At 69.3% G+C, this 57,671-nt stretch carries 46 protein-coding genes and 1 riboswitch (2 of these 47 cut by a window edge); of the genes, 21 read left to right on the top strand and 25 right to left on the bottom strand.

Features of this window, described 5'->3' with window-relative positions:
* Nucleotides 1-1,633, top strand: the 3' portion of a protein-coding gene (locus ENSA5_RS18430) for an acyl-CoA dehydrogenase family protein (protein ID WP_181197894.1). It extends 38 nt beyond the left edge of the window; only the last 1,633 of its 1,671 coding nucleotides appear in the window; its start codon lies off the left edge, out of view; the stop codon is at nucleotides 1,631-1,633.
* Nucleotides 1,634-1,648: 15 nt separating this feature from the next.
* Here the strand turns inward: ENSA5_RS18430 and ENSA5_RS18425 are convergent, their stop codons facing one another.
* On the bottom strand, nucleotides 1,649-3,661 hold the full coding sequence (locus ENSA5_RS18425; RefSeq protein WP_146155844.1) for a hypothetical protein: 2,013 nt from the start codon (nucleotides 3,659-3,661) through the stop codon (nucleotides 1,649-1,651).
* A 359-nt stretch (nucleotides 3,662-4,020) separates the two neighbouring features.
* On the opposite strand from ENSA5_RS18425, the gene ENSA5_RS18420 reads away from it, so the two are divergent.
* Nucleotides 4,021-5,241 (top strand): LysM peptidoglycan-binding domain-containing protein, encoded by a 1,221-nt coding sequence (locus ENSA5_RS18420; RefSeq protein WP_146155843.1) that lies wholly within the window; start codon nucleotides 4,021-4,023, stop codon nucleotides 5,239-5,241.
* A 124-nt stretch (nucleotides 5,242-5,365) separates the two neighbouring features.
* A complete protein-coding gene (locus tag ENSA5_RS18415) occupies nucleotides 5,366-6,157 on the top strand; it encodes a hypothetical protein (protein WP_146155842.1) in 792 nt (263 codons plus the stop codon).
* 240 nt (nucleotides 6,158-6,397) lie between these two features.
* On the opposite strand, the gene ENSA5_RS18410 is transcribed toward ENSA5_RS18415, so the two are convergent.
* Together ENSA5_RS18410 and ENSA5_RS18405 are read right to left on the bottom strand one after the other, a co-directional pair.
* A complete protein-coding gene (locus ENSA5_RS18410; protein WP_106392991.1) occupies nucleotides 6,398-7,123 on the bottom strand; it encodes a YebC/PmpR family DNA-binding transcriptional regulator in 726 nt (241 codons plus the stop codon).
* A 72-nt stretch (nucleotides 7,124-7,195) separates the two neighbouring features.
* On the bottom strand, nucleotides 7,196-8,164 hold the full coding sequence (locus ENSA5_RS18405; RefSeq protein ID WP_181197893.1) for a PEGA domain-containing protein: 969 nt from the start codon (nucleotides 8,162-8,164) through the stop codon (nucleotides 7,196-7,198).
* 115 nt (nucleotides 8,165-8,279) lie between these two features.
* Here ENSA5_RS18405 and ENSA5_RS18400 point away from each other — a divergent pair, with 115 nt between their 5' ends.
* On the top strand, nucleotides 8,280-9,644 hold the full coding sequence (locus tag ENSA5_RS18400; RefSeq protein ID WP_146155841.1) for an FG-GAP repeat domain-containing protein: 1,365 nt from the start codon (nucleotides 8,280-8,282) through the stop codon (nucleotides 9,642-9,644).
* 46 nt (nucleotides 9,645-9,690) lie between these two features.
* Nucleotides 9,691-10,728, top strand: coding sequence for an SRPBCC family protein (locus tag ENSA5_RS18395; protein ID WP_146155840.1), 1,038 nt, complete (start codon nucleotides 9,691-9,693; stop codon nucleotides 10,726-10,728).
* A 61-nt stretch (nucleotides 10,729-10,789) separates the two neighbouring features.
* Here ENSA5_RS18395 and ENSA5_RS18390 read toward each other — a convergent pair whose 3' ends face one another.
* The 15 genes from ENSA5_RS18390 to pseC form a co-directional block, all read right to left on the bottom strand.
* The gene (locus ENSA5_RS18390) at nucleotides 10,790-13,114 is read right to left on the bottom strand and encodes an N-acetylmuramoyl-L-alanine amidase (RefSeq protein ID WP_181197892.1); all 2,325 of its coding nucleotides are present in this window, start codon (nucleotides 13,112-13,114) and stop codon (nucleotides 10,790-10,792) included.
* Between the two features lie 12 nt (nucleotides 13,115-13,126).
* Nucleotides 13,127-14,125, bottom strand: coding sequence for a carboxypeptidase-like regulatory domain-containing protein (locus ENSA5_RS18385; RefSeq protein ID WP_106392986.1), 999 nt, complete (start codon nucleotides 14,123-14,125; stop codon nucleotides 13,127-13,129).
* Nucleotides 14,126-14,164: 39 nt separating this feature from the next.
* Nucleotides 14,165-14,911 (bottom strand): hypothetical protein, encoded by a 747-nt coding sequence (locus ENSA5_RS18380; protein WP_106392985.1) that lies wholly within the window; start codon nucleotides 14,909-14,911, stop codon nucleotides 14,165-14,167.
* A 27-nt stretch (nucleotides 14,912-14,938) separates the two neighbouring features.
* Nucleotides 14,939-15,967, bottom strand: coding sequence for a DUF4150 domain-containing protein (locus ENSA5_RS18375; protein ID WP_106392984.1), 1,029 nt, complete (start codon nucleotides 15,965-15,967; stop codon nucleotides 14,939-14,941).
* Complete coding sequence (locus tag ENSA5_RS18370; protein WP_106392983.1) at nucleotides 15,964-17,049, bottom strand: 3-oxoacyl-ACP synthase; 1,086 nt, start codon at nucleotides 17,047-17,049, stop codon at nucleotides 15,964-15,966. Before ENSA5_RS18370 ends, ENSA5_RS18375 begins: the two co-directional genes overlap by 4 nt.
* A complete protein-coding gene (locus ENSA5_RS18365; protein WP_258182910.1) occupies nucleotides 17,046-18,167 on the bottom strand; it encodes a DUF2169 family type VI secretion system accessory protein in 1,122 nt (373 codons plus the stop codon). The genes ENSA5_RS18370 and ENSA5_RS18365 overlap by 4 nt, the downstream gene beginning before the upstream one ends.
* Entirely contained in the window at nucleotides 18,167-19,444 is a 1,278-nt protein-coding gene (locus ENSA5_RS18360; protein ID WP_106392981.1) for a hypothetical protein, read from the bottom strand. Before ENSA5_RS18360 ends, ENSA5_RS18365 begins: the two co-directional genes overlap by 1 nt.
* A gap of 1 nt (nucleotide 19,445) precedes the next feature.
* Nucleotides 19,446-19,931: a DUF6484 domain-containing protein gene (locus ENSA5_RS18355; RefSeq protein ID WP_106392980.1), complete on the bottom strand. Its 486-nt coding sequence runs from the start codon at nucleotides 19,929-19,931 to the stop codon at nucleotides 19,446-19,448.
* Nucleotides 19,932-19,952: 21 nt separating this feature from the next.
* Complete coding sequence (locus tag ENSA5_RS18350) at nucleotides 19,953-22,235, bottom strand: type VI secretion system Vgr family protein (RefSeq protein WP_106392979.1); 2,283 nt, start codon at nucleotides 22,233-22,235, stop codon at nucleotides 19,953-19,955.
* Nucleotides 22,236-22,337: 102 nt separating this feature from the next.
* Entirely contained in the window at nucleotides 22,338-23,477 is a 1,140-nt protein-coding gene (locus ENSA5_RS18345; protein WP_106392978.1) for a sulfotransferase family protein, read from the bottom strand.
* Between the two features lie 192 nt (nucleotides 23,478-23,669).
* Nucleotides 23,670-24,866, bottom strand: a complete 1,197-nt coding sequence (locus ENSA5_RS18340) for an acyl-CoA dehydrogenase family protein (RefSeq protein WP_181197891.1) — start codon at nucleotides 24,864-24,866, stop codon at nucleotides 23,670-23,672.
* Nucleotides 24,867-24,873: 7 nt separating this feature from the next.
* Nucleotides 24,874-25,734, bottom strand: coding sequence for an enoyl-CoA hydratase family protein (locus ENSA5_RS18335; protein WP_181197890.1), 861 nt, complete (start codon nucleotides 25,732-25,734; stop codon nucleotides 24,874-24,876).
* The gene (locus ENSA5_RS37815; protein WP_181197889.1) at nucleotides 25,731-26,141 is read right to left on the bottom strand and encodes a RidA family protein; all 411 of its coding nucleotides are present in this window, start codon (nucleotides 26,139-26,141) and stop codon (nucleotides 25,731-25,733) included. The genes ENSA5_RS18335 and ENSA5_RS37815 overlap by 4 nt, the downstream gene beginning before the upstream one ends.
* Before the next feature lie 47 nt (nucleotides 26,142-26,188).
* On the bottom strand, nucleotides 26,189-28,018 hold the full coding sequence (locus ENSA5_RS18330) for a cytidylyltransferase domain-containing protein (RefSeq protein ID WP_146155839.1): 1,830 nt from the start codon (nucleotides 28,016-28,018) through the stop codon (nucleotides 26,189-26,191).
* Between the two features lie 17 nt (nucleotides 28,019-28,035).
* Nucleotides 28,036-29,199, bottom strand: coding sequence for a UDP-4-amino-4,6-dideoxy-N-acetyl-beta-L-altrosamine transaminase (gene pseC / locus ENSA5_RS18325; RefSeq protein ID WP_106392974.1), 1,164 nt, complete (start codon nucleotides 29,197-29,199; stop codon nucleotides 28,036-28,038).
* 221 nt (nucleotides 29,200-29,420) lie between these two features.
* On the opposite strand from pseC, the gene ENSA5_RS18320 reads away from it, so the two are divergent.
* Together ENSA5_RS18320 and ENSA5_RS18315 are read left to right on the top strand one after the other, a co-directional pair.
* Entirely contained in the window at nucleotides 29,421-30,197 is a 777-nt protein-coding gene (locus ENSA5_RS18320; protein WP_106392973.1) for a glycosyltransferase family 2 protein, read from the top strand.
* A gap of 230 nt (nucleotides 30,198-30,427) precedes the next feature.
* Nucleotides 30,428-31,456 carry a putative sugar O-methyltransferase gene (locus ENSA5_RS18315; protein WP_181197888.1) on the top strand — a complete coding sequence of 343 codons (1,029 nt, stop codon included), beginning with the start codon at nucleotides 30,428-30,430 and terminating at the stop codon, nucleotides 31,454-31,456.
* Between the two features lie 62 nt (nucleotides 31,457-31,518).
* On the opposite strand, the gene ENSA5_RS18310 is transcribed toward ENSA5_RS18315, so the two are convergent.
* The 3 genes from ENSA5_RS18310 to ENSA5_RS18300 all read right to left on the bottom strand — a co-directional run bounded on the left by ENSA5_RS18310 (nucleotide 31,519) and on the right by ENSA5_RS18300 (nucleotide 35,695).
* Nucleotides 31,519-31,947 (bottom strand): RNA recognition motif domain-containing protein, encoded by a 429-nt coding sequence (locus ENSA5_RS18310; RefSeq protein WP_106392971.1) that lies wholly within the window; start codon nucleotides 31,945-31,947, stop codon nucleotides 31,519-31,521.
* A gap of 291 nt (nucleotides 31,948-32,238) precedes the next feature.
* Nucleotides 32,239-33,360 (bottom strand): hypothetical protein, encoded by a 1,122-nt coding sequence (locus ENSA5_RS37810; RefSeq protein ID WP_181197887.1) that lies wholly within the window; start codon nucleotides 33,358-33,360, stop codon nucleotides 32,239-32,241.
* 25 nt (nucleotides 33,361-33,385) lie between these two features.
* Nucleotides 33,386-35,695: a hypothetical protein gene (locus ENSA5_RS18300; protein WP_106392970.1), complete on the bottom strand. Its 2,310-nt coding sequence runs from the start codon at nucleotides 35,693-35,695 to the stop codon at nucleotides 33,386-33,388.
* 153 nt (nucleotides 35,696-35,848) lie between these two features.
* Nucleotides 35,849-35,948: riboswitch (TPP riboswitch) on the top strand.
* Here ENSA5_RS18300 and thiC point away from each other — a divergent pair.
* The 12 genes from thiC to ENSA5_RS18240 all read left to right on the top strand — a co-directional run bounded on the left by thiC (nucleotide 35,937) and on the right by ENSA5_RS18240 (nucleotide 51,390).
* Nucleotides 35,937-37,622 (top strand): phosphomethylpyrimidine synthase ThiC, encoded by a 1,686-nt coding sequence (gene thiC / locus ENSA5_RS18295; RefSeq protein ID WP_106392969.1) that lies wholly within the window; start codon nucleotides 35,937-35,939, stop codon nucleotides 37,620-37,622. It overlaps the preceding riboswitch by 12 nt.
* A gap of 814 nt (nucleotides 37,623-38,436) precedes the next feature.
* Nucleotides 38,437-39,762 (top strand): hypothetical protein, encoded by a 1,326-nt coding sequence (locus tag ENSA5_RS18290; protein ID WP_106392968.1) that lies wholly within the window; start codon nucleotides 38,437-38,439, stop codon nucleotides 39,760-39,762.
* An 884-nt stretch (nucleotides 39,763-40,646) separates the two neighbouring features.
* A complete protein-coding gene (locus ENSA5_RS37805; protein WP_181197886.1) occupies nucleotides 40,647-42,263 on the top strand; it encodes a hypothetical protein in 1,617 nt (538 codons plus the stop codon).
* 125 nt (nucleotides 42,264-42,388) lie between these two features.
* On the top strand, nucleotides 42,389-43,015 hold the full coding sequence (locus tag ENSA5_RS18280; protein WP_106392966.1) for a hypothetical protein: 627 nt from the start codon (nucleotides 42,389-42,391) through the stop codon (nucleotides 43,013-43,015).
* A 166-nt stretch (nucleotides 43,016-43,181) separates the two neighbouring features.
* A complete protein-coding gene (locus ENSA5_RS18275) occupies nucleotides 43,182-44,894 on the top strand; it encodes a bifunctional metallophosphatase/5'-nucleotidase (RefSeq protein WP_106392965.1) in 1,713 nt (570 codons plus the stop codon).
* Between the two features lie 186 nt (nucleotides 44,895-45,080).
* The gene (locus ENSA5_RS18270) at nucleotides 45,081-45,527 is read left to right on the top strand and encodes a cyclic nucleotide-binding domain-containing protein (RefSeq protein ID WP_106392964.1); all 447 of its coding nucleotides are present in this window, start codon (nucleotides 45,081-45,083) and stop codon (nucleotides 45,525-45,527) included.
* Complete coding sequence (locus tag ENSA5_RS18265; protein ID WP_106392963.1) at nucleotides 45,524-47,482, top strand: 4Fe-4S dicluster domain-containing protein; 1,959 nt, start codon at nucleotides 45,524-45,526, stop codon at nucleotides 47,480-47,482. Before ENSA5_RS18270 ends, ENSA5_RS18265 begins: the two co-directional genes overlap by 4 nt.
* Before the next feature lie 31 nt (nucleotides 47,483-47,513).
* A complete protein-coding gene (locus ENSA5_RS18260; RefSeq protein ID WP_258182905.1) occupies nucleotides 47,514-48,257 on the top strand; it encodes an NADH-quinone oxidoreductase subunit B family protein in 744 nt (247 codons plus the stop codon).
* On the top strand, nucleotides 48,254-49,546 hold the full coding sequence (locus ENSA5_RS18255) for a Ni/Fe hydrogenase subunit alpha (protein ID WP_106392961.1): 1,293 nt from the start codon (nucleotides 48,254-48,256) through the stop codon (nucleotides 49,544-49,546). The genes ENSA5_RS18260 and ENSA5_RS18255 overlap by 4 nt, the downstream gene beginning before the upstream one ends.
* Entirely contained in the window at nucleotides 49,543-50,058 is a 516-nt protein-coding gene (locus ENSA5_RS18250; RefSeq protein ID WP_106392960.1) for a hydrogenase maturation protease, read from the top strand. The genes ENSA5_RS18255 and ENSA5_RS18250 overlap by 4 nt, the downstream gene beginning before the upstream one ends.
* Nucleotides 50,028-50,276 (top strand): hydrogenase/urease maturation nickel metallochaperone HypA, encoded by a 249-nt coding sequence (locus ENSA5_RS18245; RefSeq protein ID WP_106392959.1) that lies wholly within the window; start codon nucleotides 50,028-50,030, stop codon nucleotides 50,274-50,276. The genes ENSA5_RS18250 and ENSA5_RS18245 overlap by 31 nt, the downstream gene beginning before the upstream one ends.
* Nucleotides 50,277-50,481: 205 nt before the next feature.
* Nucleotides 50,482-51,390, top strand: coding sequence for a hypothetical protein (locus tag ENSA5_RS18240; protein WP_106392958.1), 909 nt, complete (start codon nucleotides 50,482-50,484; stop codon nucleotides 51,388-51,390).
* Nucleotides 51,391-51,903: 513 nt separating this feature from the next.
* Here ENSA5_RS18240 and ENSA5_RS18235 read toward each other — a convergent pair.
* The 3 genes from ENSA5_RS18235 to ENSA5_RS18225 form a co-directional block, all read right to left on the bottom strand.
* Nucleotides 51,904-52,575: a hypothetical protein gene (locus tag ENSA5_RS18235; RefSeq protein WP_106392957.1), complete on the bottom strand. Its 672-nt coding sequence runs from the start codon at nucleotides 52,573-52,575 to the stop codon at nucleotides 51,904-51,906.
* Between the two features lie 336 nt (nucleotides 52,576-52,911).
* Entirely contained in the window at nucleotides 52,912-53,976 is a 1,065-nt protein-coding gene (locus ENSA5_RS18230) for an S-adenosylmethionine:tRNA ribosyltransferase-isomerase (RefSeq protein ID WP_106392956.1), read from the bottom strand.
* Nucleotides 53,976-54,692 carry an SDR family NAD(P)-dependent oxidoreductase gene (locus tag ENSA5_RS18225; protein ID WP_258182904.1) on the bottom strand — a complete coding sequence of 239 codons (717 nt, stop codon included), beginning with the start codon at nucleotides 54,690-54,692 and terminating at the stop codon, nucleotides 53,976-53,978. Before ENSA5_RS18225 ends, ENSA5_RS18230 begins: the two co-directional genes overlap by 1 nt.
* A 216-nt stretch (nucleotides 54,693-54,908) precedes the next feature.
* Here ENSA5_RS18225 and ENSA5_RS18220 point away from each other — a divergent pair, with 216 nt between their 5' ends.
* Together ENSA5_RS18220 and ENSA5_RS18215 are read left to right on the top strand one after the other, a co-directional pair.
* Nucleotides 54,909-55,472 carry an XRE family transcriptional regulator gene (locus tag ENSA5_RS18220; protein ID WP_106392954.1) on the top strand — a complete coding sequence of 188 codons (564 nt, stop codon included), beginning with the start codon at nucleotides 54,909-54,911 and terminating at the stop codon, nucleotides 55,470-55,472.
* 27 nt (nucleotides 55,473-55,499) lie between these two features.
* On the top strand, nucleotides 55,500-56,642 hold the full coding sequence (locus ENSA5_RS18215; RefSeq protein ID WP_106392953.1) for an acyl-CoA dehydrogenase family protein: 1,143 nt from the start codon (nucleotides 55,500-55,502) through the stop codon (nucleotides 56,640-56,642).
* A gap of 455 nt (nucleotides 56,643-57,097) precedes the next feature.
* On the opposite strand, the gene ENSA5_RS18210 is transcribed toward ENSA5_RS18215, so the two are convergent.
* On the bottom strand, nucleotides 57,098-57,671 hold the 3' portion of the coding sequence (locus ENSA5_RS18210; protein ID WP_106392952.1) for an SGNH/GDSL hydrolase family protein. Its footprint extends 137 nt past the window's final position; only the last 574 of its 711 coding nucleotides appear in the window; the start codon falls outside the window, past its right edge — the gene reads right to left on this strand; it ends in the stop codon at nucleotides 57,098-57,100.

Genomic DNA, 57,671 nt, shown 5'->3' with positions numbered 1-57,671 from the left:
CGCGGTCACCAACCAAGCGCCCGCGTTCGAGGGCGTCAACCTGTGGTCGAGCGACGCTGCCCTACGCGACGCGACCGAGCGCGAAGGCGGAGCCTGGGCCGCCGATCGACTCCAGGCCTTCGGCGCCCGCGTCGGCTCGGCCGAGGTCATCGAGTGGGGCTTCGAGGCCAACCGCGAGCGCCCGCAGCTGCTGACCTTCGATCGCTACGGCCAGCGGATCGACGAGGTCCGCTATCACCCGAGCTACCACGCGCTCATGACCCTCGCGGTCGAGGCCGGGATGCACAGCGTGGCGTGGACGGCCGAGCGCGGCGGCCACGTGGCCCACGCGGCGTTCGAGTACCTGATGGCCCAGGCCGAGCCCGGCGTGTGCTGCCCGCTGTCGATGACCTACGCCGTGGTCCCGGCCCTGCGCCACCAGCCCGAGCTCGCGCAGGAGTGGGAGCCCAAGCTCACCGCCCAGACCTACGACCCGCGCTCTTGCCCGAGCGAGCAAAAGTCGGGCGTGACGATGGGCATGGCCATGACCGAGAAGCAGGGCGGCTCCGACGTCCGCGCCAACACCACCCTCGCCCACCCGCTCGGCGACGGCGGGCCCGGGGCCTCGTACGAGCTCGTCGGCCACAAGTGGTTTTGCTCGGCGCCGATGTCCGACGCGTTCTTGACCCTCGCGCAGGCGCCCGGCGGGCTCAGCTGCTTTTTGGTCCCGCGCTGGCGGCCCGACAAGACCCGCAACCCCTTCTTCATCCAGCGGCTCAAGGACAAGCTCGGCGACCACGCCAACGCGTCGAGCGAGATCGAGTACGCCGGAACCTTCGCGCGGATGGTCGGCGAGGAGGGCCGCGGGGTCCGGACGATCATCGAGATGGTCCAGCACACGCGCCTCGACTGCATCGTGTCACCCGCGGCGATGATGCGTCAGGCGGTCGCCAACGCGTGCTGGCACACCGCGCACCGCAGCGCGTTTGGCAAGGTCTTGATCGAGCAGCCGCTGATGCGGGCCGTGCTCGCCGACCTCGTGCTCGAGAGCGAGGCCGCGACCGCGCTGGCCATGCGCATCGCTCGGAGCTTCGACGACAGCGCGGGTCAGGACCCCGAGCCCGCGCGGCTGCTCGCGCGCCTCGCGACCCCGGTGACCAAGTACTGGCTCAACAAGCGCCTGCCCGAGCTGGTCTACGAGGCCATGGAGTGCCACGGCGGGGCCGGCTTCATCGAGGAGAGCGTGATGCCGCGACTGTTTCGCCAGTCGCCGCTCAACAGCATCTGGGAAGGATCGGGCAACGTGATCTGCCTCGATGTCTTGCGGGCGATGGGCCGCGAGCCGGCCTGTGTCGAGGCCCTGGTCGGCGAGATTCGGGCTGGCGTCGGGGGGGATCGCCGCTTTGACGCCTTCGTCGAGACCCTCGCCGACCGCCTGACCAAGCCGATCGCTCAAGGCGACGCGCGGCGGGTCTGCGAGCTGCTCGGGCTCGCGCTGCAAGGCTCGCTCCTGGTCCGGCATGGGCCGAGCTTCGTCGCGGACGCCTTTTGTGCCGGGCGGCTCGGCGACGAGGGGCGCTGCTACGGCACCCTGCCTGCGGGGGTCGACCTCGACGCGCTGATCGAGCGCGGCCGGCCGCAGGATCGGGCCTGACAAGCCTCAACGAGGTCAGCTCGGATCGCAGACCCCGTTGCAGAAGCTCTCGACCACGCCCGTCCGCAGGAACTGCTCGACCGTGTAGAGCGCGTTGGGCACGTCGGCCAGGGCGCCGTGGGGATCGCTGCCGGCCGTCATCGGCACGTTGGTCAGCGGGATCGGCGGGAGGCCGAAGTCGTACTCGATCAAGGCCGAGCCCGCGTAGGGCTGCGCGACCTCGTCGATCCCAAACACCGGGCGGACGATCGGCTCGAGCTGCGGGATCCCGAGCTCACGGGCCATGACGTGGGTGCCAAAGTTGGTGACCAGGTGATCGCCGAGCGCGGCGAGGACGATGACCTCGTGGGGGCTGGTGCCCGGGAGCGGGTCGTGGACCACGTGGCGCGAGAACCCGCTCGGCTCGGCGCGATCCCACAGGAGCTGCATCATCTCGAGCGAGAAGCGCAGATCGAGCTTGTCGTCGTAGGCCTGGTTCGACAGCGTCCCGAGCTCGACGAAGGCCTCGCTGCGGTTGAGCAACAGGCCGTAGGGCTGCCCCGGAACCCCGAGCGCCCCGCGCTCGACGTCGGTCGTCAAGGCCATGTAGGTCGAGCCCATGATCCCGCCGAGGCTGGCCCCGAAGAAGTAGCTGCGATCGGCGTCGATCAGCAGCGGCTCCATGTTTGGCCCGACGATCTCGGGCGCATTCGCAAATGACCCTCGCATCATCCGCATGGCCGCGAGGCCGTTGAACACCCCCTGACTGAGGCGATCGGCGATCGTCGCGAAGTCGTCGAGCCGGGCGGTCTGCAGCACCGACACGATCTGAGCCAGATCTTGGTTGGACATGCCGAGCCACGAGGTTGCGAACACCACGAAGTTGTAGTCGACGGCGAGGCCCGTCAGCAGCGAGTCGTCGACGCCCTCGTAGGAGCCGAACAGGCCGTGGCCAAATTGCATGAGCCCGGCCGGCTCGCTGAAGGCCTCGGTCGGGATCAGGACCATGAAGGGATAGGTGGTCGTCCCGTTCGGCTCGGGCAGGCCGTCGGCGCCAAAGGTCATGCGCCCGGCCGGCCCGGGATCGTCGAGGTAGAGCGGGACCTGCAGCTCACCCGTGACCCGCATCGCGAGGCCCGGCCCGGGGTCGAGCTCGACCTCGACGATGCTGAACTGCGGGTCCTCGTCGAACAGCGCGAGGCCCTCGTCGCGGATGTGGACCAGGCGCTCGGTGAGGTTGGCGTCGCTCGCGGTCGTGAAGTCCCACGCCAGCTGGAGGTCGTCGCGGCCGATCCCCGCGTCGCCGAGGCGCAAGAAGATGTCGGCGTAGAGCCCCCGCCGGGCCTCGATCGAGGGGTCTTCGCTCGGGCTGATGTCGCGCAGCGCGGCGAAGCCCGGGCTCGCCTCGATCGCCGCGCCGCCTTGATCGACGAGGCCGCGGACCGCCACGATGTAGCGGGTCTCGGGCTCGAGCCGGACCGCCGGGCGGATGATGAACGCCCGCCGCCCGTCGTCGCCGTGCGACATGTCGAGCTCGGCCCAGTGCGGCACGCGGGCCCCGCTGTCGGCGTTTAGCAGGATCGTCGGCGAGTCGGCGGCGAGCGAGGCCTCGATCGTGGTCGGCGAGGGCAGGCCCTCGACCGACACGCCGGGGAAGTAGGCCAACATCGAGCCCGCGGGCGAGAACCCGTCGCTGTCGAGCCACACGTCGGGGTCGGGCTGGTAGCCCGCGCCCGCGGGCACCAGCGCCTCGGTGAACGCGAGCCTCCGACCGGTCGGCGAGTCGGGATCGTCGATTGAGAACACGTTGTTCGGATAGGGGAAGCCGCAGTAGTCCGGGACCAAGGGATCGCAGTCGAGGATCGGCCACACGACCTCGGGATCGACCTCGGTGCTGTCGCCGTCCTCGTCGCCAGTCTCGTCGGTCTCGTCGGTCTCGCCGGTCTCGCTGAGGTCGTCGGCTGCGTCGGTGCTGAGGTCGTCGGTGCAAGCGAGCAGGAGCAGCGCAGTCGCGAGGGTCAAGGTCCGAGGCAACGCAAGAGAGGTCATCGGGCGGAGCATCGCACACCTGACCTGGCTTCGCTGGCCTCGCGCTCGTCATGAGCGACTCCGAGCCCGCCACATTCGACTCACCTTCAGGCGGCGGACCGGCGAGGCCCCCGGGGTTTACGCGCAAGGCTCTTCTCGCTGGCGCCCATGATCTACCTTTGTCTCGGTCAGCGCTGCGAGCCGAGGTCTGGCTCGTGGCGCACAGGGCCACTTCGTCATCGTCATCGCCATCGCCATCGTCATCGCCATCACTTCGCCGAGTTCATGGGCGCGATGACCTGTTCGGCGCGCCGACGACGGCGGCCGCGGATTATGTGTGGGCAGCGAGCTGATCCCTTGCTAGCGTTACTGTGCTGCGGATGTCGGCGATCGCGCTATTGCTCGCTTCTTCCCTCGCGCTCGAGCCGAGCGCGATGCTCGAGCTGCCCGCGGGCGCCGACCCCAACGAGTACGTCCAGGCCACCTGGCTGCCCGCGATCGCGGCCGAGCCCGTCGAGGTCCCGGCCTGGCAGCGCTACTGGCGGGGCGATCAGACCGAGCACCTCGACCGCCCCCGCTGGATCCGCCACACCACCGGCCCCCGCGAGACCAAGGCTGACCTCGCCGCGCGCTACGGCACCGACGCGAAGATGCTGCGCCAGTGGAACCCCAAGACCCTCGCGCGGAAGCGAAAATTCCTCCGCGAGGGCGTCGAGCTGCGGCTCAAGGCGACCCGCGTCCCGCCCCCGCGCGAGCCGATCACCTACGTGGCCCGTGAAGGCGACACCTGGGAGAGCGTGGCCGTCGACCACCGCGTCGACGTCCGCGATCTCAAGTCCTACAACAACGCCGCCAACGCCGACAGCCTCGACGAGCTCGCCCCCGAGCGCGAGCTGCTCGTGTGGGTCGACCCGGCGATCCCGTGGACCGTCAACCGCTTCCCCGGGCCCGAGATCGACCCCGCGTGGCTCGACATCCCCCAGGGCGCGCTCAGCCACGGCCACCCCAACCGCGGCCGGATCAAGGGCGAGCCCTGCCAGCTACCCGAGATCCCCCAGCTCTACACCCGCCGCTTCGATCGCATCGCCCACGGCAGCAGCCACGCGATCGAGGTCATCGTGACCGCGTTCGCCAACTTTCGCCGCGACACGGGCTACGCGGGCGAGATCTTCGTCGGCTCGATCAGCCGGCCTCACGGGCGCCGCTTTCCTCCGCACCGCTCGCACCAGTCGGGCCGCGACGTCGACATTCGCGTGCCGATGCTGCCGTGGTTCAACACGATGATCGACCCGCCGCCCGAGCAGATCGACTGGCGCGCGACCTGGGCCCTGATCGACGCCTTCCTCGCGACCGGCGAGGTCTCGATGATCTTCTTGGATCACGACCTCCAGCGCCACCTCTACTACGCCGCGATGTCGATGGGCGTCAGCGCCGAGGAGCTCGACGAGATCATCACCTGGCCGCTGCGCTCGGGCACCAAGGGCAAGAAGATCGTGCGTCACTCCAAGGGCCACGATGGCCACATTCACGTCCGCATGAAATGCGGCGACAATGAGCCCGGCTGCCGCACGCGCAGGCCCTGGCGCCCGCCCCCGAAGTAGCGGCGGCGATCGGCCCGCGCGCCGATGAGCGGATATCTTTGCGGGGCGAGTCTGGCGATTGGTCTGTGACCGACATGTCGCATATCCTCTTTCATTGGCGTCGCCAACAATGGAGAGCGAGCACATGCCGATGACACCGCGCCAGATAGAGACAAACTACCACGGCTATCGCGAGGTCTCGATTGCCTTTCGCATCGCCCGGGCCATGAAGCTCGAGGCCCGCGGGGTTCACCTCCGGACCGGTCGAATTCGATGTCCAATGGTCGACGCGTCGCGGACCGAGCTCGTCTATGGTCACAAGGCGTTGCCCGCGACCGACAAGCACGCGTTGGCGCGCTGGGCGAAGGCCCTGGGTGTCCCCCCGGGGCCGCTCCAGTTGATCGCCTATGCCTCGGGCCCGCTCCACTCGGCGCTCACCAACCTGCTCAGAGGTAGCTTCGACGACGACGCCGTCAACTCCGGTCTCATCATCCAGCTCAAGCGCGAGGTCAACACCGGGATCCTCAGCGACGAACAGTTCGAGCAGCACGCGTTCAACGAGTATGTCTGGTCGATCTGGCCCTCGCTCAAAGGGGCCATGATCAACAACGGCTTCTTGCACTCCGAGCCCGCCGCCACGCTCTACGTCGACAGGCGCGCGCTTCGGGCGATCCTCGCCCACAACGCCGACAATTCCCCCTACCAGTGGAAGGGCGTGGGCCGAGTCATGAGCCGGGTCGAGATGCTGCGCCTGCTGATCGGGGTCATGGGCCAGCAGGTGACCCTCGACCTGGGCCGACCAAACAAGACCACCCGCGCGCTCTCGATCCGAGATCTACACGACTTCTACAAGTACGCCGTGTTCCCGGCCAACGTCGAGCAGCGCCTCGAGGCCGCCGGCTTGATCGAGCTACAAACCGTGATCGAGACCCCGTGAGCGGCACTGAAAGCTACACTGCGTCAAAGCCCCTCCAACCGGCCGCTTGCGACCATGCGTAAAAGTCGCTGACGCCTACGGGGGTCATAGCCAACCCGCCCCCTTCTAGGGGGCCACGCAGACCATTGCGAAGCTAACGCCAGCCCACCGAGGGAGGGAGCGCAGCGACCGACCGACCGGCCGCTTGCGGCCGTGCGTGGCAAAGTCGCTGACGCTTGTGGGGGTCATAGACAACCCGTTCTAGCCGAGGTTGTGAAACACGACCTGGACGTCGTCGTCTTGCTCGAGCCGGTCGATCAGCTCGAGGACCTCGTCGGTGTCCTCGTCCGAGAGCTCGGTCGTCGTCTTCGGCACCCACTCGAAGCCCGATGACGCGACCGCGATCTTCTTGGCCTCGAGTCCGGACTGGAGGTTGCCGAAGTCCTCACGCGCGCAGCGCAAGATCAGGACCGGGTCGCCGTCGTCGTTGATGCCGTCGTCGAGCTGCTCGAGGCCGTGGTCGATCAGCTCGAGCTCGAGCTCGTCGCGGTCGAGGCCCTCGGGGTCGAGGCGGAACACCCCGAGCTGATCGAACATGAACGCGACGCTGCCCGAGTTGCCGAGGTTGCCGCTGCCCTTCTTGAAAGCGAAGCGGAGGTTGGCCACGGTCCGGGTCGGGTTGTCGGTCGCGGTCTCGACCATCATCGCGATCCCGTGGGGCCCGTAGCCCTCGTAGAACACGGTCTCGTACCCGTCGACGTCGCCGAGCCCGGCGGCCTTGTCGATCGCGCCTTGGATCTTGTCCTTGGGCATGTTTACGGCGCGCGCGTTTTGGATCGCGCGGCGCAGGCCCGGGTTGCCGTCGGGGTCGGCACCGCCGGACTTCACCGCCATGCTGATCTGTCGGCCCGCGCGGGTGAACGCCTTCGCGTCGCGGTCCCCGCGCTTCATCATCGCCAGCTTTCGATTCTCGAAGGTACGACCCATATCGCTGTCCGGTGGCTCCTGCGGGCTTTTACACCACAGCCCGGGCGGCGGCCAGACCCGGCGATCGGACGCTCAAAACTGCAGCGTGAAGCCTCCGAGGCTCGGCTGCAGGCGCGCCACCGCAGCGGAGGCCTGGCGCTTGCGCTTGCGCCTGGCCTCGATGACCAACCCGGTCCCGGCCGCCAGCGCGACGCCGCCGAGGCCGAGGCCGACGAAGCCCGCGCGCGCGGTCTTGTAGATGTTGGGGCACGCGCCGTTCACATCGCGGACCTCGAGACTACAGGTCGGGCCGTAGTCGCGGCCGTCGATCACGACCAAGGCCACGCCCGCGCCGACGCCCGCGAGCCCGAGCCCGAAGCTGACCCACCCGGCGATCGAGAGCCCGCGTCCGCCCCTGCGCTGGGCCTGGGCCTCGGACAGCTCGTAGACGAAGACCTCCTCGACGCCGAGGGTCGCCTCCCACTTGTAGATCTGCGCGTTGCGTTCGGGCGCCCGGAGCTCGAGCTCGTGGACGCCGGGCGTGACCTCGGCTGTCAGCGGGGCCTGGCCGACTTGCTGACCGTCGAGGATCACTGTCGCGCCGGGCGGCGAGCCCTCGACCCGGACCTGCGGCGCGGCCTCGTCGCGCTCGAGCGCCGCACGCAAGGTTGTGACCTGGGCCTCGATCGTCTCGAGCACCTCGCTGTGCCCGCACATGTCACACAGCTCCGAGGCCTCGGCGAGTTGGCGGTCATCTCGGGTCGAGTAGACCTCGACGTCGATCTGATAGTCACGCTCGTCGACGCCCACGCTCAGCACGAGCACGTGGTCGACGTCCGCGCCACAGCGACTCGTCTGGCACTCAGGGTCGAGGAATACGGCCCGACGATCGATCCGCTCAATCGCCTCGGCGACGGCCGCCTCGATGTCGGACTGCATGTGCGAGGGCAGGTCACCGCTGTAGTTGATCGGTGCGATCCCGATCGGCGTGGCCTCGGCCGGTCCCGCCGCGAGCGCCTGGCCCGCCGCGAGCTGCGACCCGAGCCCAAGTGCGACGCACATCGTTGCGCGTATCCATCCAGACACGGGGTCAAGGTAGCATGCTAAGGAAAAAGAGCAGTTGAAGGTTCGCATGCAAAGTCGTTCAAACGCATCGTTATATTTTGCGCGAGCATTCGTGTGTGGTGGATTCATCCTTTCACTGGCCAGCGCGTGCCATGGCCCCAACCCCGACTACCTCGGGCTCAATGACCAGTCGTTCGCCACCAGCGAAAACGGCGACGGCGAGCACACCATGGACGAAACCGAGAGTTCGGGCACTGCCACGTCCGGAGCCTCGGACTCCTCCGATACTTCTGACACCTCGGACGGCTCGGACTCCTCCGACGGCTCGGACTCCTCCGACACAGGCGACAGCTCCGACACCGGCGACAGCTCCGACACGGGCGACACCGATACCGGCCCCGACCCCGACCCAAGCTGCGGGGACGGGAGCGTCGATCCAGGCGAGCTGTGCTTCAAGTACTCCGATCTCCTCGCAACCTTTGCCGTCGAGGCGCTCGCGGCCGCCGACTTTGACGGCGACGGCCACATGGATCTCGGCGTCGGTCGCAAGGACGACGTCCTCGTGTTGTTCGGTGACGGAACGGGCGAGTTCCCCCTCGAGTCGGATCTGCCCGAGGGCACCGGCGACTTCCGCGGCGCCGCGGCCGGCGACCTCAACGGCGATGGCCTCGCCGATCTCGTCGTCACCAACAGCCAGAGCGACACATTGTTCGTGTATCGATCCCTCGGCGGAGGAAATTTTGCGCCCCCGGTCGGCTTCGTCGTCGGCGATCAACCTCAGCGAGTACGGCTCGCCAAGCTCGACGCCGGGGCCTCGCTCGACGCCGTCGTCGCCCTGACCGCGGCCAACAGCGTCGCCGTGCTGCTCGGCGACGGCGGCGGCGGCTTCGGTCTGCCGACCGCCTTCGCGGCCGGCGGCGACGAGCCCGTCGAGCTCGAGCTCGGGCTCGCCGACCCCGGCGGCGCGCTCGATCTCGCGGTCGCCAATCACAGCGGCCAGCGGATCACGATCCTCCACGACAACGGGCCGGGGCAGTTCGCCGCGCCCCTGGTCTACGAGGTCCCCGGCATGCCTCGCTCCGCCGTCCTCGCCGACTTCGACCTCGACGGCCACCTCGACCTCGCCGCGGTGCTCGAGAACACCGACAGCCTCCACGTGATCCCGAGCGACGGCGCCGGGGGCCTGCTCGCGCCGGGCGTCGCCCTGTCCGTGGGCGACAAGCCCGTCGGGGCGGTCGCAAGCGATCTCGACAGCGACGGAGTCACCGATCTCGTCGTCATCAACTTCGACGACCAGAGCGTGCTGGCTCTGCGCAACAGCCCCGACACGCCGGGTCAATTCACCGCGCAGACCCTGGTGTGGTTCAATGGCTTCGCGGGCCTGTCGGTGATCATCGCCGCCGATCTCAACGACGACAGCGTCGACGACATCATCGTCGGTGGCCACGGGTTGCGCGCGATGATCTCCAGTCCCTGACAGCCGCTGCCCGTGCATCGGCGCGTGGGCGTGTCACGCTGCGAGCGTGCATCGCTTCGAGCGCAGCTTGACCGTTCCGCTCGCCCGCGCCGAGCTGTTCGCCTGGCACGCGCGGCCCGGGGCCTTCGAGCGGCTGGCGCCGACCTGGGAGCGCATGTCGATCGTCGCGCGGCGCGGGACCATCGAAGACGGTGATCGGCTCCACTTTCGCGTTCATCAGGGGCCCTTGCACGTCAACTGGGTCGCGCGGCACTGCGAGTTCGAGGCCGGGCGGCAGTTCGTGGATGTCGCCGAGCGCAGCCCCTTCGCTAGCTGGCGCCACGTCCATCGCTTCGACGACGCCCCCGGCGGCGGGTCGACGCTGCGCGACCAGGTCGAGCTGCGCCTGCCGCTGCACCGTCTGAGCTGGCCGCTCGCGGGCGCGGCGGTCGAGGCGATGCTCGAGCGAATGTTTCGTCAGCGACACCTGCGGACGGCGATCGATCTGCGTCGGCACGCCCGTGTCCGCGGGCGCGCGCCCAAATCGCTGCGGATCACCGGCACCCGCGGCCTGCTCGCCGAGCAGCTCGCGGCGTTTTGGACCACCGGCGGCAACGAGCTGCGCGAGGCTGGAGGCGCCGAGGCGACCGTCCACATCGGCGGGGCCTCCGAAGCGCTCGCCCGCGCGTGTGAGGCCCGATCCGCGACGCTGCCCGCGGTCATCGTCATCGTCGCCTCGTCCACGCGCGAGGCCGCCGCGGCGCTGACCCAAGTCCGCGGCGCAGGCAGGCGCGTGGTCACCCTCCAAACTGGCGTGGTCGTCAGCGCGCGGCATCCCCTCGTTCGCGGCGCGCGTCGGCGGCTCGAGCAGCACGTCGCCAGCTCGGGCTTCATCGATCTGGACGACCTGGTCGGGCTCATCCATCGGGCGGTCTTCGACGAGACCTTCGAGGGCCCGCACGACGCCGTCGCGGCGGCGGATCGGGGCGAGCGTGGCGTCGAGCTCGACTTCCCGACCCTCGGCCAGAGCCTCGCCCACCAGCTCGGTCGGCTCGACGAGCGAGCGCTCGCGCGGGCGCTCGAGGCCTTTGCCGCGCTGGACTGATCGCCTCGACATCGACGATGGTCTCTATCGTCTCCAGTGGGGGGAGCTCTCGGTCGCCCCTTCAGCTCACGTCGAACAACATCAACCTCACGATGGTCATGCCGCCGTCGCGCGTGGTCGTCTCGATCACGTTGGCGGCCGACGGATTCGCGGCCCCGTTGCCGGCGCGGGTGCCGGGGTCGTTCATGATGAATTGCCCAGCTTCGTTGCGACCAACGATGACGACAAAGTGATCGCCGGCGCTGTCGCTGTCCTTGCCGTAGTCGACCTCAGCAATCGTCGGCATGTTGGCGTCGATTCGTGCGTTGATCGTCGACGCGAACTGGCTCCTGTTGGTCATCTTGGCCGTGGTCACGGTCAGCGTGGGCAGATCCGCAGAGGCTCCGGCCGAGAGGGCTTTGGCCCAGTAGACCGCGTTACCCATGTAGCCCCCCTTGGCGTCGAGATGCTCGTCGAGCTGCTTCGGGTTGATGTCGCGTCCATAGTAGGCGAGCACCATCGCGACCGCCGTGATCGCGCAGCCCTTGGCCTCGATCGACGAGCTCGAGCCGAGGGTCCGCGCGCCCCAAGCCTGGTCGCCCTGACAAAAATGAGGCACCGACGAACCATCGCGCACGACCAGCACCACGCACTCGGAGTCAGGAGCGGGCGCAGCTGCCTCCGCGGCGGTCACGGGCCGCGTTCCACCCATCACGCTGACGAACTCGACGGGGTTGTAGTGCCAGACCTTGCGATCCTCGGGAAGCTCGACCCCGGCGGCCACAGCTTCGTCCCACCACAACAGCGGAGAGATGCGCTGTTTCAAGCTGGCGGTTCGCCACCACACGGCCTGCCTTCGCAAAGCGGCGATCGCCTTGTCGAGGTTGATGCCCCACTCACTGACGAAGCGGCACCCGTAGCGCCGCAGCTCCTTCGCGCGCGCGTTGTTGGCGTAGAACTCCCGGATCTCGTCGTGCGTGAGGATCGCGTCGGAGCCGAACCAGTCTTGCTCGACGAGCTCGAGAATCTGGGCCGCATCCATATTGTAGTCCTCGTCCGTATCTTCGACGCAAGCCCAGCTGGGCATCAGCGCCTCACCTGCGAACACCTCCCAGTGGATCAGGCCGGCGCGGTAATTTGGCGAGCCGTACTCACCCATCAGCCACAGCGGCTCCCCCGCCTCGACCGAGACCGGGGCGGTCTCGTCGCTGACCCGAACCACGCCGCCTTTGGCCAGCTCCTCGGCCAAGCCCTCGCGGCCCGCGGCGATCCAGCGAAGCCTCTCCAGGCCCGGATGTCTCTTTGCGAGCGGCCGCGGATCGAGGTGCATGTAGAGCGAGTACCAGGTCCAGGGCTTGCCGTCGGCGAAGAGCTCGTCCGTGGCGCCGACGGCCTCGAGCCAGCTTGGATCGTACGCCGCGTAGCCCTGCTTGCCGAGCCAGGTCGCGTCCGTCGAGCCAACAACCTCGAGCGGAATCCAAGCGTATCCCCCCTTGTCGACGTCAGGTTCACCGGCGCGTCGCCGCAACAAGTCGCCGACGTGGAGGTGACCGTGTGTCGCGCTGCGACCGGGCTGCGGCCGGAAATTGAGCGTGGAGATCCGGACGCGATAGGTCTCGACCGGCTTGCGATTGGCCTGACGCAGCTGCGTCGCAGAGGCGACGTGGCGCAGGAGGATGAAGTTGACGCTGCCGTAGTGGCCGTGGCCCTGGCCGTCGGCGTCGGTCTCGAACATGCGGGCGGCGACCAGCTCTCCGTCCGCGCAGGCGCCGATCACGGTCGCGCCTCGCTCACCACGCAGGTGCAGACCACCGTGCCAGACGGTGTTGGCACCGAGCGGGAAGTAGCCGCCCGGGTGCTGCTTCTCGCTGTGATCGTAGTAGCCGGCGAGCGCCTCGTCAGTCACCTCGACCCCGTGGCCGAGATCGACGGGCAGCGCGAAGCGGCAGGCTGCCAATTGCCGACGGACGTCGTCCATGTCGACCTTGGCGCCGGGGCACGACTTGCTCGTGCGGTAGGCAGCCGCGACCACCCCCTGATCGACGAGGGTGTTGATCTCCCGGTGGCCGAGCACCTTCTCGGCCGGGATCTCGTACTCGTCCATGAGCCGCCGCGTCAGCTCCAGCCCAGCCTCACGCTGCGCGACGGTGAAGTCCTCCTCGTCACCGTCACCCGAGAAGCAGATGCCGATGCTCTTGCCGTTGAGCCCCTTGGCGTGGGCCCCGACCTCACCCGCGGCCCGCCCGCTCTCGACGGCCCCGCCCTGACGGACGACGTAGTGATAGCCAATCCCCGACCACCCGTTGTGCTTGTGCCAGCCGTCGATCTGGGCCGCGCTCGTGTCCAGGTTTCCGGGGTGGGCCGCCGTGTGCCAAATGATGTACTCGGTGGTGGGTCGCGCGGTCACAGTCAACCTCGTTCAGATCGAGAAGTCCCAGTCGCGGAGGCGCGGGATCCAGGGTCTGCGCACGCGAATGACATGGCCCTGATTGGTCGCCAGCCCGGCGGCAGACCACGCTCGAGGGATCAGCACGAGGCCCGGCTCGTCGGTCGCACAAAACACGTGGCCCGAGCCATCGTCGGCGAGTTTGGTGCAGCCGACACGCTCGCGGAGGTCACGCTGGATCTGGGCGGGGTTCCTGCTGCCCCAATTGAAGCGAGCCAGCTCGAGCGTGCTCGCGCCGACCGTACCCGCGAGCTCGCTGAGGGTCTCGCCGTCGGCGACCGCGTGATCCTCGACGACCGCGAGCGTCCCTCCGAACGGCTCGGGGGCAGGTGCGTCGGCCCAGCCTGCCCACTCGGGCTCGATCGGCGCCGGCTTGACCCCGACGACGTGCCAGATGTTGGAGGCGCGCGCCGCCACGGGGTTCGAGGCGCTCGCCGCTCCCCCGGCGCCAGGCTCGAGCCCGCGAAGCTCGATCGAGCCGTTGGCGTCGGTGTGTCCGAGCTGCTCGCGGCCGTCAGGCAAGCTGACGCGGAGCGCCACCCCAGCAACTGGCTCGCCGCTGTGATCGAGGACCACCTGGAGCGAGAGGCTGTGGGTGCGATCGACGAGCGCCTCGCTCGACCTGGGCTCGGCGACGCTCACCTCACCAGCGCCAGCGCCAGCTCCGGCGCCGAAGGTCGCGCGGCGCTCGGCGAGCAGCGCCAGGTGACCGAGCTGCTCCGTGGCCTGACCGATGAGGCCCTCGATCAGCTGGTCCTCGTCGACGTCCGAGCGCAACCCGAACTCGCGCAGGTAGAGCCTGCGCAGCGGGATCTTCAGCTCAGGTTCACGCAGCGCGACGCGAAGCACAGACCGGGCCATCGACGGCCGCACGAGCACGACCCCGGGTGAGAGCGAGCTCGACGCCAGGCTCCGTCGCTCGACGATCCGGTAGCGCGCGAGGCCATGGCGAAAGCTGATGTCGACAGCCATCTACGCCCTTGGTCGTGGTGACCACGCGAGTGTTCGCCCTCAGCGGTAGCGATAGGGCGTACCCACGAAGGCGTCCAGGCCTGCGAGCGCGTCGGCGCCGGCCAAGAAGGGGCTGGCGTCGGGGTCGAGCCCGCGCAGGTAGGCGTCGAGACGCTCGGCGTCGTGGCTGGGCTCGTAGGGTTGGCTCGTGTCGAACAGCTCGCGGGGAGGGGGTGCGCCCATGCCCTCGGGCAGGGGCGAGAGCATGTCCTCGGTCTCGGGGTGCTGGTCTTTGCGGTGATGGTGCTCGAGGCGCGCGAGGCTGGCGTCGAACCACGCGAGGTAGGCGCCAGAGTCGGGCAACACGTGCAGCGCGAGGTTGCGCATCCACAGGCTTCGAGCCTGGATCGCGGCGTCGTCGTCGAGGCCGAAGTAGGCGTCACCGGCGATCGCCATCATGATCAGCAAGGGGCCGCGCACGGGGCCGCGCCAGCGGTCCTCGTCGATCTCGACGTAGGGGAAGTAGGCCCAGTGCACGTTCGCGGCCCAGCAAGCCTCGAGGTAGAGCCGAGGCGTCTCGTCGTGGTTGACGGCGGCGAAGCGGTGGAGGATCCACTCGCCAGATGCGTAGGCGAGCGCCGCGTTGGCGCGGCCCGTGAGTTGACCCAGGCGCGCGAAGGCCTCGCCCTCGAACGGAACATAGTAGCGATGCACACGCCACTCGTCCCACTCGAAGTGGAGAGTAGGTACGCAGGAATTGGAGTTGAGAGCCGGTTTGAGGACGTGAAACATGTCATCGAACTCCACGGGCGACCCGTCGAGGAGGTCCCCGGGTCACTTGTCGCAGTAGGACTGGCCTTCGGTCTCCTTGCCACGCTTGGCGTCGCAAATGACGACATCAATACAGCTGGACGCAGCGCAGATCAGCCTCCTACAGTCCTCACAGGGAGAATTCACGTCATCCGGGTCACGAGGTTTGGGCCAGTCAATCGCCATCGTGACTCGGGGCTTTGGCCCGCCCCCCATGGCCACCATGCTTGCCGCGTCCCTGAACTCCCGCGAGGCCCACAGCTCCTCGAGGATCCGAGACTCCGTATGCGCCGTATCCGGCGTAACGTTGCTCTGTGTGTTCGAATACGTATGCTTGCCACCCCCACAAATATCGGATTCTTTTGGAAGATAGCCCTCCCCCTGCCCTCCCCGCCGCTCGGAGCTCGTGCCCGTCAGCGGCTTCGTATACCCGTTGTCATACTTTTGGGGAATCTCCCTGCTGCGAGATTTTCCGAAATACGACACACCGTTGAGATCGAGCTTGAAGTGAGTCGTCGTCGCGGTCTGGACGTATTTCTCAATTTGCGTGGTATCCACCTTCCCCAGCCTCTCTCGATCTCCCGTATTTTGCTGATGCAGCGCTTCACAGCTCGTCCGCTCCGCAGACACGGCCAGGAATTTACCGAGGCTCACCGTCGTGTTAACCGTGTTGTTGTTGTTCGCCCCCGTCAGATCCAGCAGCCGACACACATTCCCCCCCTCCGCGAACACATCCGTCGAGTATGCCGAGAATTTGAGCGGCCCCGTGATCTCATGGGAGACCACGCCCATCCCGAGGCTCTTCGTGGCCGGCTCGTCCCCGGTGCTCTTTTTGTACTCCGAGCTGTTCTTCCGCATCACCTGCTTGCCAAGGATCAACACCGTCTTGCACCCCTTGTTCGTGTCGCTCGACAGCGCCGTCAGCGGATAGGGCAGCGGGATCGGCCCGACCGGCGGAGGCGGCGGGCTCAAGCACACGTCGGGCATCGACACCACGCTCTTGTTGCTCGACTTTTTTGCGGCGATCTCTCGGTTGTTGGCGTAGACGGTCATGTTGGGCTCCAAAATTCACAGGTCACGGCTGCACGCTCCCCCGCGTCCTCCATCGCAAACACGAGGCTTCGTGGCCCGCGGTCGTAGCCCTTGCAGTAGGCATCGCGCAGCCAACCGAGCAACAGCGGAAAGACCGCGGCCCCGACCTCACCGATGAGCTCGATCGGGTGCCAGACGTCGCAGTAGCCGAGCCGCCGGGCCGGGAGGCCCTCGGGCCGCGCACGGTCGAGGCGCCCCTCGGCGAAGGCCGACTCCTTGAATTTCCAGTGCTCGCCGTTGATGTCGCAGAGGCGCAGGTCGAGGGCCGCGTAAGAATGGCCCGCCTGCGCGAGGGCCTGACGAATCGCCGCCGTCAGCCCCCGACCGGTCACGGGGTGCGCCGTTGAGTCCCCCGCGCCCGCGGGATCCTCGGCCCAGCCCACGCCCGTGAGCAACAGCTGCGGCGCCCGGGCAGCGCGGGCAGGACCAACCAGGATCGCGCTCGCGGCCTCCCCAGCCACAAAACCGTTGCTGTTGACCTCGGACTTCATCCGTCGCTGGCGCAGGTAGTGCACGGCCAGGCGCTGACGCATGAAGCTCTCGACCCCCGCGATCACGCACACGGGCAGCTCGGCGCGACCACAAAGCTGCGCGGCGACCTCCAGCGCAGCGACGATCCCCGCGCGGCCGCCCGCGATCGTCGAGCTGTAGACCGCGAGCGGGTGCCCGAGCTTGTGCGCGAGATCGGCGAGCAGCGCCGTGTCGAGTTGCTCCCAACGATGCGGCCGGTGTTCGGGCGGGACGATGACCACAATCGGCACCTGCCGCGGATCGATGTGCTCCCAGCCGGGGATCGAGGCGAGCGCGTCGACGCACTCGAGGATCGGCGGCGCGAGCAGCTCGGCGAGCATGTCCCGACCTTCCCACCACTGGTGCATGAGCGGCCGCCCCACGCTGAGGTACTCGCCGACCAGGATGTCCCAGAGGTTGTCCTCGTACAGTCCACTGAGTCCCCCGCGCATCGCCGCGCAGCTGGTCGGCGCGTCAAAGCCAACGGCCGTGACCATGCCCTGGGCGTAGACGGCGAGCTGCCCGGCGCTCACGCACCACCTCGCTCGCGCTTGCGCGCCGCGACCAGAGCCCCGAGGCTCGGGTAGTAGGTCTTGCCCCGGGCTCGAGCCCGTTGCGCTCGCATCCACCGCTCGCCACGCCCGCCCACCACCGTGTTCGCAAGCTCGAAGACCTCGCGCGCGAGCGTCTTGGTCACGCGCCAGGTCAGCGTCATCCTGCCGGCGTCGGGCTCGAGAACGATCGTGTCGACCTTGGCGCGGACCTCCTCGGGCGCGCCGACATGGGGCACGAACAGCACCGGGAGCTCGAGCTTCGGCAGTCGCATGCGCAGCGACCCAGCGGGTGTCAGCCCGATCAGTTCGACGGGCTCGCCGCCCACGGGATAGGGCACCTGCTGATCCGGAGGCGCACACTGGAAGTAGCGGTAATCAAAATCGTCGGGCCAAAACGGGGCCCGCTCCTGCAACCATTGCTCATCGTAGCTGCCCCCGTAGCGAACACGGGGTTGCCAGTGACGCCCGATCGGCCCGAGCGCCATCGGTCGGTAGTCACGACCCGGCGCGGTGATTTGGCGACCAAGTTCTTCGGTGTTGGGCATGGGGTACACGTCCTCGTCGAGCCCGGCGATCGCGTAGCCACGCCCCACTGGATTGGCCAGACAGGTCGCGACCCGCCCGGGGTTGCGCGGCGCGAGCTCGGTGCCGCCATAGGCCGTGTCGTAGGAGAAGCGCTGGCGCGCGAACATCGTCGGCGGGCTCGGAACAAAGCTCCCGGCCGCGCGAACCCAACCCCGATCACCGGTCACGACGAAGCGCTTGTGCAACGCGCCCACGCGCATCGAGACTTCCACTCTCGGGGTCGGGCGACCGTCGGGCGGATAGGCCGAGCCGTGCAAGACGACGTCGCAGCGGGGCTTGTGGGTCGCGTAGTCATTCTCAAAGCGCATCGCCGTGGTCTCGGGGTCGCCGGCAAACTCGTCGGAGTCGAGCAAGGGCACTTGCTGCTCGGCCAGCGCGGGCTCGGCCCAGCTCGGCTCAGCCAAGGGCAGCTCGTAGGTGGCCTTGGCCACGACAACCAGCTGCTCGTGCCCGGTCCGGGCGAAGGCGAGGGTCCAGCCGGCCTCGTAGGTCGTGTTGTTCTCGAACAGCATCACCACCCCAGCCAATCTCGTGCCTGGCGCTGGCCCGGTTGGCGCGTGAGGTAGAGCGACCCTCGCCGCAGCGCGGCCAGGTCCTCGGCCGCGAGCATTCGCTCGAACTGCGTGCCCGCGACCAGGGTCTCACGCAGCGAGCTCTCGTCGATCGCTCGACCCCGAAGGTAGCGCTGGTTGGGATCGAACTCGCCCGCGTGCGCTGCCCACCACACCCGGACGGCCTCGGGATCGGGGCGCGGCAGCGGATCGGCGAAGCGCTCGACGTCGATCTCGTCGATACCCGGGTCCTCGTCCTCGGGCTCGGCCTGGTCCTCGTCGAGGTCGAGATCAGCGTACTCGACGTCAACGCCAACGATCACGCTGAAGGCGATCCCGGCCAGGCGCGCGTGCTCGGGCTCATGCATCAAGGTGATGAGGTCATCGACGACCCCGATCCGCCCGTGGCCGATGGCTGCATGGAGCGCCAAGCTCGTCAACTGCGGCCGCTCTCGGTACATGCGATAGGAGGCCGCGCCGGCCTCGGTGTCCTGATGGCGCAGGTACCAGCGGACCGCGGCTTGGGCGTAGCGGGGCTCGCTCATACAAGCCTCCAGGGCCGACCACACCGCAGCGTGACGCCGGTCGAGGAGCAGGGCCGAGCGCGCCGCATGAAAGCGCGTAGCGAGCACCGGGTCGTCGAGCCGCGCGTTGACGTGGTCAACGAATTCGACGAGGCCGCGCTCGCCGACGATCCGCAGCGTCTCCTGCACGAGCTCGGGGTCGTCGGACTCGAGCCACTCGCGCGGGCGCGGGGGAATGATCCCGCTCACCCCAAAGCCCGCCGCCGCGAGCCGACGATCGTGCCGCTGATCGGATCTGGCCAGCGCGGCGAGCCGCCAGCTCACGTCCGAGGGTCGAGCCCAGGCGATCCCAGCCACCAGCTCACGCCCGAGCTCCGGCTGCGCGCGCGCGAGTTGGCCGAGCTCCTCGAACCACCGCGCCTCGCTGCCCGCGAGCGCCAGCGCGGCCGCGGCGAACATCGTGCCAGGCTCACCCGCCTCGATCCGCTCGAACGCGAGCTGCCACGCTCGAGCGCCGCCCAGCCTCCCCCCCTCGATGTGGGCGCTGACACGCTCGTCAACCATGATCAGCTCGCGCAGGCGGTAGTGATGCGAGCGACAGGCGCGATCACGCTGCGACCAAGTCATCGCAATCTCGTCGACGTGGCGGTCGAGGATCCGCTCGTTCGTACGCCGCGAGACCACCCGCGGCGCGATGCCGATGAAGCGCTGCATCTCAGTTGATCGCCACGGCCCCGCCGCGGATGCGGTTGACGCCCTTGGCCCGGGTCTCGACGTAGGTCCCGCGCACGAGCACGCGTCCGTCGGCCTGCAGCGTGATGCTGGCCTCACCGCAGCTCAGGACCAGCTGCTTGTCGGCCTCGACGTAAACCCGCTCGCCGTCAGCGACCACCCGATGGCCCGGGCGCAGTTTCGCTTCAACCGCGCGATGCGGCTCGCGCAGGCGTCCGAGCACGATCGGACGCTCGCGGCGCCCGTCGAGGAAGCCGACGACAACAGTGACGCCGACATCGTCGGCCGTCAGCGCGAGCGTGGTCGAGACCTCGACCGTGGCCGGGCCGGGCATGCCTGGATAGCTCAGCTCGACTCGGGCACCGTCGCTCGCGACGATCGTAGCGAGCATCAAGCCGTCAGCGATCGCGCATCGCTCGCGGTCGTCGAGCTTGGGCAGGGGGCTTCGATGGTGGAGTCCGTCGGGCATGGTCGCTGTGCTTCCTGGTCCTCAGTTGTTGTGGATCTTGCCGCCCACGAGCTTGATCTCGTCACTACCCTTGATTGACACCTTCTTGCCCTTGATCATCACGGCTCCGTTCTTTTTGAGGGTCAGGCTCGAGTCCCCGCACTTGACGGTGAATTCATCGCCAGCCTCGACCACGAAGCGGGTCTTGGCCGCTGCGCCGATGGTGTCCTCGGAGCTCACCGCGACGTGCTTTTTGGCCTCGGCGAGCAGCTGCTCCCCGGCGCTCATGCTGATGTCGCTCTTCGCCGCGCTGCTGATGTTGGCGGCGCTGAGGCTCTGGTCGCCGGTCACGACCTCGGTGCTCATGCCGCCGACCTTCACCGCCTTGAGCCCGTCGACGTTCTCCATCATCAGGCCGCCGACGGCGGTGTTGAGGACGCCTTCAACGGTCACCGCCATCAGACCGCCGACCTTGACGGTGTTGTTCGCGCCAACGATCTGGGTCGCGCTCGCGCCGATCGTCTGGGTCATGTTCGCGCCGATGGTCTCGGTGTTGTTGGCGACCACGGTGATGGTCTGGTTGGCGCCGATCGTGAGGTCCTGATCGGTGCCCACGGCCAGGGTCATGGCCGCGCCGATGGTCTCGTCGTGGTTGTTGGCGACCACGATCGACTTGTCGTTGCCGACGCGCTCGCGCTGGTCGTTGCCGACGGACTTGCTGCGGTCGTTGCCGACGCTGATCGTCTCGTCGTGGACCGTGCTGATCGAGGTGTCGTTGTTGATCTCGACGCGCCAGTCCTTCTGGCCGTGCACGTAGATCTCCTCGGCCCCGGCCGCGTCCTCGAAACGCAGCTCGTTGCTGCCGCCGCCGCCCGGCGACGAGTCCGTCCGCCAGCCGCTCTGGGTCGCGTTGTCGGGCAGCGCGAAGGGCGGCTCGTGGTCCCCGTTGTAGACGCAGCCGGTGACGAGCGGCCGATCGGGGTTGCCGTCGAGGAACTCGACGACGACCTCCATTCCGACGCGAGGGATGAACTGGGTGCCCCAGCTTGGGCCGGCCCAGCTCTGGGCGACGCGGACCCAGCACGAGGCGTCGGCCGCGTAGCTCGGCTGCTCCTCCCAGTGAAACTGAACCTGAATCCGACCGTGCTTGTCGACGTGGATCTCGCCGTCGCCTACGACGGTCGCGGTCTGCGGCCCGCGGGTCCGCGGCTTGGGCGTGCGCGGCAGCGGCCGGATCGCGCGGGTCAGGGGCACGCACTCGATTTCGTTGGCGTAGATGACCTGATCGTCGGCCAGCGAGCCCGCTGACGCCGGCCCGCCGTGGTGACGGACCCCGATCACGACGTAGTCTTGAGGCGCACCGTCGGCGTCGTGGGCGTCAGTCGAGAATTGCAGCCCGGGTCGCAGGGCGACGGCGTTGGACTCGGCCCGAGCCACGCTCCCGGCTCTGGCCAGCGCCTCGACGAGGTCGCCCGCGCGCCGCTCGACCTCGTCGCGCTCGAAGCGTTGGTGACCGTGAACGTAGACCCGGCGCACGAGCCCGCGCTCGTCCCCCTCCGCGCCCTTCTCGCTCGTCAGCAGCTCCGCCGGGTGGCGCCAGTCGTAGTCCCGCCGCAGCGCCGTCGTGCTGGTCACGCGCTGGTCCCACTCGAGGCTTTGGAGCGACTCGAGCTCGGCGAGGTCCGGTGACTTGGAGATGAGCGGGAAGCTCGGGCCGCCGTCGACGTTCTCGGCCGCGAGGTACTGGTCGTTGGTCTCGCACAGGACCAAGACCTCGTGACCGGCGTCGCGGTCGTGATCGAAGTAATAGTTGATGCCCTCTTCTTCAAGCAGGCGACAGACGAAGTCACGGTCCGACTCGCGATACTGGACGCAGTAGCTGCGCGGCGCGATGCCGCGCGTTGAGACCTCGCAACGATGGCTCCGCCCGTAGTCGGCGAACGCAGCGTCAAGCACCTCGGCGACGATGTCGAGGACCGAGACATCCTGCCAGATCCGAGTGTGCTGGCGCTGCCCGGCCAGGTCGAAGGCCGACACCGCGTGGACTCGAACGATCCCGCGGTGCTCGGCGTGACCGAGCAGGTCGACGCCGAGCACGACCCCGAACGCAGCGTGGCTCGGCATCTGCGAGCGGTGCAATTCCAGCTCGAGGCCCGCGCCCAGCAGCTCGGATAGCTCGGGCAGGGTCTCGCTCGCTAGCTCGACGGTCAGCTCCGAGCTCCCATTGAGCTGCTCGCTCAGCTCGAACGAGAGCAGCTGCCACTCGCTCGTGGGGCCGTCGTTAAACTCGACGCGGTACTCGACGGGTGGAAGTCTGTCAGTCATTGGGCAACCGTGCACGAGTTATACGACCGACGCCGCGCGGGCAGTGACCGCGGGCGTCACGATCGCGCGAGCGTCGGTCCCCCCACGGCCGCCGCCCACAGCTCAGTGGAGGTGGGGCCCGTCGCGGCGCGCTCGGGCGCGCGCGAGGTCGGTCGCGAGGCATCGGCGCGGCTGGGGGGCCAGGACCTGATAGTCGGCGAGCCAGCGCGCCGCCTCGCCCAGGCTCGCGTCGGAGATCCCGAGCCGCAGCCGGACGCCGAGGCTGCGCACGACCGCGAGCGGGTCGGCGCTGAGCTTCGCGTAGGGAATGTCGATGAAGCGCCCCGGCGCGAGCCCGGCTCGCGCCCGCTCGCTGGCCGCGAGCCCCTCGTCGAGGATCTTGGCGCAGTAGCGACGGAGCTCGGCCGGCGAGCGCGGGCGCTTGGCGTCGATCCCCTGCAGCGTCCAGCACGAGCGCGTGAGCGCCGAGAGGGCCGGCTCACGCTCGACCTGGATCTGGATCACCCACGCGTCGGGATAGACCGCGAGCAGGTGGTCGAGATGCCACAGATGCCAGCGATCTTCGAGCACGAGGCGCGGGCCGGCGTGATCGTCGTGACGATGGCGGTGGGCGAGGATCTGAAGGAAGCGGCGATGGTCGCGGTACGCAGGCTCGAGGTCGGCGTCGAGCATGAACTCGACGTAGCTGGGCATGTACCAGCGCAGCGCGTGCATCAGCGAGCTGAAGTTGTTGCGAAACAGCCAGCTGCACGCGTCGGGTGAGGTCGCGGCCATCGGGTGGAGGCTGCGCAGCTCCGGCGCCGCCTCGTAGAGCTGATCGAGCAGGGAGTCCGTGGTCTGGATCTGGCGATCGATCCAGCGCTCGTCGATCCGCACGGGCGGGACCGGGCGCTGGAGCTCCCACAAGCGCGGGGCCCAGAGCCCGGGCGTGCGCGCGAGCAGGTTGTGCAGCAAGCGCGTCCCCGCCCGCGGGAGGCCCGTCACGAAGATCGGCGAGTCGATCTCGACCTGCGCGAGCTCGGGGGTGTGGCGCTCGAACTCGGCCAGCGCGACCCGCTGGCCGAGCGCCGCCATCAGGCGCGCGCAGGCTCGCCAGGCCCCGACCTGGCTCAGCCGCGCCTCGTCCCGGAGCCCGCCGATCAGCGCACGAAAGGCCGGCAAGAAGGTGGCCTCGAGCGGCTCTTGCACGTCGAGACGCGCCGCGGCGGCGCCCAGCAGGCGCTGCTCGTCGAACCCAAGCATGGTCCACTGCGTGTAGCACGATCGCGAACCATTTGTGACACCGCGGCGGCGCTCAATTGTCCACAGTCCAAGCCGCCGGTCGGGGGCTTTTGGCACTCGGGCCCGCCGACGAGCCAGGGATCGAACAACCCGCTCGTTTGGCTCCACACCGAAGTCAGGGTTCGATTCGATTCACCTCACCGTGGGGATGACTCACAGCATCGCGCGGGCGATCACGAGTTTTTGGATCTCGGATGTGCCCTCGTAGATGCGCAGCGCCCGGACCTCACGGTAGAGGCGTTCGGGCACCTCGCCGACGACGACGCCCCGGCCCCCGAAGTTCTGGATACAGCGGTCGACCGCACGCTGGGCGAGCTCGGTCGCGAGCAGCTTGGCCATCGCCGGCTGATCGGGCGTGGCGTCGCCGCGGTCGCGAGCTGCAGCCGCGCGGTAGACCATGAGCTGTGCCGCGACATGATCGGCCCCGAGCTCGGCCATCGCAAAGCGCAGACCTTGCTGCTTGGCCAGCGGACGCCCGAACTGTACGCGCGCGCCGAGGTGGTCAATCGACTCTTCGAGCGCGCGATCTGTGATACCGAGCGCGGCCGCGCCGACGGTCGCGCGGAACTGATCGAGGTTGCCCAGGGCGATGCGCAGGCCCTCACCGGGCTCGCCGAGGCGGTGCTCCGGGCCCACGCGGACGCCGTCGAAGTGAACCGTGCCGATCGGGTGAGGCGCGGTGACCTTGATCGGATCGATCGAGAGCCCCGGGGCGTCGCCGGCCAGCCAAAACGCGCCGAAGCGCGGCTTGCCGTCGGCGCTCGGTGAGGCCTCGCGGGCGAAGACCACGTAGCTGTGCGCGATGCCAGCGTTGGAGATGAAGGTCTTGTGCCCGTGGAGGCGCACGCCGCCGTCGTCCTCGGGCTCGGCGACGGTCTGCATGCCCGAGACGTCCGAGCCCGCGCCGGGCTCAGTCAGGGCGAACGCGCAGATCTTGGTTCCGGCCGCGACCTCGGGCAGCAGCGCGCGCTGGAGCGCGGGCTGCCCCGCGAGCACGACCGGGTAGGAGCCCAGGCCCTGCATCACGAAGGCGGTGTCGAGGGCCCCGCTCTCGCGCGCGAGCCACTGACGGGCGAGGCAGATCGCGGTCGCCGAGACCTGCTCGTGCTGCCCACCGAACGCGGCCGGGACCATGAGCTCGAGCAGGCCCTCGGCGGCGAGCCGACGGACGTACTCGCGGGTCGCGGCCCGCTCGTCGGACTCGTCGACGGGGTTGCCCCGGAGCTGGGCGCAAAACAGCTCGAGGCGATCCTCGAGCTCGACCCAGCGCTGCGCGGGCCCGTAGATGGTGGCGAGATCGCGGTCGAGGACGCGCCTGCTGGTGAACGCTGCGGGGTTGGAGCTGGTCACGGCTCGCTCACTTCCAGTTCGGGTCACGCTTGGCCAGCCAGGCGTCGTTGGCCTCTTTGAAGTCGGGGTGCTGCATGCAGATCGCCTGAGCCTGGGCCTCGGCCTCGATCGCGTCGCCGAAGCCCATGTCCTGCTCTTGCTGGAGCATGGTCTTGGTCATGCGCGTGGCGAAGTGGGGCTTGCGGGCGATCGCGAGGGCGAGCTCGAACGCGGCCTCGTCGACCTTGGCCGGATCCTCGTCGTCGATCACGCGGTTGGCGAGGCCGATCTCGGCGCAGCGCTCGGCGTAGACCCGATCCCCGAGGAGCAGGAGCTCGCTCGCGTGCCCGAGCCCGACGACCCGCGGCAGCAGCCAGCTCGCGCCCATGTCGGCGCCCGACAGCCCGACCTGCGGGAACAAGAAGGCGAAGAAGCTCTTGCGGCCCATGACCCGCAGATCACAGGCCAGCGAGATCACGGCCCCGGCTCCGGCCGCGACCTTCTTGACCGAGGCCACGACCGGCGTCTTGCACCGTCGGATCGCGTGGATCAGCTCGCCGGTCATCCGCGTGAAGCGCAGCAGCGCCTCCATGTCGCGGTCGAACAGGCGCGTGATGATGTCCTCGACGTCGCCGCCCGAGCAAAAGGCCTTGCCCTCGCCGCGGATGACCAGCGCCCGCGCGCCGTCCGGGTCGAGGCTGCGGCGATCGATGACGCTGAACAGATCCGTGAGCTCGCGGTAGACCGCGAAGGTCAGCGCGTTGTAGCGATCGGGGCGGTCGAGGGTGATCACGCCGACGCGGTCGCGCTCTTCGTAGCGGAAGCTCTCGGGCTGCGGGATCGGCAGCGGGCGAAAGTCGGGGTCGATGCGGGGCGCCTGTTCGGTCACGCTGAGGCTCCTCGACAGCTGAGCACGGCCAGGCCCTGGATCTCGACCTTGGCCCGGTCTTCGAGGAGCTCGTTGACCCCGACGAGGGCCATGGCCGGGAAGTGCTTGCCGAGCAGCTCGCGGTAGGACTGGCCGACGTCCTTGATCGCCGCGATGTACTCGCGCTTGTCGGTCACGTAGACCGTCAGGCTGATGATGTCGGTCGGGCCGCCGCCCGCGGCCTCGACCACGGCGACGACGTTGGCGAGGGCCTGGCGGAATTGATCCACGAAGGCGTCGGACACGAGCTGTTGTTGGCCGTCCCAGGCGATCTGGCCGGCGATCGCCAGCAGCTCGCCGGTGGCGGCCATCCCGTTGGCGTAGCCCTTGGGGCGCGCCCAACCCTGCGGCAGTACGGTGCGAGGCATCAGCCGCAGTGTGTCACCTGGGCAGGGTCAACGCGAGGGTGAACGACTCAGCGAAGGCCCTCGGAGCCCTCGCCGCGCCGGTCGATCACGTCGAGCAGGGCGTCGATGACTCGGTAGACACCGCGGCCGTCGACCGTCGCCCGGCCCCTCGCGCCGAGCTCGGCGAGGCCCGCTGGATCGGCGAGCAGGGCCCGGATCCTCCGCGCGGCGCGAGCGAGGTCGAGCTCCTGGTGCCAGCCCAGGCTGACCCCGGCGGCGCGGCGCTCGATCCCGGCGATCACCGGACGCTGGTTGTCGGCCACGGCCACACACACGACCGGGACGCCGCTCGCCATCGCCTCCCAGACCGTGGTCCCGGCCGCGCTCACGCACAGCGTCGCGCTCGCGAGCAGCGCGGCCATCTCACGCACGTCGACGCGGAGCTCGAGGCGCTCGTTCGCCGCCGCCAACGCTTCGAGCTGCGCGCGCGCGTCAGCGTCGACGCCACGGCCGACGATCAAGACGATCTGCGAGCTGGGCTCGAGCTGCGCGAGCAGGGCCTCGACGAAGGGCGCGCTCAGCCCGGCTGGGTCCGTGCCGCCAAAGGTCACGACGACCCGAGCAGAGGGCCCGCCAGCGTCCGCGCCCGCGCGGCGAAATTCTCGGCGCAGGAGCACGTAGGGGTGGCCGATCAGCAGCCGGGTCCAGGCCGCGGTCGCGTAGCGCTCGGGCGGGAAGTCGAGGATCTGGTTGACGACCAGATCGGCGAGCTGCTCGTGGGCGGCGAGATCGTCGATCGCCAGCAGCGCCCGCCGAGCCTGCCAGCGCTCCTGGTCCGCGCGCCCGAACGCGTAGCCGTCGACGCACAGCGCGTCGGCCTGGTCGATCCGGGCGTCGAAGTCCGCGTCGCCACCGTCGACGAGCTCGACCCCGGACGCGAGCAGGCGCTCGCGGACCGCCCCGACCACGCCGCGGCCGACGAGGGTCGCGTGGCCCCCGAGCTCGACCCACGCGTCGAGCAGCGCGCCGACCCGCGTGACGTGACCGAAGCCCGTCGCCCCGCCCGCGTCGGCCCGCGCGAGCAGGCGTCGAGCGCGGACCCGCGCGGCCCGGGCCTCCATGTCGGAGTCGATCGATTTTTGGCGCACCTCGGCGTTGCGCTGGGCGACCTTGGGGTGCGCGGCCAACCAAGCGGCGATCGCCGCGGTGCTCGCGTCGGGCCCGAGCGCGCGGACGATCGCGTCGACGACCTCGAGGTCCGCGGGCGTGTCGACGGTCAGGCGCAGGTGGCCGAGGTCCGCGCCTGGCGGATCGCTGACGGCCACGCGGAAGCGGCCGGGCTCACGATAAAAATAGGGCGTCACGTGCTCGCGGTCGCCGGCCATGCTGGCCTCGCGCTGGGCTCGCTCGAGGCCCGCGACGGTGAACACCTCGACGTCGAGACCCCGGGGGATCCGGCGGCGCTCGCCCGCTTGGTTGGTGAGGTAGTCGACGGCCTCGGCGCTCGGCGCTCGGCTGAGGAATTCGTCGACGAGGCGATCGAGCTCGTCGGGATCGAGCAGCGGACAGTCGCCGGTCACGCGAACCACGAGGTCCTCGGGCGCCGCGGCGAGCTGCGCGAGCGCGCCGTGAAAGCGCGCGAGCACGTCGTCGACGGGGCCGCGGTGCACGGTCAGGCCCAGCGCCTCGCAGGCCTCGGCGAGCTCGTCGTCGCTGGGCTCGACGGTCGTCGCTACCACGAGCTGCGTCGGCGCGCTGGCCCGGCGCAGGCGTCGGGTCAGGTGCGCGAGCAAGCTGAGCTCGCCGGCCTCGCGCAGGACCTTGCCCGGCAGCCGCGACGAGCCCATCCGCGCCTGGACGATCACGATCACAGCGCGAGCTTGGTCAGTCGCAGGCATCACCAAAAGAGAACCTCCTAGCCCGCGCCGAGCCCAGCTGCGAGCGCCTCGACCACGCGGTCGACGTCCGCGTCGGCCATCGCCGGGAACATCGGCAGGCTCAAGATCCCCGCGTAGTAGGCCGCCGCGCCCGGGTAGCGGCTGATGTCTGCGCCACGCTCGATGTAGTAAGGCTGCGCCGGGACCGGGATGTAGTGAACCTGGGTCAGGATCCCCCGCTCGCGCAGCCCCGCCATGACCGCCGCCCGGGTCGTGCCTGCCCCGGCGAAGTCGCAGTGCACGGCGTAGAGGTGATACGCGCTGACCGAGTCCGGCGTCCCGACGGCGACGGGCTCGACGCCCTCGACCGCGGCGAACAGACGATCGTAGCGAGCCGCGAGCTCGCGCCGCCGGGCGAGGAAGCGGTCGAGCTTGGCGAGCTGGCTGATGCCCAGCGCGCACTGTAGATCCGTGATCCGGTAGTTGTAGCCCAGGCTCTGCTGCTCGTAGTACCAGGGCCCCGGCGCCGGCTGGCGCAGCTTCGCGGGCTCGCGGACCATGCCGTGGTTGCGAAACACCTCGAGCGCCTCGGCGAGCTCGGGCTTGGCCGTGGTGATCGCCCCACCCTCGGCGGTCGTCACGTGCTTGACCGGGTGGAACGAGAAGATCGTCATGTCCGAGCGGGCGCAGTCACCGATCCGCGTGTCTTGGTAGCGCGCGCCCAGAGCGTGGGCGGCGTCCTCGATCACCGTCAGATCGTGCGCGTCGGCGAGCGCTCGGACCCCGTCGAGATCGACCGGACGACCGTTGAGATGGACCGGGATGATCGCCCGGGTCCGGGGGCCGACGTGGCGGGCCGCGTCTGCGACGTCGATCAGCCCCGAGCGGGGATCGACGTCGACGAACACCGGCTCGGCGCCAACGTAGCGGGCACAGTTGGCGCTGGCCAGAAAGGTCAACGCCGGGACCAGGACCTCGTCGCCGGGCCCGAGGCCCGCGGCCGCACACGCGGCGTGGAGCGCCGCGGTCCCGTTGCAGACCGCGACCGCACGCCGAGCGCCGACGAATTCGGCCAGCGCGGCCTCGAAGCGCGCGACCGTCGGCCCGGTCGTGAGGTAGGCCCCGCGCAGGGCCTCCACGACCGCTGCAACGTCGTCTTCGTCGATCCACTGGCGCCCGTAGGGCAGGATGTCATCGGCCATGGTTCGCTCGGCGAAGGACCCTCCCAGCCGGCGCGCGGCGTGTCAACCGGTCTTACTTGACGGCCCAGAGCACCCGGTGTAGGCCCAAAACTGTCGCGGACACCACGATGAAAATTCGAAACAACGCAGCCATCCTGGCGCTTGGGACTGGGTCGCCGAGTGCCCCGCTCGCGCGGGTCTTCGCCAGCGCCGCCGAGTAGGCAGCAGACCGCGTCGCCTCGATGCCACGGCCCCGAGCGCAGATCAGCGCGGTGATCCCGGTCCGCGATCGCAGCGGCCCCCGACTCGAGAACTGCCTCCGCTCGCTGCGGTGGCAGGACGTCGAGCCCGGCACCATCGAGATCGTGATCACCGACTTCGGCAGCGCCCCGGCCCAGGCCGCGGTCCTCCACGAGTATGCCGACCACCACGGCGCGCAGGTGGTTCGCGTCGAGACAACGCAGACCTGGAACCGGGCGCGGGCCCTCAACCACGGCATCCAGCGCGCGACTGGCCGCTACGTGTTTTGCACCGACGCAGACATGATCTTCGCGCCCAACTTCGTGCCGACCTTGCTCGAAGTTCAGGCCCGCGAGCGCGATCAGGCCTTCGTCGTGTGTCACTGCCGTGACCTGCCCGAGCGCCTCGCCGAGCAGCAGTGGGCGCTCGAAGACTTCCCCGAGCTCCTGGCCAGCGCGCCCTTTCGCAAGGCCACGGGCACGGGCGCGTGCCAGGTCGCGCGGCGCGAGTTCTTCGAGCGCGTGCGCGGCTACGACGAGGGCTTCTCGTTTTGGGGCCAGGAAGACAACGACCTGCGCTTTCGTGCCGGGCGTGTCGGCCTCCGCGAGGTCTGGATCCAAGATCAGACCGCGATGCTCCACCAATGGCACCCGAGCGAGCGCGGCAAGAAGCCCCTTCGCAAGTCACTCAACGACATCCGCTATCACCTGACCAAGCGCGTGACGGTCAAGAACTGGCGCGGCTGGGGCGAGCGCCGCCAACCCTTGGGCCTGGGCTAGCAGCCCGTACTGCAAGTTTTGGCGACAAAGCCCTCGGCGCGAAGCCAAAACGCCGCTGTACCGGGCGTACTGCAAGTTTTGGCGACAAAGCCCTCGGCGAACATTCCGGCGCGAGGCCAAAACGCCGCTGTACCGGGCGTACTGCAAGTTTTGGCGACAAAGCCCTCGGCGAACATTCCGGCGCGAGGCGGCGCGAGGCATTGCACCCCGGGCTGCTAGTCTCCTGGGCGATGCCGACCCCCACGGAGCTCCCGCTGCTCCAGACCATGCTCGCCGACGCCGCCGCGGCGCCGGAGCTCTACCGTCCAACCCGGTTCTGGCAGCCGTGCAGCGATCTGATCGTGGCCGAGCTCGAGACCCGCGGGCCGGCCAGCTTTCGCCGCCACCCCAGCGCCCTGCGCTTCTTCGTCCCGGTGTTCCGCCGGGCCTCGCCGATCCAGCGCCAGCTCGCGTCGGCCCTCGGCTTCGTCGGAGAGCATCCGTGGCAGCGACGCGCCCGGGTCATCGCCGAGCGTGAATTTGCGATCGTCGCCGCGGCCGACAAACCCGGGCGCCCGCAACTCGCCGCCTTCAGCGAGAGCGAGGTCGGCCGGCCCGACGAGCAGTTCGTGTTCGAGGGCCGGCGCTTCTCGTGCTCGGCGCTGCGCTACCTCAGGATGCTCGCGCTGCTCAAGAAGACCGTCGACACCCACGCGGTCCGCAACGTACTGGAGATCGGCGGCGGGTTCGGGACCCTCGGCGAGATCCTGCTCTCGGGCGATCCAGACGCGTTCTACGTCAACGTCGACATCCCCCCGCTCTCCTTCGTGTCGAGCTACTACCTCCGCCAGGTGTTCGGGGCCGACGCGATCGCGACCTACGACCACACCCGCGAGCTCGAGGTCATCGATCTCGACCAGCTCCGCGGCCAGGGCTTTCGCGGGGCGGTCCTGTGCGCGTGGCAGCTGCCCAAGCTCCGCGGCAGCTTCGAGCTGTTCGTCAACTCGGTCTCGTTTCAGGAGATGGAGCCGCGCGTGGTCGAGAACTACAGCGCGCTCGTCCAGGCGCTCGTCAGCGACTACGTGGTCCTGCGCAACTCGGTCAAGGGCAAGACCGTGGCCAGCGCGGCCGACGAGATCGGCGTGGTCGAGCCGGTCGTCCGCGACGACTACCTGCGCTTCTTCGAGCTGTTCGAGCGGGTGGCCGCGGACGGCACGATCTTCGGCGACACGAGCACCAAGGGCTTCGTCTCCGAGGTCACCGTCTGGAAAAAACGCTAGAAAAACAAACACCCCGTCGCGCTGCGACGGGGTGTTGCTCGTTGGAATTCGTCAGCGTGGGCTCACCAGCCGCCGCCACGGCCACCGCCGCGACCGCCACGGCCACCGCCGCCACGACCACCACGACCACCGCCGCCGCCACGATCGTTGTAGCCGCCGCCACCGCCACCACCGTAGCCGCCACCGCCACCGCCACGACCACCGCCGTAGCCACCACCACCGCCGCCGCCGCCGCCACGGCGCTCTCGCTCCTTGGCCTCGTTGACGTTGAGGGTGCGCCCGTCGAGGGTGGCACCGTTCATCTCTTCCATTGCTTTGGCAGCGTCTTCTTCGCTGGCGAAGGTGACGAAGCCGAATCCTCGGCTGCGACCGGTGTCCCGATCGTTGATGACCTTGGCGTCCTCGACCGGACCGAACTGCTCGAACGCAGCTCGGAGTGCGTGGTCATCGGTGTTCCAGCTGAGGCTGCCCACAAAAAGCTTCTTCGACATTTTTTCTCTCGCGTGGCCAGTCGGGTACGGATCACTTCCCGTATCCGAACGAGACTGGCGAGCGTACGGATACGATTCCGTTTCTTGACACCCCGGGTCTGTGCTGTCAACAGAGAAAGTCGCCGCGAACGCTGGCGGAGGCACGTTCTCGAGCGCGAGCGCGATACCCGTCGGCTCGGGTCAAAGGCGCGGCAAGGCCGACACAAGCGCCATCACGGCCCGTGACGGCGCGATAGCGCGAGTGGCACCCCGCCCCTGCTCGCCGGCCGTCGGGCGCGACCCTCGCTTGACTCACGCGCTGATGCACAGGCCGACGTCGTCGAGGCACTCGGGCGCCGCGCCCTGCTGGAAGAAGGCCGTGCACTCGGTTCCAGGCTCGCAGTCGGGCGCGCCGAGGTCACAAAACGACCCGCAACAGAAGTCGCCCTGGCAGTCCGGCACCGTCTCGCCCTGCAGGCACATGGTCCCGTTGGGGCAGTCGTTGAGGAAGGCGCAGGGCTGGCCGGGCTCTTCGTCGGGCTGGGTGGAGAAGATGCACACGAAGTTGCCGTCCTCGGCCGAGTTCACGCAGATGTCCGAGCCGCCGCAGCTCGAGCTGTCGACGGGATCGCAGACCGGCAGGCACCACGCGATCACGCCCTCGTTGCTGATCGAGCAGGTCGTGCCCTCGGTGTCACAGGTTGGCGTGTCCGGGCTGCAACCGCACAGCTCGACGCAGCTGCCGTTGGGGCCGTCGGAGGCCAGGCAGTAGGCCCCCACCTCGCACTCGTCGGTCGCCTCCACGATCCCCTGCGAGACGCAGGGCTCGCCCGGCTCGAGCTCACCGAGCACGGGCACGCACTTGGTCGCGTCCCAGCCCCCGCCCATGCTCGCCCACGGCACACACTTTTCGCCCTCGGGGCAGTCCTGCGTGAAGGTGTCGCACTGGCTCGACCCCGGGACGTCGGCGTCGGGCACGAACACCGGCCCGTCGGGCTCGTCGGGATCGTCGTCGTCGTCGAGCGCGTAGCTGGGCACGAAGGGGCCCGGTGCCGGGTAGGGCTGACACTCGACGGCCGCCGGCTGGGGCTCGCAGTCGGCGTCGCCGTCTCCGTCGCCGCTGTCTCCGTCGCCGTCGCCGCTGTCGCCGTCTCCGTCGCCGGCCGTGTCACCGTCTCCGTCGCCGGCCGTGTCGCCGTCTCCGTCGCCGGCCGTGTCGCCGTCTCCGTCGCCGGCCGTGTCGCCGTCTCCGTCGCCGGCCGTGTCGCCGTCTCCGTCGCCGGCCGTGTCGCCGTCTCCGTCGCCGGTCGTGTCGCCGAGGCTCGAGTTTTGCGTGGTCCCCTCGTCGAGCGTGTCCTTGCCACACGCCGACGAAGCCAACACCAACCCGAGAGCACAGCCGATCACGGCGCGACGACGTACAGTCGAATCCATGGCCTCGAGTGTATCACCGTGGGCCCTACTCCTGGCCCTGGTCGATACCCAGCGGCGCGAGGGTCTGCGAGCCGTCGGCGGCGACCGTCGCGACCCGCTCGTAGGTCGAGTAGACCCCGTCGCCGTCGAGATCACCGACGGCCTGGACCGTGATCCGGCAGCCCTGCGCGCCGTCGAGTTCGACCTCGATCGAGTAGTGAAAGCGGTGCCCGAGCGCGTCGTCGGGCGCGTAGGCGATCGCCTTCCACAGCGGGTCTTCGGTCCAGGCCGAGCGCGGGTAGTGGCCCTCGCCCGCGCTCGGGTCGGCGACCGCTCGGCAGCGCCCGCCCGCGCCCTCGTGACACAAAACTGCCAGCGGCGGCGTCGGTCCAGCCTTCCCGAGCAGGGGCTCGCAGCTGCCCGCAGCCTCGCGCGCGCGCAGGGCCGCGGCGAGGATCGTCTGGGTCTGGGCCGTCGCCTCGGTCGTCTTGGCCTCGGCCAGGTAGCCGGTGAAGGCCGGCAGCACCAGGGCGCCCACGACCCCGAGCTCGACCATGCCGACGGCCGCGTGGTGCTCGGGTGCGTCGCCGACCCGGGCCCGGTAGCTCGACGCGCGCGCCGAGTCAGGAAAGCGCGAGAGCAGGCGGCGGTAGCCAGCTTGCCCGTCGCCGCCGGCGAGCACGGCGTCGAGGACCTCGGCTGCGAGCTCGACCTCGGCCGCGTCGACGCCCCCACCCTCGGCCCCAAACGGAACCAGCGAGAGGTGGGCCAGCCACTTTGACTGCGAGCCCTCCGCCGACGCGCGGCGGCTGAGCCACAGATCGACGGTCGACCACGGGGCCAGGGCCTCGAACGCGGCCGTGATCGCCGTCGACGAGGGCCGCCTCGCCTCGGGCACCCCGGCCAGCAGCGCCTGGAGCTCGGCCTCGCTCGGCGGCGCCTGCCAGTGATCGAGGACCACGTGCATGACCAGCCCGACCTCGCCGCCAAGCAGCGCGCCCGCGAGCGTCGGCGCCAAGCCTGCGATCGCGGCGGGTGACGGCCCGCCGCCCTCGAGCCGAGCGAGGGCCGCCGGGATCGCCTGGACTTCCCCCAAGGCCGCGCTGAGGTAGTCGCCGTAGGCCCACAGCCTGACCCGCGGATCGAGGCCGAGGGTGTTCGCCCAGGCCTGCGCCCCCTCCCCGCCCACGCTCACGCCGATCGAGGGGACCAGCTTGCCGTCGAGATCGATCGACGCGCGATCGAACTCGACCCGGAGCCCCGGCAGCTGCTCGGGCTCGACCGCGTCCGGGGGCAGCATCCGCGCCAGGGTCCCGATCGCGCTCGCGGCCGCGCTCACGTCGTTGACGCCCGCCTGCGCGGTCATGCCCTTGGGCTCGTCGAGGGCGCCGAACCACAGCTCCCCCGTGAGGATCTCCGGGCTGACCGGACCGGCCGGCGCCGCGCCCGAGCCGAGCGCGGCCGGGTCGAGCCGCGCCCACATGAACGAGGTCCCGGGCACCAGCGCGCGCAGAGCCGGAGCCGGACCGACCGCGAGGAGCTGCTCGCCCGGCCCCTCGGACGCAGGCAGGGGCAGGGTCAGCTCCCACAGCCCGGGGTCGGTGCGCAGGATCGCGTCGACCGAGCCGCCGACCTCCGCCAGCGAGAGCGCGACGTTGATGCGCTCGAGCTCGACCCCGCCGAGCCGATCGCCGAGCCGGGCCGCGAGCGCCTCGCCCTGTTTGGCCGGGACGTAGCGCCCGAGCGCCTCGGCCCCGCCGAGGCTGCACGCGTACCAACCGGGGCGCTCGATCAGCGCGCCGCAGCCCTGGGCGAGCTCGCCGCTGTCGCCGATCACCGCCGCGAGCGCGCCGAGGCGCGCGAGATCCTCGGCCGCGAACAACACCAGCGGCTCGCCCTCGCCAAGGACCACGACCGCGCCCTGATCGAGGCGCACGCCCGTGCTCTCGAGCCCGGCGAGGACCAGCGCGAGCAGCTCGCGGGCGCGCTCGAGCTGGGCGAGGCGGCCGTCTCCGGACCCGCCCCCGAGCTTGGCCAGCGCCGGGATCGCCCGGGCGAGCGGCCCGGCCATGACCTGCTCGACCCGGCGCCCCTGGGCGATCAGCGGGCGCAGATCCCGGATGACCAGGTAGCCATCGGCGTCCGGCGGGATCAGATCGAGCTGCTCGACGAGGCTGCGCGCGTAGCTTTGGGCCTCGACCTCCTGGATGTCCGCGCGGGTCCCCGCCGGGACCTCCTCGCGCTCGAGCGGCGCCGAGCGGCGCTTCTTTTGATCGCCCTCGCTCTTGCACGCGCCGAGGCCCGCGAGCGCGCCGACGAGGCTGAGCGTGAGGGCGAGGGTGGACCTTCGGCGCACCCGCGCAGCTTAACCCGCCGTGATCTGGCTGCCAAAGCGGGCCTGCCCCCCCAGATCCCGACACAGATCCCGACCCAGATCCCGACCCAGATCCCGACCCACTCGAAAAGCCTTGCGTGGCGGCGACCGCGTCGGCTGCGTGTTGTAGGCTGGCGCTCACGCTGGGGGTGGCGCCGACTGGTTCGGCACCTGAGACAGTCCCCTCGAACCTGATCCGGCTCGAACCGGCGGAGGAAAGCGTATGCCCGACACGCCCAACAAACCCGAGACCACCACCACCCACCTTCAGCTCGCAGCCGACGACGTCACCCCGCTGCGCAAGATCCCGCCGCTCGACCAGAGCTTCCCGCGCTCGGCCAAGATCACCGTCAGCGATCTCGCGGTCCCGATGCGGCAGATCGACCTCGACGGCGGCGAGCCCTCGATCACCGTCTACGACACGACCGGCCCCCAGGGCGTCGACCCCCGCGAGGGCCTGCCCAAGCGCCGCGCGGAGTGGATCGAGGCCCGCCGCGAGCAGGCCGAGGCAGACGGCAACTGGTCGCAGATGCACTTCGCCCGCAAGGGCGTGATCACGCCAGAGATGCGCTTTTGCGCGATCCGAGAGAATGTCGAGCCCGAGTTCGTCCGCAGCGAGGTCGCCCGCGGCCGGGCGATCATCCCGGCCAACATCAACCACCCCGAGCTCGAGCCGATGATCATCGGCCGCAATTTTCTGGTCAAGATCAACGCCAACATCGGCAACTCCGCCGTGTCCTCGTCGATCGAGGAGGAGGTCGAGAAGCTGCAGTGGTCGACGCGCTGGGGCGCCGACACGGTCATGGATCTCTCGACCGGCGACAACATCCACGAGACCCGGGAGTGGATCGTCCGCAACGCCGCGGTCCCGATCGGCACGGTCCCGATCTACCAGGCGCTCGAGAAGGTCAAGGGCAAGGCCGAGGACCTGAACATCGACGTGTTCATGGACACCCTCGTCGAGCAGGCCGAGCAGGGCGTCGACTACTTCACGATCCACGCAGGCGTGCTCTTGCGCTACATCCCGCTCACGGCCAAGCGCGTGACCGGGATCGTCTCACGCGGCGGCTCGATCCTGGCCAAGTGGTGCCTCGCCCACCACCAGGAGAATTTTCTGTACACCCACTTCGAGCGCATCTGCGAGCTGATGAAGAAGTACGACGTCAGCTTCTCGCTCGGCGACGGCCTCCGGCCCGGCTCGATCGCCGACGCCAACGACGAGGCCCAGTTCGCCGAGCTGCGGACCCTCGGCGAGCTGACCAAGATCGCCTGGAAGCACGACGTGCAGGTCATGATCGAGGGCCCCGGCCACGTGCCGATGCACAAGATCCAGGAGAACATGACCGAGCAGCTCGAGCACTGCCACGAGGCGCCCTTTTACACGCTCGGGCCCCTGACCACCGACATCGCCCCGGGCTACGACCACATCACCTCGGCGATCGGCGCGGCGATGATCGGCAGCCAAGGCTGCGCGATGCTGTGCTACGTGACGCCCAAGGAGCACCTCGGCCTGCCTGACCGCCAGGACGTCAAGGACGGGGTCATCGCCTACAAGATCGCCGCCCACGCGGCCGACCTCGCCAAGGGCCACCCCGGCGCCCAAGACCGCGACGACGCCCTGAGCAAGGCAAGGTTCGAGTTCCGCTGGCGCGACCAGTTCAACCTGTCGCTCGATCCCGAGACCGCCAAGGACTTCCACGATCAGACCTTGCCCGCCGACCCGGCCAAGACCGCGCACTTTTGTTCGATGTGCGGGCCGCACTTTTGCTCGATGAAGCTGACCCAGGACGTCCGCGACATGGAGGCCTCGGGCGAGCTCGCCGAGATCGAGCAGGGCATGCGCGAGAAGGCCACGGAGTTTCGCGAGGGCGGCGGCGAGCTCTACGTCGAGCCGGGCGCGGCCGAGTAGCCGCCGCGCCGAGTGCGTCATGCCCGCAAGTGCGGGCGAAACCGCACATATCGAGCCTCGTCATGACTCGCGGGGTTCTGGGGGGCATGATTCTCACGGGTCTGACATGCCTGGATCGAGCCTCGGGGTGGTCGACGCTCGCTCGGGACTGACCGCCACCGAGCTCGGCGCTCGGATCTTTGGCGCGGTCAGCGCTTCGACCTGACCCAAGATCGCGCAGCCCACGACCCGGCGGCGCTCACCGTCCCGGGCAAACGTGGGCCCCCGCTCGCGCGCCATGCTCCGAGGCATGCTCGGATCGGTGCGCGCTCGACCTGCGCACGCTCGCGTGGCTGGCGGGAGACGAGGTCGCTCGGGTCACGCGCGCCCGCGGGGATGTTCGAACGTCGGGACGCGTGACTGCAGCATCCACCCGCGGGTGCTCGCAGCGAGGCGCGCTCGATCTCGGCAGGCTCGCGGCGAGCTCGAGCCCACGCTGTGCTCCCGCCCGGGTGCTCGCGATGGACGGCCGAGCGCCCAACGCTGGCGCCCGCGTGCGACGGGGGCCTGCGCCGATCGAGGTGGTTGGTGTGCGCCGAGGCTCGCGAGCGTCGCGCGAGCGTGGATCCTCGAGCCCGGGCACGCTCGCGAGCAACGCCGCTCCCACGCAGGTGTGATCGGTGCGGGCTCGCTAGCAGCCCGGGCTGCTAGCGTGACCCGATCGAGGCCGCTGCCCCTTGGCGGTGCGAGAGTGGATGCTTCAGTTGGGGTGGACGGCGGCCGACCCGCCCCTCCCACGTAGCCGGAGCCAAACCTGTGCGGTAGAGTCGGGCCGATGAGTCAGACTCGCGACGCCTGGCGTCGGCTCTACAAGGTCTGCGACCCAAAAGAGCGGCTCCATATCGATGAACTCAACCTGTTCGTCGAGCGCCCTGACTCCGCCGCGCGCAGGATCGCAAACTCGCTCGAAGGCGGGTTTGACGAGCAAGGCAAGTGGATCATCTGTGGCTCCGTGGGGACCGGAAAGAGCACGGAGCTCACCAAGCTCGCGGAGATCTTGCACGACAGCTACCTCGTCGTGGGTGTCGATCTTTGGCGCGCATCGGCGCGAATCGACGAGGTGAGCGCTGCCGAGATCCTGTTTTGTATCGGCGCGGCCGCGGTCCGGACCGCGCAGAACCAGTTCGGCCATCAGGTCGACCCAGCCCTCAAGAAGCACCTCACGACGATATTCGCCGGACTCCTGGAGGACAAGCACAACGTAGAAGTCGCCGACCTCGTCGAGGGCGTGACATTGCTAGCTTTCGACTTGCTCGCCCCGGGCGCGAGTGGGGCGGTAAAGTCTGCGCTCGGAGCAGCTCGTGCGGTGACTGGCGCGGTCCAGGTCCCCATCGGACGGCCGAAGCTCGGGGGTCTGACCCGCCCGGTCAAAGACGGAGATCCAGCCCTCGACAAGCTCGTGTGGGCCGTCGATCAGATCCTGGCCGACGTCGCACAGATCCGTGCACCGCTCGTGCTCGTCGACGGACTCGACAAGCTGACGAAGATCGACTCGATACGTGATCTCTTCGCCACCAGTCGCGTCCTGGCGAAGCCCCGGGCGCCGCTCGTCTACACCGGCCCCGTCACGCTGATGTTGGCGGCGGAATGGAGCGCCGCTGCAAACTACTTCGATCGCGCGAGGCTCGCCAATCTGGTCGTTGCCGAGCCAACGTCACCACATCGACGAGCTGCGCCCGAGCAGGTCGAGGCGGGCCGGGCCGCCGCCCGGGGGATCATCGCGCGCCGCTGCGGCGCTGCAGGCGTCGACATCTCGCGGGCGATCGCCGAAGACGCGCTCGAGCTGCTGGTCACCAAATCTGGCGGCCTCACCCGGCAGCTGCTGCAGCTCGTGCGCGAGGCGGCGAAGATCGCGGGCATGGCCGAAGCGCCCGTCGTCGACGAAACCATCGCGCGCAGTGCATGTGAGGAGTGGCGCAAGGAATTCGAGATCACCATGACCGGCATACGCCGCAAAGAGCTCGAGTACATTGATGCCAACGGGGAACCGCAGGGGGGCCAGGTCTCGCACGAGCTCTTGCTGTGGAACTATGCGATTCCGTACGCAAATGGTGACATGTGGTTTTCGCCCAACCCACTCATTGACTTGCACCGAACATGAGAGCAAGGAGCGCCTCGGGGATCAAGACGTCGCTGTGGTTCAAGCGACTGGAGATCGCCCTGGAGTTCGACGCCGGCTTCGAGATCTTTTTGTTGCTGGGCAGGGGAGCCTTCGCCCGCCCCGGCCTCACCCGAGTTGCGACCGAGCTGCAGCGCTTTGGGGCGCCGTGCTGGCACGGCCTGCACCTCGATGGACTTGACGGGCTACTCGCTCCCGAGCAACCACGCGGGGTCCTCCACCTCGTGCATGGCTTTGAGCGGATGTCCCGGTCGGTCGCCAGGGACTCTGCGGCGCGCCTGAACCTCAACCGGGATCGCCTCGAGGTGTTGGCAGGCCCGGTGATCTTCTGGATCCCCGAGGATTTCTACGAAGAGCTCTTGCGGCAAGCGCCCGACTTTGTCGCCTGGCGTTCGCAGGCGACCGTCGTTCTCGACCAAGAGTTGGCCGTTCGACCGGAGGTGTATGCGGAAGAACAGTTGCTTTGCCAGGTCCAGATCGAGGCTGCGGCATCGTGCCGTGACATACCGGACATCGACATCCTCGACGCAAGTGGTCGCAGGCCTGCGCTAGACTGGGTCCTCGCCGCACGAGCCCGCAAGCTGGCGTATACCCGCGAAGATCAGCCGCTGCGGGCTACCACGTGGTGTGGCTGGCAGCTCGCTCGACTGCGTGAACGCGGATGTCACGACCAGGTGCCCACGTTGCTGCCCTCGCTGCTGCTCGTGCTCGCCAACGCGCTCCTCACGGGGGACGGCGAGCTGGTCGAGGGGATCCGCCGGCTGTCGGAGGCCGCCGCGCTTCACGTCGTCGTCACCGCACCACTCACGGCCTGCGAGTGGGCCTCGCTCGACGAACAGATCGGCGAGTGCCGCCTGTTGGCGCCGGTGCTCGACGCCAACGCGGAGGATCCCACGATCGCGCCACTCACGGACGAGCAGCTTCGGTCCATGATCGAGCGCTCATTCGTGGACCTCCGCAGGCGCGAGCGAGCAGCGTGGCGTGAGGTCATGGACGCGACCGTCCGGCGCTTCCAGGATCGGCTCCGTCACCTCGGGGTGTTGGCGTCGGTGATCGAATACTGGCGCCACCTCGGGCTGGCGTCGGTGCGGCAGAGGCTGAAGCTCCGTGGAGCGAGGGAGCACTCGTTTTGGGTCGCGACGAGCCACGACGGGGGTCGTGTACGGGAGCCCATGCGCGGCGAGCTGACGCTCGATTGGGGACTCCTCGAGCGGCCGGACCATCACGCGCTCGCGCGTGCGTTGTACGCGTTCGGCAGGCGGACGAACTCGAACTGCCTGCTGCTCGAGAGCGCCTCGCTCTACCGCGCGGAATCTCGGGTTCCCCCCCGGACTGGCCTTGTCGACGCGCTCATCGCCGCCGCCGAGACCACGGACGAACCCGAGGATGAGCTCCGCTTGTCGCGCGAGGCGGTGTCGGTCGCCCGATCGCTCGCCCCTCCCGTCCCCGGGCTCCTCTCAGACGCGCTCGCGCGCCTGGGCGCTTCACTGCACCTACTTGGCCATCACGATGAGGCGGCCCTCGTCGTCGACGAGGCCATCACGCTGTCCCGAGGATCGGATTCGCCCCCTGCGCGACTCGGTCCGTTGCTCGTACTTCGAGGTCAGGTGCTGCAAGCGCGAGGTCACCACGAGGAGGCCCTCATTACCGCCGAGGAGGCCCTCGAGGTCTTGCGCGAGGTCCCACCCGAGCAGGATCGCGCGCTTCGCTTCGATCTCTGGAATCTGTTCGACGAGTGCTACACCGAGCTTGGTCTGGCCGAGCGTGCGCGCGAAGCAGCCGCTCGATCCATCGATATTCGGCGTGCAGTCCATGCATCCACCTGGCCGCAGGAGCTCCTGTCATGGGCGGACCGGCTGCTCACGGAGGGCGCGCTCGACGACGCGCTCGAGGCTGCGCTCGAGGCCACGCAGCTGTGCGCCAAACAAAACGCAAAGGCACCCTATGGCACCTACGCTCAGTCGCTCACCGAGCTCGCAAAGATCCGCTGGGCCCTCGGCCACGGTGAGGGGGCTGTCGCGGCGCTGCGAGAGGCTGTGGATGTCTACCGCGCGGTGATCCAGGACGGAGGCCCGTGGTGGTCTTCGAGCGAGCTAGCCCAGACGCTGCAGACTCTCGCAGGCTACCTCGAGGAGCTCGACCCGCAGGCGGTCGTGGCCACCCTCCTAGACGCCGCGCGCGTGCTCGAAGTGCCCCTCGAAGGAAACCCCGGCCAATACCCGGCCGACCTCGCACAGGTCCTACGACGACTCGGGGACGCCGCTGCTGCCAGGCAGACACCCGAGCTCGCCGTCGGTGCGTACGCGAGAATCGTCGAGCTCGCCGCCCCCTTCCCGGCTCGCGAGAGCTCGTTCGTGCGTGAGGTCGAGCGGCGCCTCGAGGAGCTCTGCGATCAGTCGAACATATCGAGGGAAGCTGCGCTGTCAGACTTCCATGGCTTGTTCGAGGGCGATCTGGAGTTCTGCAATTTACCCATGCCGTAGCCCATCGGCCCGCGCGAGTAGTCGTTGGCCTCGAAGCGGTAGGGAAACGCCGCGGGGGGGGGACCCCCTCTGCCGTCGCTCGTTCGACAGTCCGTTACAGACCCGGTATACAGACCCGCAGCCCGATGACGAAGAACAGGGAACGGCTCAATACCTATCTCATCCCCGGGGCCTTCCTCGTGCTCTTCGTTGGTGGGCTCGGCGGGTGGTTTTGGTGGTCGTCTCGTCAATTCGAGCATCCCGCCGACCATTGGATCGCCAAAGCGAACGGGAAGGCTCGAACGTGGGCTGACGACGCGGAGCTGAGCGTCATCGAGGGGTACTACGTTCGCCCGGACGGGGTCGCCGACCTGCCGAATCCCGGGGACTCTGGCTGGCGCCTCGTGTTTCGGTCGGAAGCCCTGGCCAGCGGCGAGTCGTCTCCACCTGCCGAGAGCACGATTCCCGGCGCGCCGCCCAGTCCGAGCACGCCCAAGTACGCCTGCTTCGCCTACACCGTCGGTCGCGGCTCGGCTCGCTCGCGCAACCTCGTGCGAACCAATAGTGCTCCGGTCCGGTGTCCCGAGGGGCTCAAACAGCAGTCCTCAGAGCCCCCTCGCTGCTCCGTGGAGGAGGTCTGGCGGCGAGCCGAACAGCGCGGCGCACCCAATCCCGGCCTCGCCACGGTCGCGGCGAGCGTTCAAGGTGACGAGTGGCGCTGGTCGTTTCGGATCCCCGACCACGTCGAGTTCGAAATCCTGGACGACTGCTGACCGCGCCGACTTCGAGCCCGGTGGTCTCGGCGGCGATGTTCGGGGCGTCGCGGTTGATGGCGACCGCGACCTCGTGATAGCGGGCCAACAGGAGAGCCACGCCTGGATCCGCGTGTTCGAGCTCTGATCCCTGCGCCGTCTCCACATCGGACGCTACACTCGCGGCATGAAGCGCCGGCACCTCGTCGCCCTCGGGCTGTTCCTGTCTGCGACGGCCTGCGGCAAGCCCCCGCCCGAGTCCGTCCCCCCCGACGCGCCAGCGCCCAGCGCCCAGGCCTGCGGCCTCCAGCCCGACGGCAGCCGCCGCTTCCGGGTGCTCCACCTCAACGACATCTACCGCATCGAGGGCCTCGCCGACGGCCGCGGCGGCCTCGCCCGGATCCGCAGCGTACGCACCCAGCTCGAGCGTGACTGCGACGCGGTGCTCGTGACCCACGCTGGCGACGCGCTGTTTCCCTCGCTGCTCTCGCGCGAGTTCGAGGGCGCCCAGATGATCACGGTGCTCAACGCCCTCGACGGCGACACCGAGGGCTTCGACGCCCGCCTGATCGCGACCTTCGGCAACCACGAGTTCGACAAGGGCGCGCTCGACGACGCCAAGAAGATCCTCGACAAGCGGGTCGAGGGCAGCCAGTTCACCTGGCTCGACACGACGATCGAGTGGGCGACGATCGACGGTCAGCCCGCGGTCTCGGCCCCGCACCTCGTCGACGCCTCGCTGCTGACCCTCGGCGGGGTCGAGGTCGGGCTGTTCTCGCTGACGGTCGCCAAGCAAGAGCCCGAGTACGTCGACGAGATCCGGGGCGAATACGTCGAGGAGGCCCGGGCGGCGACCGAGCAGCTGCGCGAGCAGGGCGCAGAGGTGGTGCTCGCGCTGACCCACCTCGACGTCGACGACGACCAGCGGATCCTCGACGAGCTCGGCGACGCGGGCCCCGATCTGATCCTCGGCGGCCACGACCACGACCTCATGACCGTCTACGAAGGCGGCGAGCAGACGGGCCCCCGCGCGGTCCTCAAAGGTGACGCCGACGGCGTCCGCGTCCGGGCCGTCGAGATCTGGGTCGACGCCAGCGGCGAGGTCGGCTGGCAGCTCAGCGCGGGCGTCGACAGCGAAGTCCTCGGCCCGGGCCAGCCCGAGCCCGACCCCGCCGTCTCGGCGATCGTCGACGGCCTCCTCGCCGAGCACGCCCAGCTGTTTTGCGCGAGCAAGGGCGCCGAGCCCGGGTGCCTCGACGAGAAGCTCACGGTCGCGGGCACCGACCTGATCGCCGAAGAGACCGAGATCCGCAGGTACGAGACCAACTTCGGCGACTGGGCCGTCGACCAGATGCTCGCGACCTTCCCCGAGGCCGACCTCGCGATCCTCAACTCCGGCAGCCTGAGGCTCAACCAGGACATCGCCGCCGGGACCGAGATCACCCGCCGGATCGTCGAGGAGACCTTCGCGTACCCGATCAGCATGCAGCTGATCGAGATCGACGGCGCGACGCTCCAGCAGGTCCTCGATCGCTCGGTCGAAAACTGGAGCGCGGCCGGGCACTGGCTGCAGATCGCCGGCCTCGCCTACCGCCACGACGTCGGCGCGCAGACGGCCACGGGCGCGGTCCTGCTGCCCGACCGCGAGGCGATCGAGCCCAAGCGCAAGTACAGGGTCGTCGCGACCGAGTTCTTGCTCGGGATCACGCCGGGCTCGGACCAGGACGGCTACCTGATGCTGAAGCCCTCGATGAAGGTCGAGCACGCCAACAACGGCGCCGACCTCGTCGAGCGGGTCGTCGCCGCGCTCACGGCCGCTGGCGACGCTGGCATCGCGCCGGTGTTCGAGGGCCGAATCTGCTCGAGCGACCGAGCCGACCAGGTCTGCCTGGCAGGCTGAAGACCCGGCGGGCGAGCCAATCGGGCTCGTTGCGAGGCACACCAGCCGCGACCCGCCCCCGCGGCTCGCGACGGCGTGGGCCTCGCCCTCGGCGTCGTTGCGGACACGACTGACACGCGACGGCGCGATCTTTGCCGAAGCGCCGGGCCCACCTCGAGGGGCTCTTGGAGATAGGCTTTGGCCTGGATGAAGCAGGCCCTTCGCAAGATCCGGCTGCTGTGTGACCTCGACGACGGGCAGCTCGAGCGAATCGCCGCGATCGCCTCGATCGAGCGGGTCAAGACCGGCGATATCGTGGTCGAGGAGCAAGGGCCAGCCAACTCGATCCGGGCCGTGGCCGAGGGTCGGGTGTCGATCGCGGTGTCGGTCCCCGGGCGCGGGGAGCTGCCGGTCTGCACCGTGTCCGTCGGCGAGATCCTCGGCTGGTCGGCGCTGCTGCCCCAGGCGCGGTGGCTGGCCACGGCCCGCGCGGTCAAGGACACGACCCTGATCGTCCTGCGCGGGGCCGCGCTCCTCGACCTCTACGAACAAGACCGCGAGCTCGGCTATCGGGTCATGCACCGGACCTTCGAGACCGTCGCCGAGCGCCTCCACGACACCTGGCTCCAACTGATGGACTCGTACCGCCAGTGACCCCGCCGCCCGCACACTGGCTCGAGCGCGACGAGCTCGGCCACCTGCTCGCGCTGATCCGCGGCGACGGCTATCGACTGATCGGCCCCACGGTCGACGGCGCGGCGATCATCTATGACGAGATCGAGGGCGTCGACGAGCTCCCTGTCGGTTGGACCGACGAGCAGGCCCCGGGCCGCTACCGCCTCCGCCGCCGCGACGACGACGCGATCTTCGGCTTCGCGGTCGGGCCCCACTCGTGGAAGCAGCGCCTGTTCCCGGCCCGCGAGCCCCTGGTCCAGATCCGCCGCGACGGCGACGACATCCGCTTCAGCGCCGCCCGTGCAGACCCGCCGCCGACGGCCTTCATCGGCGTCCGGGCCTGCGAGCTCGCGGCGATCGAGCTCCAAGATCGCGTGTTCGTGCGCGGGCCCTTCGTCGATCACCGCTACGCCGCCCGCCGCGAGGCCTGCCTGATCATCGCGGTCAACTGCGTCGAGGCCGGCGAGCTCTGCTTTTGCGCCTCGATGGGCACGGGCCCCCGGGTCGGGCCGGGCTACGACCTGTGCCTGACCGAGCTCGACGGGGGCTTCGTGGTCGAGGCCGAGACCGAGGCCGGGGCCGCGCTGGTCCAGCGCCTCGACGCGCGCGCGGCCGCCGACGCCGAGCTCACCGCCCGCGACGCCGGCCTCGACAGCTGTCGCCAGACCATGGGCCGCGAGCTCGACACCGAGGGCCTGCCCGGGCTCTTGTTCGGCAACCTCGATCACCCCCGCTGGACCGAGGTCGCCGAGCGCTGCCTCGCGTGCGGCAACTGTACGCAGGTCTGCCCGACCTGCTTTTGCTTCGACGTCAAAGATGTCTCGCTGCTCGCAAACGCCGAGACCGCCCGCGAGCGCAGCTGGGACTCGTGCTTTGGCCAGGACCACTCGACGATCCACGGGGCCGTGTTTCGCCCGGCGATCGCCGATCGCTATCGCCAGTGGCTGACCCACAAGTTCGCGTCGTGGACCTCGCAGTTCGACGCCTCGGGCTGCGTCGGCTGTGGGCGCTGCATCGCCTGGTGTCCGGTCGGCATCGACGTGACCGAGGAGCTGAGCGCGATCCGCAGCCAGGATCCCAAGCCCGCGATCGAGCTGCCGAGGCCCCAGGTCTGGTGGCCGCGCGAGGACGATCCGCTGGTCCCCGCGCCCGCCCGCGTGCTCGAGGTCCAGCCCGAGACCCCAGACACCGTGACCCTCGTGATCGAGCGGACGACCGCGGTCCGCGAGGAGCCCGGCCAGTTCAACATGCTCTCGCTGCCCGCGATCGGCGACGTGCCGATCTCGGTCAGCGGCTCGGGCGAGGACTTCGTCGAGCACACCCTTCGCGGGGTCGGCCGGGCCACCAAGGCCCTGTCCGAGCTCCGGCCCGGCCAGCGCCTCGGCGTGCGCGGTCCGTTCGGATCGCGCTGGCCGATCGAGCTGGCCAAGGACCACCCGCTCACGCTGATCGCGGGCGGCGTCGGGCTCACGCCGCTGCGCAGCGCGATGCAGCAGCTCGCCGCCAACCCCGACGACTACCCGGCCGTGCGCCTGTTCTACGGCGCCCGCTCGGCGGCCGACATCTTGTACGACACCGAGCTCCTGGCCTGGGACTCGCTCCCGAGCTGCGACGTGAGCGTGACCGTCGACCAGGCGTCGCGGCGCTGGCTCGGCAACATCGGCTTCGTCACCCGGCTCCTGCGTCGCAAGGAGCTGCCCCTCGACGGCCGCTACTTCATCTGCGGGCCCGAGGTGATGATGCGCCAGGTCCTGTTCTTGCTCGACGAAGCTGGCGTGCCCAAGTCCCACCGCTTCGTCTCGATCGAGCGCAACATGAAGTGCGCCGCGGGGTTTTGCGGCCGCTGCCAGTACGGCCCCTACTTCGTCTGCAAGGACGGCCCGATCTTTCGTCATGACCACATCGACTTCATCTTCGGCCAGCCGGGGTTCTGACCGCCGCCGGCCCCGGCTCGGGGTGTTCAAGATGGCCTCCTGCGACGGCTGTCAGCTGACCTTGCTCGACTGCGAGGACGAGCTGCTCGCGCTCGGCGAGGCCGTCGACATCGTCCACTTTCCGGAGGCGTCGTCGGCCCTGCGGCCCCAGGGGCGCTTTGATCTGACCCTCGTCGAGGGCTCGATCTCGACCCCGGAGCAGCTCGAGGAGATTCGCCACATTCGGGCGGTGTCGCACGCGCTGGTCGTCATCGGCGCCTGCGCGACCTCCGGCGGGGTTCAGGCCCTGCGCAACTTCGCGGACCACGAGCAGTTCATGCGGGTGGTCTACGCGACCCCGAGCTACGTCAGCAGCCTCGCCGACTCCACGCCGATCTCGGCCCACGTCCCGGTCGACTTTGAGCTCCGCGGCTGCCCGATCGACAAGGCCCAGCTGCTCGAGGTCATCACTGCCTCTGTCGTGGGTCGCAAGCCCGGGATCCCAAACGAGGCCGTGTGCATGGAGTGCAAGCGGCGCGGAGTCGTCTGCGTGATGGTCGCTCGCGGGCAGACTTGCCTTGGGCCCGTGACCCACGCCGGGTGCGGCGCGCTGTGCCCGGCCTACGATCGGGGCTGCTACGGCTGCTTTGGGCCGCGCGAGTCGGCCAACACCGGGTCGCTGGCCACCTGGGAGCTCGGCCGCGGGCGCAGCAAGGCAGACATGGTCCGGGCGTTTCGATTGATCACGGGCGCCGCCCCGGCCTTCGAGCACGAGAGCAAGCGACACGAGCCATGACCGAGACCGTCTACAAGGTCGACATGCTCGCCCGCGTCGAGGGTGAGGGGCGATTCTCGGTCCAGGTCCACGACGGCGAGGTCACCGGGGCCGAGCTGTCGATCTTCGAGGCCCCGCGCTTCTTCGAGGCCCTGTTGCGCGGTCGCTCGCTCGCCGAGGTCCCCGACATCGTCGCGCGGATCTGCGGCATCTGCCCGATCGCGTATCAGATGTCGAGCGTGCGCGCGCTCGAGTCGGCCCTCGAGTTGGTCGTCCCGGCCGAGGTCTGGCCGCTGCGGCGGCTGCTCTATTGCGGCGAGTGGATCGCCAGCCACGTGCTCCACATGTTCTTGCTTCATGCGCCCGACTACCTCGGCTACGACAGCGCGATCGAGATGGCCGCGGACCACCGCGAGCTGGTCGAGCGCGGCCTCCACATGAAGAAGATCGGCAACCAGGTGATCGAGCTGCTCGGCGGCCGGGCCATCCACCCGGTCTCGGTCCGGGTCGGCGGCTTCACTCGGGCCCCACGCCCGCGCGAGCTCGACGAGCTCCGGCCCGCGCTTGCGCTTGGCCTCGACCAGGCGCTCGAGACCGTCGAGTGGGCCGCGAAGCTGGCCAAGCCGAGTCAGGACAACGACTACGTGTTCGTGGCGGTCAAGGGCGACGACTACCCGCTCGAGCGCGGCGACCGTCTGGCGATCTCCGACCGGGGCGACATCGCGGTCGAGGAGTTCAACGAAGCGTTCCACGAGGCCCAGGTCGAGCGTTCCAACGCGCTGCACTGCCGCCTCGCCGACGGCGCGGCCTACCTTTGCGGTCCGCTGGCGCGGCTCAACCTGTTCGCCGACAAGCTCCACCCTCGCGCCCGCGAGGCCCTCGAGCGCAGCGAGCTGCGCCTGCCTGTGCGAAACCCCTACGAGTCGATCACCGTCCGCGCGATCGAGGTCGTCCACGCCTTCGCCGAGGCCGTCGACATCGTCGCCGCCTACCGCCGGCCCGCCCAGCCCTTCGTCGCGTGGCGGCCGCGCGCGGGCGTCGGCCACGGCGCGACCGAGGCGCCCCGCGGGCTGCTCTACCACCGCTACGTCGTGACCGACGAGGGCGAGGTCGCGCAGGCCCAGATCGTCCCGCCGACCTCCCAAAACCAGGCCCGCATCGAGCAAGACCTCGTCGCGCTGGTCCCCTCGCTCCTCACCCTCCCCCACGACCAGGCCACGCGTCGCTGCGAACAGCTGATTCGGGCCTACGACCCGTGCATCTCGTGCGCGACTCATTTTTTAACCTACGACGTTGAAGCCACACCATGAAAGCACGCATCATCGCGCTCGGAAATGAGGCCGCGGGTGACGACGGCGCGGCGATCTTGGCCGCCCGCCAGCTCGAGGGCGAGTTCACGGTCACGATCGCGGGCCGGCCGGGCGCCCGCTTGTTGGAGCTGCTCGACCCGCTCGAGCCCCTCGAGCCCCCCGCGGACTCGGGGCCGACGATCCTGGTCGACGTGACCCGCAGCGGCCGATCACCCGGGACGATCGTGAGCTTGCCGCTCGCCTCGATCGCCGAAGCGGCGATCGCCAGCGCGCAGATGTCCTCGCACGGGTTTGGGCCCAGCGAGACCCTGCGGCTCGGCGCCGCGCTCGGGCGCCCGCTGCCGCCGGGGCGCTTCGTCGGCGTCGAGGGCTGGCGCTTCGAGATCGGCCAGCCGCTCTCCCCACCCCTGGCCGCCGCCCTCGACGACCTCGTCGCGGCGATCCGCTCGGCGGCGGCTGACTCCAACTCAGGCAGTAGCGCGTGCACGAAAGCGGCATCATCCGAAAGCTGATCGAGACCGCCCGGGCCGAGGCCGAGCGCCGAGGCGGTCGCCTGCGCGCGATCGAGCTTCGGCTCGGCGCGCTCGCTGGCGGGTCGGCGGACCACCTTCGCGGACACTTCGAGCTCGAGCTCGAGCGGCTCGGGCTGAGCGACATTCGCCTCGACATCCGCGAGGCTGCGGCCCACCCGGCCGGGGTCGAGATCACCGCGATCGAGATCGCCAAGTAGCCCTCGCTATCCCCGCTCAGCTCCTCGACCTCCGCGACGGCCCCGGCGAGCTGCGCTTCGCGACCCTTCGCTTCGGCGCCGGGGCCCGTGAGCGTTGCCTCGCCTCCACCCCGGGCTGCAAGCAGGTCCTCGCCGAGCTCGCGCGCTTGGACAACAACTTGGCCTGTCGCTGAGCCTTGCGGTAGTAGTGTCCCGAGCCACCTCGATGGACACCGCCAACATCAACGAGCAGATCGACGCCGCCCTCGCCATCGAGGCGAGGAAGGGGCACCTCGCCAACTACCTCCAGGATCGCGCCGACGAGCGCGGCCACTCCCTCGGAGCCAAGGAGCGGCGCGAGGCCCTCGAGCTGTTCGAGGGCTACGTCCGCAGCGTGCCCGAGCTGCTCGCGACGGCCGTCGCGTCTTCGCACGGGACCCCGGTCCAAGACACGATGTCGCAGGTCATGCGCGCCGCCGCGGCCTACTGGGACGAGCCCGATGACCTGATCCCCAACGAGCTCGGCCTCCTCGGCCTCCTCGACGACGCCTACTTCACCTTGCGGATCTTGCAGCTGGTGTCCGAGCGGCTCGCGGCCGAGACCGGCCAGACCCTGGTCGAGGACGACCTGTCCTCGCTCGACGCCGTGGTCCGCGACATCCTCGGCGATCTGTCCGACGTCCTCGACGAGCTCGTCACCCTGACGATGACCAACGCGCCGATCGACGAGCTGATCGCCAAGGTCGCCGAGTACAGCGGCTCGTTCATCCTCCAGTCGGCGCAGACCTCGTTCACGGGCCTGTCGATCGCCGGGCTCGTCGAGACCCGCCTGAGCTTCGCCGCCGACCCCGACGACACCCTGCGCGACGATCTGATCGACACGCTCGAGTCCGTGACCAAGCGCTTCGCCGTGCAGACCCGCAGCGAGGCCTCGGTCCTCGCCCTCCACGAAGACGCGATCGCGGGCACCAAGGCCCTCGCCCAGGTGCTCGACGATCACCCGCGCGCGAGCTCGTCCGACAACGAGGCGATCGTCGCGCTGCTGATCGGTGCGCTGGTCGTGCGAATCATGGCCGGCGAGCCGGCCGACCGCGCCTTCATCGAGCGCTGCGTCGACCTCATGCTCGAAGACTGAACCACCGACTAGCCCTAAATCAAGCGCTGATTTCAAAAAGCTGAATGATTTAGGGCTAGTACGAGCCGCAAGGCGAGCGTTTGGGGTGAGCGGAGGGGGCTTTGCCGCCGCAGCGAGGGGCCTTTTTGAAAGGCCCCTTGAAGATTAGAAGGCCTGAGTCGAGCGCGCAGCGCTTGATTCAGGACTAGCAGCCCGGGGTGCAAAGCCTCGCGCCGCCTCGCTTGGCCTTTTCGCCGAGGGCTTTGTCGCCAAAACTTGCAGTACGCCCGGTACAGCGGCGTTTTGGCTTCGCGCCCTCGGCGAAAATTCCGGCGCGAGGCGACACGATGCATTGCACCCCGGGCTGCTAGCAGCCCGGGGTGCAAAGCCTCGCGCCGCCTCGCTTGGCCTCTTCGCCGAGGGCTTTGTCGCCAAAACTTGCAGTACGCCCGGTACAGCGGCGTTTTGGCTTCGCGCCCTCGGCGAAAATTCCGGCGCGAGGCGACACGATGCATTGCACCCCGGGCTGCTAAGCTAATTGAGGAAGATCTCGTGGACCAGCAGCCAGGTCCCGTCGCCTTGCTCGCGATAGTAAAAGACCATGCTCGCGTCGTCGACGTCGACCCAGTTGCAGATGACATAAACCAGGCCATTGCGCGGGTCGGTCCACTCGCCGAGCTCGAGCTTGCCGTTGCTGGCCAGGTCGACCGGCGCGTTCCAGTAGCGATGGACGAGGATCCGCTCCCACACGACCCAAAACGCGACCTCGACCAAGCTCTGGAGGCTGAGGTCGAGCGGGGGGATCCCGGTCAGCACGAGCCTGCCCGCGCTCGCGTCGATGGTTCCCATCGCGATCGTGAGATAGGGCGCATAGCCCTCGGGGATCGCCTCGTCTTCGTCAAAGCGCAGCGCGATCATCTGCTCGCGCGCGAGCTGAACCGCGAGCTTGGCCAGGTTCGACATCTTGGCGATCTCGTCTTGCGAGAGGCCGTTGTTGTTGATGTCGTAGGCGTCGATCAGGCGGTCCTTGGCGTAGACCAGGGCCTTGTCGACGTCGAACTTCGTGATCACGGCGCCGGGCTTGGCGTCGCGATGATCGATAAAGCGAAAGAAGATCTCGGTCAGGGCTCGCTCGGTGCCGCGCAGGCGACGAAGCGCGAGGCGCATGTCAGCCCGGCTGATGCGCTTGTCTCCGCGGTCGGCCATCAGGATGTTGGCGGCCGCTTGATCTAGGGCGTCATGAACGTGAGCTTTTGCCAGTCGTGCCATCACTCAAGCTGAGCACGACGGGCGACTTCACGACGGCGCAAATCGGTCCACCTCGCCGCGAAATCCTGACCGAAGATAGGTCGAATGCCCACGCGAACGCGCGACGGCGACGGCGCGCCCCTCACCGCTTCAGTCCTGTGTCTTGGCAGGCGGGGCGGACGAGACGGCGACGCGGTCGCCCCACAGGTTTCACAGATGTACTCCTCGCGCGAGGCACAGATATTCGCGCCGCGCATACACGACGCCGGGCCCCTGCGCTGTCGCAGGGGCCGTCTACGCAGCCCGCCTCGCGGTCGGCAGCAGCAGCGCCAGATCCCCGAACTCGTGCGAGCGATACCCAGCCCCGAGCGCGGCGTCCCAGGCCCGCTCGAGCAGCTCGTCGGGCGCGAACGCCCGCAGCAGCCGGTAGTGGCTCTCGTGCGACGCGTGCATGCCCGTCAGCAACCCATCGACGACCCGCAGCTCGGTCTGCGCGGTGATGATCAGCGCCGTCTCCCCGCCCCCGGCCACGAGGCCCTCGCCCGCGACCGCGCCCGCGACCGCGCCCTCGAGCGCGCGCACGACCGTGGTCCCGGCCGCGATCACCCGCCCACCCCGGGCCCGCGCCCGCTCGATCGCGGCGACCGTCTCGGCCGGGATCTCGTAGCGCTCCGGCAGAGGCAGCAGCGCGTCGAGGCCTGGATCACCCGTGGCGCTGAGCCCCGCCGCGTGGGTCAGGCGGGCCAGCTCGACGCCGCGGGCCCGCAGCGCCCCGAGCAACGCCGCCGTCAGCGGACGCCCAGCCGAGGGCATCTCTGCCGCCCACGGGCGCCCCGCGAACACGGTCTGGACCGACCACAGCTCCAGCGGCTGGTCGAGGTGGCTGTACTGGATCGGCCGCCCAGCAGCGTAGAGCGCCGCATGGAGCTCGGGTCCGCCGCGGTCGAAGCACAGGTCCACGAGGCGCTCGGCGTCGGGGTGACGCCCGACGAGCGCGGCCGACAGCCCGCCGCGCAGCTCGATCGTCGCGCCGAGCTCGAGCACGGGAGGCGCGGGGCGGTCGTCGGTGTCGTCGCGCCAGTCACCGGATCCGAACAAGACCGCGCGCCACTGACGGTCACCGCCAGACTCGTCGTCGAGCCGCGGCCCGAGCAAGCGAAGCTCGACTGTCTGCCCGCGCACCCGCCCCGCGATCGAAGCGGGCAAGGTCGCCGCGTCGTTGACCACGAGCAGATCCCCAGGCCGCAGCTCGTCGACCAGCTCGGCGAAGGCGGCGTCGCGGATCTCGTCGGCCGCCTCGTCGACGAGCAGCAGTCGGACGCCCTCGCGCAACGAGGGTGGATGGGTCGCCGGGCTCATCACGCCACATCCCTCTCGGTCGTGGACCACGAGGCCGCCGAGAGCCGGGCGCCGCTCGGCGCTCCCTCGCGCTCGAGGATCATCGCCGCGAGCACGCGCCCGACCGCGTCGGGGTCCGCGAGCGTGCTCGGGTCCGCGTCGGGGATCGCGTCGGCGTGCATCCGGGTGTTCATCTCGCCGGGGTCGACGCTCAGCATCCGAACTCCGGTCCCGTCGAGCTCGGCGGCCCAGATCCGCGCGAGGTGATCGAGGGCCGCCTTGGACACGCCGTACAGGCCCCACTCGGGGTAGGCCTCGACCGCGGCGTCGGAGCTGATCTGAACCGCGACCCCACGCCCGCGCAGGACCATCGAGCCGAGCACGGCCTTGGTCAGGCGAAAGGGTCCGAGCAAGTTGGTCTCGAGCACCCCGCCAAAGTCCTCGCACTCGCTGTCGAGCAGCGCCCGCAGGGGCGTCGGGCCGAGCGAGCTGGCGTTGTTGACGAGCACATCGATGTCGCCGAGCGCGGCCGCGGCCTGGCCAACGATCCGGTGGATCGCGCGCTTGTCGGACACGTCGGCGACGATGCCAATGACCTCGGCGCCGGCGGCCCTGAGCTGGGCGACGGCGGCATCGAGCGCGGTCTGCTCACGCGCGACCAGGGCCACGCCCAGGCCGTGATCGACGGCCAGGCTGCGCGCGACGCCAAGGCCCAGACCTCGGCTCGCACCGGTCACGATCGCGCTTTGAAGGGGTGGGGTGGACGAGGGAGTGGTTTGAAGGGATGTGTCGGACATGGGAAGGCTCCTCGACACGGAGCATGGGCCCGCCCGCCCCAGGCGTCGCCCGAACGGCCATCGCCTCGACCGAATGTCAACAAATTATCACCAGCGACGACTTGATAGCGAGCTGCCTCACACCCGCGCGGCCCCAAACCACGCGACGATGCCCGGGTGATCGACGAGGACGTAGCCGCCAACTTGGCCGAGAACATCCGCCAGCTCCGCGACGCTCGGGGCTTGTCGCAAGCCCAGGTCGCCAAGGCCGCCGGGATCCCGCGCCCGACCTGGACCAACCTCGAGTCCGGCGGCGCCAACCCGACCCTCGCGGTGTTGCTCAAGGTCGCGGCCGCGCTCCACGTCCGCCTCGAGGAGCTCCTGGCCCCGCCGCGCGGGACCGGCAAGGTCTACAGGGCCGACGAGCTCACCGTCCGCCGCCGGGGCAAGGTCACCGTGCGCAAGCTGCTGCCCGAGGTCCTGCGCGGCCTCGACATCGAGCGCATCGAGCTAGCGATCGGGGGCACGATGACCGGCGTGCCGCACACGCCCGGGACCCGCGAGTACCTGACCTGCGAGCGCGGCAGCGTCGAGCTCTCGGTCCGCGGGCGTCGCTTCGTGCTCGAGCCCGGCGACGTGGTCGTGTTCGCGGGTGACCAGCGCCACGGCTACCGTAACGTCGGCCGCAAGCTCGCCGTCGCGCACAGCGTCGTCACCTTCGCCCCACGGGGCAGCTCCTGACCCAGGTACACTCCCGCGAGGAAAGCCATGAAACGCGAGCTCTTTGACGAAGACCACGATCTCTACCGCCAGACCGTCCGCGAGTTCATCAAGCGCGAGGTCATTCCCAAGCAAGAGGCCTGGATGGAGGCCGGCAGCGTCGATCGAGCGACGTGGCGCGCGGCCGGAGAGGCCGGCCTCCTGTGCCCCTGGGTCGAGGACAAGTGGGGCGGCCCCGGCGGCAGCTTCCTCCACTCGGTCATCGTGTGTGAAGAGCTCGCCTACGCCCACGAGTCGGGCTTTGCGATCCCGCTGCACTCGGACATCTGCGTGCCCTACATCCACAGCTTCGGCGACGACAACCAGCGCCAGCGCTGGCTCCCGGGCTGCGTCAGCGGCGAGCTGATCACCGCGATCGGCATGACCGAGCCCAACACCGGCTCGGACCTCGCCGCGCTCAAGACCACGGCCAAGCGCGACGGCGACGACTACATCATCAACGGCTCCAAGACCTTCATCTCCAACGGGATGCTCTGCGATCTGTGCATCGTCGCGGCCAAGACCGAGAACGACGACGACCCCCACCGCAACGTCTCGCTCTTCGTCGTCGAGGGCGATCGGCCGGGCTTTGTCCGGGCCAAGAAGCTGGCCAAGATGGGCCTCGCGTCCCAGGACACCGCCGAGCTCGCGTTCGAGGACTGCCGGATCCCCGCCGCCAACCGCCTCGGGCCCGAGGGCGCCGGGTTCATGATGCTGATGCAGAAGCTCCAACAAGAGCGGCTGATCGTCGGGATCATGTCTCAGGCCGCGGCCGAGAAGATCCTCGAAGACACGATCAGCTACGCCAAGGAGCGCCAGGCATTCGGCCGGCCGATCATCAAGTTCCAAAACACCCAGTTCAAGCTGGCCGAGTGCGCGACCGAGGTCGAGGTCGGCCGCCACTTCCTCGACGCGGTCTTGCGCCGCCACGTCGCGGGCGAGTACCTGGTCAAGGAGTGCTCGATGTCGAAGCTGTGGCACTCGGAGATGCTCGGTCGCGTCGTCGACGAGTGCCTCCAGTTCTTCGGCGGCTACGGCTACATGCTGGAGTATCCGATCTCGCGGGCCTACATGGACGCCCGCGTCCAGCGGATCTACGCGGGCACCAACGAGATCATGAAGGTGATCATCGCCAAACAAATGGGGATCTAATTTAGACCCCCACAGCCACCCTGCACTTTGCCACGCACGGCCGCTGCGCGGCCGGTCGCTCGCTCGCTGCGCTCCCTCGCTCGGTGGGCTGGTATGAGCTTCGCCCTGGCTTGCGTGGCCCCCTAAAAGGGGGCTTGTTTAGACCCCGCAGGCGTCAGCGTCTTTGCCACGCGCGGCTGGTCGGTTGTTTAGACCCCGCAGGCGTCAGCGTCTTTGCTACGCGTGGCTGGTCGGTTGTCGATGACCCCTGCAAACGTCAGCGACTCTGCCACGCGTGGCTGGTCGGTCTTTAACTAGCAGCCCGGGGTGCAATGCATCGTGTCGCCTCGCGCCGGAATTTGCGTTGAGGGCGCGAAGCCAAAACGCCGCTGTACCGGGCGTACTGCAAGTTTTGGCGACAAAGCCCTCGGCGAAAAGGCCAAGCGAGGCGGCGCGAGGCATTGCACCCCGGGCTGCTAGGTGAGGATCTCGGCGATGTGGGGGCGGACGTAGTCAGCGAGGGCGTGGGCGCCCGCGGGCGAGACGTGGACGCCGTCGCTGGCCCGGGCGCGGACGCGCTTGCCGTCGATGACGACGTGATCGCTGTACTTGCCCCGAACCGTGAGCGCGTCCCAGGTTGAGACGAAGCGGGCGTTGGGCCGCAGCGACATCTCGCTCTCGTAGACCACGTTCATCTCGGCCACGCGGCCGTGGAGCTTCTCGGACCTGACCTGCGGCATGCCGATCCAAAACAGGCGCTCGTGGCGGGGCGCGACGGCGTCGGCGTAGGCGTTGATCCGGCGGCGATACTCGGGCATCCACTCGGGCTCGCCGTAGCGGTACCACTTGGGGTCGGCGTTGCGGCCGAGGTACAGGCCCTGGGCGTCGTTGCCTCCGAAGATGCACACGACGATGTCAGGCTGGAACTCTTCGCGGGCTTTGCCGCCGATCGTGATCCAATCGTAGAAGTCCGGCCGGGCCAGCCCCGACGAGGGCTTGCCGCGGCGATCGATGACGCAGCCGAACTCGCGCTCGAGATCCTGACCGAGG

It is taken from the genome of Enhygromyxa salina (assembly GCF_002994615.1).
GTDB lineage: Bacteria > Myxococcota_A > Polyangia > Nannocystales > Nannocystaceae > Plesiocystis > Plesiocystis salina_A.
This window is presented reverse-complemented; position numbering and strand designations above follow the sequence as displayed.

What these genes read in the sequence shown, in the direction of transcription:
- ENSA5_RS18235 (WP_106392957.1), bottom strand. Translation starts at nt 52,575, where the DNA reads ATGGCCGACCGCGGAGACAAGCGCATCAGCCGGGCTGACATGCGCCTC.
- ENSA5_RS18385 (WP_106392986.1), bottom strand. Translation starts at nt 14,125, where the DNA reads ATGGCTGTCGACATCAGCTTTCGCCATGGCCTCGCGCGCTACCGGATC.
- ENSA5_RS18270 (WP_106392964.1), top strand. Translation starts at nt 45,081, where the DNA reads ATGAAGCAGGCCCTTCGCAAGATCCGGCTGCTGTGTGACCTCGACGAC.
- ENSA5_RS18425 (WP_146155844.1), bottom strand. Translation starts at nt 3,661, where the DNA reads ATGACCTCTCTTGCGTTGCCTCGGACCTTGACCCTCGCGACTGCGCTG.
- ENSA5_RS18345 (WP_106392978.1), bottom strand. Translation starts at nt 23,477, where the DNA reads ATGCTTGGGTTCGACGAGCAGCGCCTGCTGGGCGCCGCCGCGGCGCGT.
- ENSA5_RS18375 (WP_106392984.1), bottom strand. Translation starts at nt 15,967, where the DNA reads ATGACCGTCTACGCCAACAACCGAGAGATCGCCGCAAAAAAGTCGAGC.
- ENSA5_RS18405 (WP_181197893.1), bottom strand. Translation starts at nt 8,164, where the DNA reads ATGTGCGTCGCACTTGGGCTCGGGTCGCAGCTCGCGGCGGGCCAGGCG.
- ENSA5_RS18255 (WP_106392961.1), top strand. Translation starts at nt 48,254, where the DNA reads ATGACCGAGACCGTCTACAAGGTCGACATGCTCGCCCGCGTCGAGGGT.
- ENSA5_RS18315 (WP_181197888.1), top strand. Translation starts at nt 30,428, where the DNA reads ATGCCGACCCCCACGGAGCTCCCGCTGCTCCAGACCATGCTCGCCGAC.
- ENSA5_RS18310 (WP_106392971.1), bottom strand. Translation starts at nt 31,947, where the DNA reads ATGTCGAAGAAGCTTTTTGTGGGCAGCCTCAGCTGGAACACCGATGAC.
- ENSA5_RS18260 (WP_258182905.1), top strand. Translation starts at nt 47,514, where the DNA reads ATGGCCTCCTGCGACGGCTGTCAGCTGACCTTGCTCGACTGCGAGGAC.
- ENSA5_RS18355 (WP_106392980.1), bottom strand. Translation starts at nt 19,931, where the DNA reads ATGCCCGACGGACTCCACCATCGAAGCCCCCTGCCCAAGCTCGACGAC.
- ENSA5_RS18365 (WP_258182910.1), bottom strand. Translation starts at nt 18,167, where the DNA reads ATGCTGTTCGAGAACAACACGACCTACGAGGCCGGCTGGACCCTCGCC.
- ENSA5_RS18420 (WP_146155843.1), top strand. Translation starts at nt 4,021, where the DNA reads ATGTCGGCGATCGCGCTATTGCTCGCTTCTTCCCTCGCGCTCGAGCCG.
- ENSA5_RS37815 (WP_181197889.1), bottom strand. Translation starts at nt 26,141, where the DNA reads ATGCCTCGCACCGTACTGCCGCAGGGTTGGGCGCGCCCCAAGGGCTAC.
- pseC (WP_106392974.1), bottom strand. Translation starts at nt 29,199, where the DNA reads ATGGCCGATGACATCCTGCCCTACGGGCGCCAGTGGATCGACGAAGAC.
- ENSA5_RS18230 (WP_106392956.1), bottom strand. Translation starts at nt 53,976, where the DNA reads ATGAGCCCGGCGACCCATCCACCCTCGTTGCGCGAGGGCGTCCGACTG.
- ENSA5_RS18360 (WP_106392981.1), bottom strand. Translation starts at nt 19,444, where the DNA reads ATGCAGCGCTTCATCGGCATCGCGCCGCGGGTGGTCTCGCGGCGTACG.
- ENSA5_RS37810 (WP_181197887.1), bottom strand. Translation starts at nt 33,360, where the DNA reads ATGGATTCGACTGTACGTCGTCGCGCCGTGATCGGCTGTGCTCTCGGG.
- thiC (WP_106392969.1), top strand. Translation starts at nt 35,937, where the DNA reads ATGCCCGACACGCCCAACAAACCCGAGACCACCACCACCCACCTTCAG.
- ENSA5_RS18330 (WP_146155839.1), bottom strand. Translation starts at nt 28,018, where the DNA reads ATGCCTGCGACTGACCAAGCTCGCGCTGTGATCGTGATCGTCCAGGCG.
- ENSA5_RS18280 (WP_106392966.1), top strand. Translation starts at nt 42,389, where the DNA reads ATGACGAAGAACAGGGAACGGCTCAATACCTATCTCATCCCCGGGGCC.
- ENSA5_RS18415 (WP_146155842.1), top strand. Translation starts at nt 5,366, where the DNA reads ATGCCGATGACACCGCGCCAGATAGAGACAAACTACCACGGCTATCGC.
- ENSA5_RS18350 (WP_106392979.1), bottom strand. Translation starts at nt 22,235, where the DNA reads ATGACTGACAGACTTCCACCCGTCGAGTACCGCGTCGAGTTTAACGAC.
- ENSA5_RS18320 (WP_106392973.1), top strand. Translation starts at nt 29,421, where the DNA reads ATGCCACGGCCCCGAGCGCAGATCAGCGCGGTGATCCCGGTCCGCGAT.
- ENSA5_RS18410 (WP_106392991.1), bottom strand. Translation starts at nt 7,123, where the DNA reads ATGGGTCGTACCTTCGAGAATCGAAAGCTGGCGATGATGAAGCGCGGG.
- ENSA5_RS18215 (WP_106392953.1), top strand. Translation starts at nt 55,500, where the DNA reads ATGAAACGCGAGCTCTTTGACGAAGACCACGATCTCTACCGCCAGACC.
- ENSA5_RS18275 (WP_106392965.1), top strand. Translation starts at nt 43,182, where the DNA reads ATGAAGCGCCGGCACCTCGTCGCCCTCGGGCTGTTCCTGTCTGCGACG.
- ENSA5_RS18250 (WP_106392960.1), top strand. Translation starts at nt 49,543, where the DNA reads ATGAAAGCACGCATCATCGCGCTCGGAAATGAGGCCGCGGGTGACGAC.
- ENSA5_RS18290 (WP_106392968.1), top strand. Translation starts at nt 38,437, where the DNA reads ATGAGTCAGACTCGCGACGCCTGGCGTCGGCTCTACAAGGTCTGCGAC.
- ENSA5_RS18240 (WP_106392958.1), top strand. Translation starts at nt 50,482, where the DNA reads ATGGACACCGCCAACATCAACGAGCAGATCGACGCCGCCCTCGCCATC.